Genomic DNA, 42,398 nt, shown 5'->3' with positions numbered 1-42,398 from the left:
ACTTATTTCAGGACGGGACATGTTGCAATTAAAAAAAGCCGGATCCAATATCCGGCTTTTTGATGGGTACAAAACAAATACGCCAGCGTGTCTTGGACTACCCTTTAAATTTTTAACTGTTTTTGTTCCAGCAGATATTGCTGGGCATTATAAGGCTGGGCCGGATCCTGACAAGGGACTTTATGCCATTGACCATCGGCATCTAATTCCCATGCATTTTGACAATCTTTTAAATAGCTGATCAGGCCATCTTTATAAATCCGTTTTTTCAGCTCTGGATCCAGCACCGGGAAACAGGTTTCGACCCTGGAAAACAGGTTGCGCCCCATCCAGTCGGCACTGGCACAATACAGTTTCTTGGCGCCACCATGCTCAAAATAATAGACTCGGGTATGTTCCAGGAAACGTCCAACGATTGAACGGACCTGGATATTTTCTGACATGCCGGTGACTTGTGGAATCAGGCAGCAGATTGAACGCACAATGAGGTCAATTTTCACCCCGGCCTGTGACGCCTGATAGAGGGCAGCAATCAATTGCGGTTCAGTCAACGCATTCACTTTGATGATGATATGCGCGGCTTTTCCAGCTAGGGCAAATGCCTTTTCCTGCTCAATCAGTTTAAGCAGTTCGCTATGCAGGGTAAACGGTGCATGCAGCAAGGCTTTCAGTTTGGCCATTTTGCCCATGCCGGTCAGTTCCTGGAACATGCGATGCACATCTTCACAGATATCCAGCTGTGTGGTCATCAGGCCGTAATCGGTATACATGCGGGCATTCCCGGCATGATAGTTTCCGGTACCTAGATGCGCATAACGCAGTAGTTCCTGATTTTCACGCCGGACGATCAGAATCATTTTGGCATGGGTCTTATAACCGACGATGCCATAGACCACCACTGCCCCGGCTTCTTGCAGGATATTGGCCACCATAATATTGGATTCTTCATCGAAACGCGCCCGCAATTCAATCACGGCCGTGACTTCCTTGCCATTCCGTGCGGCTTCTGCCAGCACCTGAACAATTTCCGAATCCGGACCACTGCGATATAGCGTCTGCTTGATCGCCAGCACCGCCGGGTCCTTGGCCGCTTCGCGCAGTAAAGTAATCACCGGCTGGAATGAATCAAAAGGATGATGCAGCAGCACATCCTGTGCCTTTAAAATTTCAAAAATACTTTTCTGTTTACGGAAAATTTTCGGAATGACCGGACTAAAATGCGGATACTTTAATTCCGGACGCTCAAAGCTGGTACTCAGGCGGGACAAATTGATCGGTCCATCAATCCGGTACAGCTCCTGTTCCGTCAGATCAAATTCATCCAGCAAATAGTCGATGATGTTCTGTGGAGAGTCATTTTCAATTTCCAGACGTACTGCACGACCAAAGCGGCGCGAACACAGTTCATCTTTTAAAGCCACCGCCAGATCATCGACATCTTCCGACAATACCAGATCGGCATTGCGGGTAACCCGAAAGGCATAACATCCGGTCGCTTTCATGCCGGGAAACAAATCACTGATATGCTGCTGGATGATCGCAGTCAGAAAGATCTGGGTGGTATTGTTTCCGGTGACATCTTCCGGAATTTTAATCAGGCAGGGTAAGGAACGTGGTGCCGGCACAATTGCCATCTCGATTTCACGGCCAAAGGCATCTTTACCTTCCAAGCTGATAATAAAGTTCAGACTTTTATTCACCAAACGTGGAAAAGGATGTGAAGGATCCAGACTGATCGGGGTCAGTACCGGTTGCACTTCTTTGGCAAAAAAGGCTGCAATCCAGGCCTTATGTTTTTCCAGAAGATCCTGGTATTGAAGAAACTGAATCCCCTGCGCCTGGAGTTCAGGCAAAATTGCATGATTCAGAACCTCATACTGTTTGTTCACTGTGGCATGAATGGACTGGGACAGTTCTTGTAGAATCAGCTCGGTGGGTACAGCATCAGGCGTCCGGGTAGTCGCATTCAGATCTTGCTGTTTCATCAGCCCGGCAATCCTGATTTCAAAAAACTCATCCAGGTTACGGGAAAAAATAATCAGGAAGTTTAAGCGCTCTAAAATCGGTAAATTCGGATCGAGTGCTTGTGCCAAGACACGACGCTGAAATTCAAATAAGGAAAGTTCCCGATTAAAATAGGTCGCTGACGAATGCTGAAATTGTTCCATGCCCTCTCAATGCTGCTGATTACAGTCTGTTGTTTCACATCATTGAGGGGCGATCTTAGGCAGACTTCATGACACTTATGTTACAAAGCTCGATAAATCCATATAAATTAATATTTTAATTTTTCACCGTATAAAAAAATCATGCTATGGCTCGTTGGGCGCCGTCATCAAATTGCAATTAAGTGTCCGTTTTTTCAGTTTGTCTGCCAGCCCAATAAGTGGCTAAAGCAGGTCCTGAAATATTATGCCACAGGCTGAAAATGGCACTTGGAACCGCAGTAATGGGAGATGCAGCAAAATGGGTCGCCGCCAAGGCCACACCCAGACCAGAATTCTGCATCCCCACTTCAATGGATACTGCACGACAGTCAATTTCTGCCAAGTGAAATATGCGACTGGCCCAATAACCCAGTAAATAGCCCATCCCATTGTGTAAAGCCACAAGCCCTAAAATCATTAAACCAGATTCCAGAATCTGGGTTTTGCTGCCGGCAATAATTGCCGCCACAATTGCGACAATGGCAATCACTGAAATTACTGGCATTACCTGGATATAGCCTTCTACCTTGGTTTTTAGAAGGGCGCGGATAATCAAACCTAAAATGATTGGAAACAGCACCACTTGCAGAATCGAAATCAGCATGGACAAGGCATTAATTTCAATCCATTGGCTGGCCAGCAGATAAAAAATTGCCGGAGTCAAAAGCGGTGCCAATAAAGTCGATACCGAAGTACACGCCACAGAAAGGGCTGTATTGCCCTTGGCCATATAGGTAATCACATTGGATGCGGTGCCACCTGGACAGCAGCCCACCAGAATTACACCAATCGCAATTTCAGCCGGAAGCTGGAATAGCTGACAGAGCAAAAAGGCTAACCCTGGCATCACCATAAACTGAGCCACGACCCCAATCGCGACGGCCTTAGGACTTTGCAAGATACTTTTAAAATCGCCTGGCGTCATGGTCATGCCCATGCCAAACATGATCAGACCCAACATCCAAGGAATATAGGCGCGTAACCAGACGAAAAGATCCGGCAGCATCAGAGCAATCGCTGAAAATAGAATGACCCACAGAGCAAAGGTCTTTTGGACAAACTGGCTAAATTGAAGGAGTGCTGACATGGGGAAATCCAGGGGTCATGAAAAAGAAATCAAGGCATCTGTGGATGCCTCAAAGTAAACAAACCATTGCATAATGGTAAATGGCCCTAATCGCCTTAAGTCAGCGCTTAGGCAGCATTAATAATATCTTTCAGATAAATCCGTTTTACACCCTGTGCCAGCATGTCCTGCCAGGCATGTTGTAGCGAACCATTCAGGTCTATGCCTTTGGTAGCATCCGCAATGACATAGGCCTTAAAGCCGAGTTTACAGGCATCCATCGCGGTCCAGGCCACACAAAAATCGGTCGCGATACCCACGATAAATACGGTATCAATGCCACGCTCCCGTAAATAGCCGGCCAGACCAGTACTGGTTTTTTGATCAGCTTCCATAAAGGCGGAGTAACTGTCGATATTTTGATGAAAGCCTTTGCGGATAATCAGTTGGGCTTGCGGAAGGTTCAGCTCCGGATGAAATTCAGCATCCTCAGTCCCTTGTACACAATGACTCGGCCAGAGGACTTGAGAACCATAATTCAGCTGAATCGTGTCATAGGCTGCTTGAGCAGGATGATTGTCTGCAAAGGAGATATGCTCTGCCGGATGCCAATCCTGAGTCAGCACAATATTCTGAAAGTACTGCCCCAATCGGTTGATATTCGGAATAATCTGATCGGCATTGGTAACAGCCAGATTTCCACCCGGGGTAAATCCTTTTTGTACATCCACCACAATCAGCGCCGCATTCTGCATCATTTTCATCCCTTGAAATCTGAGTTTGCATCCAAGCATAGCTTAAAACTAAAGAAAATTTTTAGCCTTTTAGGTAAAAATAGAATGACTCTGCATTCTGATAAAACGTATGATGAGTTAACTGTAAAAGCTATTGCTCTGCAAAACATAGACAGAATTTGTCTTTAGCTGAACTGATACTAGAAAATAAAAAGCCTGCATCAGTGCAGGCTTTTTGGATATTCATCTTTTTATTTTTAAACTTTGGTACGGCTGACCAGGAACAGCATACATACCGCAGAGATTACGATACATGGAATCGCTGCCGAGATCACCCCTGCTGCACCGAAGCCTGCTGTCAGTAGCTGACCCGCAATTGCAGGGCCAAGCATGGCACCGATATGACCAACTGCAGAAGCAACACCTACCCCTGTACCACGTACTTCAGTCGGGTAAACGATACTACCAAAGGCATAGAGTACGCCCTGACAACCAATCACGAAGGCACCTGCCAATGCTGCGGCCATTTACATCTGTTCAAGTGAGCTTGCACCGTTCAACGCTAATAAACCCGCCAGGATACCGCCGTACATCAACAGAATGACATACGCTTTTTTCAGGCGATCCGTCAGCATACCCAGAATCACGGTACCAATCGTTGCAGTCGCCATGAAATAGAACTGTGCAGTTGAACCATCTTTACGGGTGAAGCCCAGCTCCATAAAGAGTGAAGGCAACCAGCTCAACATGATGTACACCACTATCAGAGTGAAGAAGTAGCTCACCCAGATACACAGCGTACGAAGTAGGTTGTCAGAGTTAAACAAATCCTTGAATGAACCCTGAGGAGATGCTGCACGTTCTGCGGCTGTCTTGTTTTGTGCCTTTATGTATTCTTTAGATTCAGGCAGACACACCATCATCAGAGGAATCACAATGATGGGCAATAAACCACCCAAGTAAAAAAACATTTTTCCAGTTTGCACCGAATTCAGTTGCTGCGATTAAAGACAAGATTGCAGCACCCACTGGCATACCACAGTACATCAGGCCCACGGCACGTCCACGGTTTTGTGGAGCCACGGCTTCAGAAGCCAGCGTGATTAAGATTGGCATTGCACCGCCAAGACCCGCACCCGCCAGAAAACGAACTTCCAGCAAACTGTGGAAACTGTTCACCCACACGGTACATAAGGTAAATAGTGCAAAAATTGCGGTTAACCAGATTAAAACTTTCTTACGACCAATACGGTCCGCAAATAGACCACCGACCAGTGCACCAGGCAATAAGCCCAGAATCCCTGCACTAAAAAACACACCCAATTGTGAGCTATCAAGACCAAAGTGCTCACGAATACCAGCAGCGGCAATCCCGGCAGCCTGAATATCCAGGCCTTCAATCACAGCGATCAGAAAGCAGATCCCTACCGTGATGATCGCGTGCTTATTGTCTGATTTTTCCATTGGAATATCCTTGTTCAATCAGCGTTCAAAAGAGAGGCCATCATCTATGAGCCGCTAAAGAGAATTAACTACCAATAAGTTGAACAATTTGCTCGGATATACTGAAAAATCCAGAAAATTAATGACTTTAAGATGCTGTTCGATAAAGTCAAAAAAGCAATTAATGAGAAGTATTAAAATCCCAGTATTTTTGGATTTAGACTTATACATCAAATCCGGAAATTCAACAGTGAGAAAAATTCGGGGCCGATCACTAATACGAAAAAAAGATTAGTTCAGGCATTTTTGCTTTTTATTCATCATAAATGAGATTTATTATTGGATATATTTTAGCTCTTAATTCATCGAATATAAATATTAATATTCCCCTAAAACGCCATAAAAGAATGTTTTCTAAATCTATCTAATTCACTTAAGTGACTTATTCTGTGTATTTTTTACTGAAAAAATGAATTCATTAGCTTTCATACTGCTGGAGGATAAAGGATGATTTGGACAGCAAAAAATCATAACGATTAAAACTTGATTGTTGCCTAGAGGCTTTGTATAAAGAATTCAGTGGCTTTTACTAAAGCATATTGTTCTTATGCGTTTGATCAGTCATAATTTGCATAAGCAATATTCAATTCAGTGCAAATCTATTGAATTTGCTACAAATCAAAATACAAACCCATCCCAAATATGTTTTCTCATTCTCTTCGGATGGACAAATAGGATAGTTTTTTAAAATGACTCAGCAAGCACAGACCATTCAGGGTTCCATTGTCGCAATCGTCACCCCCATGTTTGAAGATGGCAGCGTAGATTGGAAGGGTCTCGAGAAGCTAGTTGAGTGGCATATTGCAGAAGGCACTAACAGTATCGTCGCGGTTGGTACTACTGGTGAAGCATCAACGCTCAGCATGAGCGAGCACACTCAAGTGATCAAAGAAATCATTCGTGTTGCCAACAAACGTATTCCTATCATTGCCGGTACAGGCGCAAACTCGACTCGTGAAGCAATCGAGCTGACTCAGGAAGCCAAAGAACTTGGCGCTGATGCTGCCCTGCTGGTTACTCCTTACTACAACAAACCGACTCAGGAAGGTCTATACCAGCATTATAAAGCGATTGCTGAAGCGGTTGACCTACCTCAAATTCTTTATAATGTTCCAGGTCGTACCGGCGTGGATATGGCTAATGAAACCGTGATCCGTCTGGCAGATATCCCACAGATCGTGGGCATTAAAGATGCAACAGGTGATGTAGCCCGTGGTGCTGCCCTGATTGAAGGTCTGACAGGCAAAAACATGACTGTTTACTCAGGTGATGATGCAACTGCCTATGAGTTAATGGGTCATGGTGCCAAAGGCAATATTTCTGTGACTGCCAACGTTGCACCAAAAGTCATGAGTGAAGTATGTGCTGCTGCCATTGCAGGAGATGCGGCAGGTTCTGAAGAGATGAATGCTCAGGTTGCAAATTTACACAATATTCTATTTTGCGAATCAAACCCAATTCCTGTGAAATGGGCTCTCCATGATATGGGCTTAATTGGTACAGGTATTCGCCTTCCATTAACACCACTTGCAGAACAATATCGCGCTCCGCTTCATGAGGCACTTGTAGAAGCGAGCGTCATTAAATAAAGAGCAACGATTATGCAATTACGTTTAGGACTTACCCTGGCACTTTCAGTATTCAGTTTAGCAGGTTGTAGTTCAATGGCCTTTAAAAACGGTACCTTGGACTATAAAGAGACAACCACGCTGCAACCATTACAATATCCTGAAGGGTCAATGGTTCGTCCTGCAACGCCTTTGTACCCTGCTCCGACCGTAGATCCGCTTGCCCTGGAAAATGCACCAAAGCTTGAAAATCAGCGTGGTAACCGCTTTGCGATGCCACGTCCTACTGCACAGCCAGTAAATTCAACTCAAGCAGATGAAACTCAAGAAAATTTTTCGGGAAAGCCGCAATTAGTCACTGACGGAAATCAAAATCCACTGCTCAAAATTGATGGAAATGCTGCTACAATATGGCAATACACTCTTGCCACGCTTAGCAGCCTTAACCATTCTATCGTTGGTCAAAATAAAGATCGTTATGAAGTAGCGATTCAGGTCGATCAGCAAACCTATGTTTTAAGACTCTCTCCCGCAGGTTCGAGTAACACCCTGGCTGTGTTTAATCCCGATAACAGTTTTGCCGACCGCGAAAAAGCAGCAGAACTGTTAAACCAGATTTACCAAAATTGGCCAGCCTAGACATTTTCTAGGCATTTTTTTTTGTAGAAGGTTCCCTCATGTTAAAACAAACCTTGCTCTATACTGGTAAAGCGAAATCTGTCTATACCACGGACAGTGAAGACCACCTGATTTTAGTTTTTCGTGACGATGCGTCCGCATTCAATGGCGAAAAAATCGAACAACTGGATCGTAAAGGTAAGGTGAATAACCGTTTTAACGCCTTCATCATGGAAAAGCTGGCTGCTGCTGGTATTGAAACTCATTTTGAGAAACTGCTGACACCGACTGAAGTGCTGGTGAAAAAACTTAAAATGATTCCAGTAGAATGTGTAGTACGTAACTATGCTGCGGGTTCTTTATGCCGTCGTCTGGGTGTAGAAGAAGGTAAAGAATTAACGCCTCCAACATTCGAATTGTTCTTCAAGGATGACGCGCTAGGCGATCCAATGGTGAACGAATCTCAAGCGATTGCTTTAGGTTGGGCGACTGCTGAACAACTGGCAAAAATGAAAGAACTGACTTACCAAGTGAACGATGTGCTTAAAGCATTATTCGAAGCGGGTAATATGCTTCTGGTTGACTTTAAACTTGAATTTGGTGTGTTCCACGACCGTATCGTACTGGGTGACGAATTCTCTCCAGACGGTTGCCGTCTATGGGATAAAGACACCAAGAAAAAACTGGATAAAGACCGTTTCCGTCAAGGCCTAGGCGGCGTGGTTGAAGCGTACGAAGAAGTTGCTGCACGTTTAGGTATCAATCTTGAAGATATCTAAGCACTAGTAATGCTTCAAAGAACCGGGTTAATAGCCCGGTTCTTTATTGTCTAATCTTATGATCGAAAAAATGAATTTTATTAATAAAAATGATCGTTTTTACATTATTCAATGCATATCTTAATATTACTGCATTCCGGCAACATCCTCAGCAGATGCAATCCATCTGATGTTGCCGACCAGATTTATACCCTTACCCTCTAGGATGTATCTCCCCCAAGACATCCTATTTCAGCCCAGTTCTCCTTGAATTGGGCTTTTTTTTGTTTACTGCTGCTGTTGTTCCTGCTGCCAGCGACGTTGCTGCAGACGTTCGCCTTCCACTTCACGCTTATTACGTGCCGATTCGTACAGTTTGGTGCCTTTCAGCTCAGGCGGCAGGTAATCTTGCAAAACAAAATGTTCCGGATAGTTATGCGGATACAGATAATTCACTCCATAACCCTGCTCTTTCATCAACTTGGTCGGTGCATTACGCAGATGTAAAGGCACTGGCAAATTGGCCGTTTTTTCAGCCAGATCCATCGCCTTGTTAATCGCGAGATAGGTACTATTACTTTTAGCACTGGTCGCCAGGTAAACCGCACATTGTCCCAGAATAATCCGGCATTCCGGCATGCCAATCGCTTGAACTGAGCGGAAACATTCGCCCGCCAGCAACAAGGCATTCGGATTGGAATTGCCAATATCTTCTGATGCCGCAATCAGCATACGGCGGGCAATAAAGACCGGATCTTCACCACCTTTCAGCATACGTGCCATCCAGTACAGGGCAGCATCCGGATCACTACCACGAATCGACTTGATGAAGGCCGAAACCAGATCATAGTGCTGCTCGCCAGACTTGTCATAACGGGCAATATTCTGCTGTGCGACTTTGACCACAATCGCATTAGTAATGATATTTTCCTGATCAGCCTCAAAAATACTGGCAATCAGATCTAGTAGATTGAGTGCCTTACGCGCATCCCCTGCGGCAAACTGCAATAAGGCGTCAAATTCCTCAATCTGAATATAGCGTTCCTGCAGGAATTTGTCAGTCTGAATCGCCTGAGTTAGTAAGGTCTGAATCGCTTCGTCACTCAGCGCATTCAAGGTATAGACCTGACAACGTGACAGCAAGGCACTGTTGACTTCAAAAGATGGATTTTCCGTCGTCGCGCCAATCAGGGTAATTTTGCCTTTTTCGACGGCATTCAGCAGTGCATCCTGCTGGGATTTATTAAAACGGTGAATCTCGTCAATAAACACTACAGGCGTCAGCAGATCACTACTTTCCGCAATGACTTCACGCAATTCTTTCACACCGGTATTGAGTGCAGATAGGCTGATAAATGGTCGGTCCACCGCTTGGGCAAGTAGCAAGGCAATCGTGGTTTTACCTACTCCAGGTGGACCCCAGAAGATAATCGATGGTAAATGTCCTTGGTCAATCATCTGACGTAGAGGTGCATTCTCTCCAAGCAAGTGATCCTGCCCGATAATTTCTGCAAGGTCGCGAGGCCGCAAGCGTTCTGGAAGCGGGATATGACTGTCTGACATCTTATTATTGGCTCAAATTAAATTCTGCTTTCATTCTAACACTGGTAGTTTTGATTCCAATATTTCAAACATTTATGAGAAAAATTTAATTTATGTAAGAAATCTCTATTTTTTTTACAATGAATGGATTAATCTTATGAAAAGTAGATAAATAGAACATGATTAATTACAGGTTAATAACCTTGTAAATTTCACATTATCTCATATTAATTAGAATGGACTTGAGCAACTGATTGGATGCTCTTTGGGTGGTATCGGTGGGGATGCATGAAGCATAATAAATCTAGACGAACAACTGCGGAATGTGCTGATTCGCTTATTTCAACCTCGATACAATCTTCTAATGAACAACAGGCAAAATCCAGATTATTACAAGATCTGATCAATGATGTGCCGCATCCGCTTTGGGTGCTGGGCAAGGATAATATTGAATATTTTAATCAGGCACTTTCGGATTATTTAGGTACCAATTTAAGTGAATATGGTCCTAAAGAATGGCAAAGCCTGATTCATCCAGATGATCAGCCAGCGTTTTCTGAGCAATGGCATGCTGCCCTGAATCAGCAACAAGGCTTTAATACCCAGTGCCGGATTAAATCGGCTGATTCCAGCTACCGTATGTGTACCTTGGCCATCAAGTTTCAGCATACAGCAGAACATCTGCTGCAATGGTCGGTATCACTGACCGATATCCATGAATATTTTGAGATTCAGCAGCAACTGTCTCAGGTGATTTCTACCCAGAAAAACATGCTGGATGCCAGTGTCGATTGTATTAAAGTGATGTCTCCACAAGGCGAAATCCGTCATATCAATCAGTCAGCCTGTCATAAGTTAGGGATTGATCCTGAACAGCAGCCTGCCCCGCATTCATGGTTAAGCCTGTTACCCGCTGAAGTTAAAAAAACCGGACAACGCGCTTTAAAACAGGCTGCTCAAGGTTTGAATAGCCGTTTTGTAGAAAAAGCCCAGACGGAGAATGAGGACCCACAATACTGGGATCATTTACTGACTCCAGTATTGGACGAAAATAATATTCCCCAAAATATCCTGTGTGTTTCACGCAATGTCAGTCAGCAAAAAATAGCTGAAAGCCGTTTAAAAGCCGTAATTCAGCGTGATGAGCTGACCGGACTGTATAACCGCAATGCCTTTTATAAGACCTTTAAACAGGTACTGCTAAAAGCCAAGCAACAGCAAATAATGGTTGGCCTGCTCCTGATCGACTTAGACTATTTCCGGCATATCAATGACACTTTGAGTCATATTGCCGGGGACCATTTGCTGCATGTCTTGGGCAAGCGTTTTCAGGCCTGTTTTGGCTCCAACAATATAGTCGTTGCCCGTCTGGGTGGCGATGAATTTGCTATTTTAGTCAAAAACCTAGAAAACGAAGCCCAGCTGATTAATACTGCACAACTGGCCTATGCCCAACTGGAACAACCTGTGAGTTATGTCGGCCATCGCATGAGTATCGGTATGAGTATTGGTTGTACCGTTTATCCGCGTGATGCCCAGAATAGCTCTAACCTGCTGAAATGTGCCGATATTGCCCTGAATGATCTGAAAAATAGTGGTCGTGGCGGGATTCGCATGTTTAATCAGGAGATGTTCAGGTCACTGGAAAACATGACCAAACAACTGACGCTGGCACGCAAGATTATTCATGCGGATCAAATTATTCCTTATTATCAGCCTAAGGTCCGCCTTTCTGATGGTGAGGTGATTGGTTTCGAAGCCTTACTGCGTTGGCAGGATCAACAGCATCAGATCCAGTTACCCTCTCATATTTTTTCTGCTTTCCAGGACTATGATTTAGCTTCGCGCATCAGTGAAACCATGCAGCTAAAAGTCTTTGAGGATATGAGTCGCTGGCAGGCCGAAGGTCTGGATATACTGCCGATTTCAATCAATGCAGCTCCAGTTGAATTCCTGCGCGATGACTATGCTGAGAAATTCCTGGCTCGTCTATCCCGATTCGATATTCCTGCACATAAGGTTGAACTGGAAATTACCGAGCAGAGCTTATCCGAAGGCGGAGCCAATTATGTGATCCGGGCACTAAACCTGCTGAAAAAACATGGAATTCATATTTCTCTGGATGACTTCGGTACCGGTCATTCTTCCCTGACCCGTTTGCAGGAATATCCAGTCGACTGCATCAAGATTGATCGCAATTTTGTAGAACGCATGAATAATGATCCGTCTGCGCTGGCCATTGTCAAAGCCATTACCCAGATTGGTTCCAGTATTTCTCTGGATGTATTGGTCGAGGGTATTGAGAATACCGAACAGCTGGACACGCTGATTAATTGTGATTGCCAGATCGGACAAGGTTTTTATTTTTACCGACCTATGTCGGGATCTTCAGCACAGCAACTGCTACAACAGGCAGCTTAATTTTTTTATTTAATCATTTGACGAGGTTGGATTGCGCTAACAGCTAGCGCACCCAGCGTACGATATATTCATCAATTTCATCTTCATCAATATCGACTTCACTTAAGCAGCGACCAGCAGCAGATTTTTTGGCCTGAATTACGCTTTGTCGTGAACCTGTCTTCAGATAATGCCAGGATGGCAGGCTTTTCCCTTCAGCAACTCGGCGATAGGCACAGCTTGATGGCAACCAGTGAATGGTGTCCAGTTTCTCAGGTGTTAGCTGGATACAATCGGGCACATATTGCAGCCGGTTCGGATAATCCGAACAGCGGGCAGTTTTGCAGTCCAGTAATTTGCAAGCCACTTTGGTATAGGCGACTTCGTGGGTGTCTTCATCTTCCAGCTTGATCAGGCAGCAAAGCCCACAACCGTCACAAAGCGCTTCCCATTCTTCTGGCGTCAGCTCAGTGAGACTATATTTTTTCCAGAAGTATGGACGTAAGGCATCAGACATAATCAAAACGGCTATGGTAAAAATCAGCTTATTATACCAAGTCTCAACAAAGGAAATGTAGGGACGTGAATCTTATTAATATCACGTAAACTATTGTTAAATCAGAGACAGTACATCAACAAAACACTAACAGTGCCCAAAATTGAATATTCCTATACTGGATTTGAGAATAAAAACACATGGAGAATTGATATGTTTCGCTGGGCTATTATTTTTGCTGTGATTGCCTTAATCGCCAGTCTACTCGGTTTCGGTGGAGTAGCAGGCTTATCTAAGGATTTCGCGATTATCTTATTGGTGATTGCCGTTATTCTTGCCATTGTTGGTTTCCTTTCTCGCGGCAAGGTCTAGCGACTGAGTTTTGCTTAAGGAAAAGTTTCCTACAGAAAAAACAAGAGCCATTTGGCTCTTGTTTTTTATGCGCCCAAAATGGATTACGGTTTGATATGGCGTGGTCTGAAACCAGCAGCGACCAATGCGGCCAAATACGCCACCACCCCGACCACACATAAAATCAGCACTTCCAGTACACGCATCCACTGTGATACATCACCATTGTACCAGCTCAGTGCATAGGCCAAAGCTGCAATCATCACCACATTGGCAAACATGAATTGCACAAAGATTTTTTTCCAGTGCGCCCCAAAACGGAAAATATTGCGTTGATGCAGATAAAAATACAGCAGACCCGCATTGACCATGGCTGAACCGGTCGAAGCCAGTGCCAGCGCCATATGTTCTGCTTCCCAATGAATCAGCTTAAAGAAACCAATAAAGATCACGTTCAGAATCGCATTGGCTGCTACTGCCATTAAACCGACGCGTACCGGTGTACGGGTATCCTGCTGGGCATAAAAGCCGGGAGCAAAGACTTTAATCAGCATAAAGGCAATCACACCGCCACTCATACATTGCAGTGCCAAGGCAGTCATCTGGGTATCTTCAAACGTGAATTGTCCGCGTTCAAATAATGCCTGAATAATCGGTGTTGACAGCATGAACAGGGCAATACTGGCTGGCAAACCCACCAGTACGATGACTTTCGCTGCCCAGTCCATCATGCCGCGGAATTTTTCCGGATTTTTTTCTGTATGCTGAGTGGATAAAGACGGCAGAATCACGGTACCGATTGCCACGCCAATCAGACCCAATGGTAACTCGGTCATCCGTTCAGCACTATACAGCCAGGACACTGAACCGTCCTGCATGAAAGAGGCCCAAACCGTATTCAGTAACAGATTGATCTGTGTGACAGATACGCCAAACAAAGCGGGTAGCATCAGTTTCATGATGCGACCCACCCCTTCATGCTTGAAGTCTACTTTCGGTGGAATCAACAGGTTTTTACGCCATAACTCTGGAATTTGGATTGCCAGCTGTAAAATCCCGGCAATGACGACGGCCCAACCTAGCGCCATAATCGGCTCTGCCATAAAAGGCGTGAGCCAGAGCGCACCGGCAATCATGGCAATATTCAATAAAACTGGAGCAAAGGCTGGCGTACTGAAAGAGCCATAACTGTTCAGAATACTGCTGGCAAAAGCCGTTAATGACATAAACAGTAGGTATGGAATGGTCAGACGGAACATGTCTGTGGCCAGCGCAAACTTTGCTTCATCGCCATGGAAGCCTGGCGCATAGATATACATGATCACAGGTGCTGCAATGATGGCAATCATGGTCAGGGTGGTCATGAAGGTAGCTAGGCAGCCAAAGACCCGGCTGATCAGGATCTGCACTTCAGCATGGGTACGGCTGGTTTTATATTCAGTCAGTACCGGAATAAAGGCTTGGGAGAATGCCCCTTCTGCAAACAGCCGTCTGAAAAAGTTTGGAATACGAAATGCCACCACGAAGGTATCGAAATCTTTACCGGCACCGAATACATTCAGTAAAACCACATCCCGGACCAATCCCAGAACCCGCGATAACATGGTCATCGCACTGACAATTACGGTCGAACGCCAAAGCGCCATCCTATTCACCTAATAATTAATTTGGGCCTATTGTAATGAAACTTGCAAAAGAAGTTCATTGCTTAATCACATGACTTCCTGAAGGGTCATGGGTTCTTATAATTTTGTAACTGGGCACGAAAAGCACACCAGTCAAAATACGGTCCCGGATCGGTTTTACGTCCCGGTGCAATGTCCGAATGTCCGGCAATATGCTGCTGCATTTTTGGATAATAGTTTTGTAAACAGGCGGTGACTTTGACCAAGGCATCATATTGTGCCTGTTCAAACGGCAGGTCATCACTGCCTTCCAGTTCAATCCCGATGGAATAATCATTACATTCTTTTTTGGCCAGATAGCTGGAACGACCTGCATGCCAGGCCCGGTCATTGAAATTCACAAACTGCAGTACTTCACCAGAACGCAAAATCAGCAGATGTGCAGATACCTGCATGCCTTCAACACTCTGAAAATACGGATGCACTGACCAGTCCAGCTGGTTCTGAAAAAACTGTTCAATATAGCCACCACCAAACTGTGACGGTGGCAGACTGATGTTATGGATCACCAGTAACTGGATGTCGGTATGTTCAGGCCGCTGATTAAAATTTGGAGAAGGGATCTGGCGCGCCCCGAGCAATTGCCCGTCCCGGATTTGAAACTCAGCTGCCTGTTGCATAAAACTGTCCTGTACAAAAATAAAATCTGCAATATCAGGATTGCAGCCGGCTTAATGCTAAAACTTTCATAGGCAAATCTCAATTCATCCCGGCAGACTGTATGAAAAATCGCTCATTTTAATGTAACGGTGTTAAGATAACGCACAATTTTTCACGGCTAAAAAAGATACGGAAATACTCATGAGCATATCTCAGGCTTTGCTAGAACAGTCGATTCAGATCAATATTCAACAGGCACTCTCCGAAGATATTGGCGATGGTGACATTACTGCCCTGCTGACTCCTGAAGATGAACAGGCGACTGCCACGATTATTAGCCGTGAAACAATGGTTCTTGCTGGTCAGCCTTGGGTCGATGCCTTGATTCAGGCCTATGATCCGAGTGTAGAAGTGATCTGGCTAAAAAATGACGGCGATCATGTCGCTGCCAATGAAGCTTTTCTAAAACTGGCCGGTTCTGCACGTAGCTTGCTGACTGTAGAACGCCCTGCTCTGAACTTTGTACAGACGCTGTCTGCAGTTGCGACCAAGACGGCAAACTATGTCAAAGAGCTGGAAGGTTTGAATACCAAGCTCTTAGATACCCGTAAAACGCTGCCAGGCTTACGTATTGCCCAAAAATATGCAGTCGCTATCGGTGGTGGTCAGAATCACCGTCTGGGCCTATTTGATGCTTTCTTGATTAAGGAAAATCATATTATGGCGGCTGGTGGCATTCGCCAGGCGATTGCCAAGGCACACCAGATTGCACCGGGTAAACCGGTGGAAGTGGAAGTTGAAACCTGGGATGAACTGAATCAGGCCCTAGAAGCCGAGGCTGATATCGTGATGCTGGATAATTTCAGTCAGCAGCAAATGATTGATGCGGTCAAACATGTGGCTGGCCGTTGCAAACTGGAAGCTTCAGGCAATATCACCATTGATAACTTACGTGAAGTGGCGAGTACAGGCGTAGATTATATTTCGATGGGCGTATTGACCAAAGATGTGAAGGCTATTGACCTATCGATGCGTTTTAATGGTTAAAGTCTTATTATTTAAAAAGGGTGCCATAGCACCCTTTTTCTTATTCTCAAGGATATAAATCATAGAGGTTGAATGGCCTCTACTCTGTTAATTGGTATCACTTCCTCGTTCCATATTTGCACCATCGCGGTTTTCATCACGAGAATTGGAGTCACAGGCAGTTAAACCCAGTACAGCAAATACTGAAAATGCCATCAACCATATTTTCATGTTATAACCTTCTGAATGAGATTTGGTTGAAAAATCATCGCTTAAAACAGGGGTTACACAGTAGACAGATCCTGTTCATTTTTTGTCAGGCAATGTGTAGCTATAATAAAAAACGCATCCGAAGATGCGTTTTTTACAGCTTGAAAGACTTACCAGCCCAAAGCTTCTTGCTGTTTCTTGATCAGTTCCTGAATCCCTTTTTCAGCCATGGCTAGCATGTCATTGCATTGCTCACGAGTAAATGGCTTATCTTCAGCAGTCCCCTGAATTTCAATAAATTCACCTGCCTGAGTCATCACGACATTTAAGTCAGTCTGACAGTTTGAATCTTCTTCATAGCAAAGATCTAGTAGTACTTCATCTTTAAAAATACCTACAGAAATTGCTGCTACCAGGCCTTTAAGTGGGTCCTGTTTGATTTTCTTTTTCTCAAGCAATACATTCATGGCATCAATCAATGCTACGGCTGCACCCGTAATTGATGCAGTACGGGTACCACCATCTGCCTGGATCACGTCACAGTCAATGGTAATGGTATTTTCACCGAGTTTTTTCAGATCGACCATTGAACGTAGGCTACGACCGATTAAACGCTGGATTTCCTGAGTACGGCCACTTTGTTTGCCACGAGCAGCTTCACGATCACTACGGGTATGTGTTGAACGTGGCAGCATGCCGTATTCTGCTGTTACCCAGCCTTGGCCCTGACCTTTCAAGAAACGTGGTACAGAGCTGTCCACACTGGCAGTACACAGCACTTTGGTATGACCAAATTCAACCAATACGGAACCTTCCGCATAACGTGTATAGTTACGGGTAATTTTCACTTCACGTAATTGATCTAATGCTCGTTGGTCGATACGCATAATAGGTCCTGCTGTTGACTAAAAATAATTGCGGCTCAGTATAACAGAAGCCTCTGCCAAGATTGGGACAGAGGACAGATCATTTACAAAATCACTGGACACGCCTTGCTTGTATAGATTTTTCAGTCCATCTGCTCTACTGCGATGGACAGGTGTTTTTTGCTAAACTGCAGATCTACGGAAGGAAAATCCCTATGTCTTTACGTGAAGAACGCAAGCACCAAAGCCGCCAGGCCCTCCTCGATGCTACCCTGGCATTGAGCAGCCGTGGCCATGCATTTAGCAGCATCAGCCTGCGCGAAATCACTCATGAAGTCGGACTGGTGCCTGCCGCATTTTATCGACACTTTCAGAATATGGATCAGTTGGGACTGGAACTTCTGGATCAGGTGTCGATTCATCTCAAAGGTGTGCTGAATCAGTTGGGACCTGCAGATTTTTCTCTGGATGAGCTTTCATCTAAGATCGAACTGTTTTTTCAGGCAGTTGATGCTCATCCCGAAGCCTGGACATTTGTCAGTGCCGAACGTTGGGGCGGTTCCAATATTCTCAGACAAGGGATTGAGCGGGAAATTCATTATCTGACCCAAGACTTGCGGCATACCTTGGAACAGATTCCAGCCACCCAGCAACCTCCTTCTCCAGCCGAGTTAACTGCACTGGCACAGATTCTGGTTCCTCTCGCATTAAACTGGGCTATGGGCTGGATTCAGCTTCAGGCACAGCCTGATCTTGAACTGCGACAAACTCGGATAAATGACTTCAAAGCCCAAAGCCTAAAGCAGTTAGAACTGTTATTTCGTGGAATTTTATCTCAAGCCTGAGATCTCATCTGAGTGAAATCTATTTCGCAGTTCAATTTTATCCTGATATAAAAAAACCCACATATAGATGCAGGTTTTTAGATTCATGCAGATCTGGTGTTATTTAGCTTTACGCTCTTTCTCAACCAGATAATTTACCACTTGAACTACTTTGGCACCATCGCCCTGAACTACATACTTACCGTTCACAGTTACCGCTGGTACACCGCTTAACTGATAAGTCGCAGCCAGATTTTTGGCCTGTGCGATTTTTGAAGAAATCGGGAATGATTTATAAGTGGTATTAAATTTCGCTTCAGAAATACCATAACGGGTATAGAACTTGGCTAATTGAGCCTGTTCCAGAATTGGCTGTTTCTTCGCATGAATATCATGGAATAGCTGCAAATGTGCTTTTTGACGAACACCTAGAGCTTCAGACACATAATACGCACGAGCTGCCTGTTCCCATAGCGGATTCATCGCGGCTGGGGTACGTACAAAACGTACATCTTTAGGCAATTTTTTTAACCAGCTTTGCATGTGTGGTTCAAGAGAATAGCAGTGACCACAGCCATACCAGAAGAATTCACGGACTTCAATTTTCCCCGGCTTTTCAACTTTTACTGGATTCGCCAGGACTTGATAGTCTTGACCTGCTACAAAGTTGGCGGCCATTGCACTGCCAGAAAATGCCAAAACAGATGCGGCTACAGTGCCTAAAATAAATTTTTTCATTGGGATTATCGTCCTCTAAATCATTATGTCTAATTTATGGCTTCACTATAAAGTAATTATGCCGGTTTCGTTTTTATTCTGTGAACTTTTTTACAGCTTTTATCGCTTTTTTTTCCAGAATCGCTACACTAAACAAGTGTACTGATTTACAAAAAGTTAAATCTGTTTATACCGCCTCTGGGCGAACTTAAATTTTAAATAATCACGACTGATTGAGGTGACACCGATGTCGCAATTGAATGTTGATCCACAAGAAATTGCCAAGTTTGAAGCATTCGCAGCTATATGGTGGGATCAGCATTCCGAGTTCCGCCCATTGCATATGATCAATCCCCTGCGCCTCAACTGGATTGATGAACATGCCGGTGGCTTGAGCGGCAAGAAAGTGCTGGATGTAGGCTGTGGCGGTGGAATCCTGTCGGAAAGCATGGCGCGCCGTGGTGCTCAGGTGCTGGGCATTGATATGGGCGAAGCGCCACTGAATGTGGCACGCATCCATGCCGAGCAGGAAGGTGTCAGCAATATTGAATACCGTCAGATTCCAGTAGAGCAACTCGCAGAAGAACAAGCCGGTCAATACGATGTCGTGACCTGTATGGAAATGCTGGAACATGTACCTGATCCAGCCTCTATTATTCAGGCCTGTTATAAACTGGCCAAACCAGGTGGTCATGTCTTCTTCTCGACCATTAACCGTAATCCAAAATCTTATCTGTTCGCGATCATTGGCGCAGAATATATCCTGCGTATGCTGGCCAAAGGTACACATGATTACAGCAAATTCATCAAGCCGTCTGAACTGGCGCATGACATCCGTAATGCCGGTTTAAAACTGAAAGATATGACTGGCCTGCATTATAATCCGCTGACCAAGCGTTACTGGCTGGCACCGAATGTTGACGTGAACTATATGGTATATACCGTTAAAGAAAGCGCGCAAGAGGCCACCCAATGAAGGCGGTTCTATTCGACCTGGATGGTACTTTAATTGATACCGCAGCTGACTTTATCCGGATTATCCAGCATATGTGCCGTGAAGCCGGCCGTGACGTGGTGGAAGCTGATCTGATCCGTACCCAGGTTTCAGAAGGTGCACGTGCTATGGTCAAATTGGTCTATCCGGAACTGCAACTGGAAGATCCAGTGTTTCTGGATCATCGCCAGCGTTTTCTGGATATGTATGGGGCAGATATTGCTGTGGATACAGACCTGTTCAGCGGAATGTATCCTCTACTTGAAGAATTAGAGGAAAATGATATCCCTTGGGGAATCGTGACCAATAAACCGCGCTGGTTGAGCGAAGCCTTACTCAAAGCTTTAAACCTGACCGGGCGCTGTGCCGTACTGGTCTGTCCGGAAGATGTGACCCGAACCAAGCCAGATCCGGAGCCAATGTATCTGGCTGCCGAGCAGTTACAGCTGGCTGCAGAAGACTGCATCTATGTCGGGGACCATCCACGTGATATTGATGCAGGCCGCAATGCCAAGATGTATACCATACTGGCAGCATACGGTTATTTACCACTGCAATACAAAGATGACTTAACAGCTTGGCAAGCCGACTATATAGTGAATACAGTGAATGAGTTACATCAGCATATTCAGAAACTGGTCTTGAGCGAGCCAAGTGTCCTGTTTTGATTCCTGAAACTACTGAAGACACTTAACAATAATAATGAGGAGGTAGTAATGAAGTATTCAGAATATCAACCTCGCCCCGATCTGTTAAAAGATCGTATCATCCTGATCACGGGTGCGGGCGATGGCATTGGTCGTGCAGCAGCAATCAGCTATGCTCTGCATGGAGCAACTGTAGTTCTGCACGGGCGTACCTTAAACAAGCTTGAAGTTATCTATGATGAGATTGAAAGCTTGGGTGCGCCGCAACCCGCCATTCTCCCATTACAGTTATCTAGTGCCTCTGAACGTGATTATGAATTATTGCTCGACACGCTCGATCGCCAGTTTGGCCGTTTAGACGGGATTTTGCATAATGCCGGTATTTTAGGCGAGCGAGTACCACTGGCAGATTATCCGGTTAATGTCTGGGATGATGTCATGGCGGTTAACCTTCGTGCGCCTTTTGTGATTACCCAAGCCCTGTTACCCCTGCTGGAAAAATCCAAACACGCTTCTGTGGTCTTTGCCAGTTCCGGTGTAGGGCGCGAAGCCCGGGAATGCTGGGGCGCTTATTCAGTTTCAAAAATTGCCATTGAAGCAGTGAGCCAGTTATTTGCCAAAGAACGGGTCAATTCGAATATCCGCTTTAACTGTATCAATCCGGGTGCTACACGTACCGCAATGCGTGCCAAGGCTTATCCGAATGAAGATCCGAAAACCTTACCGACACCGGATTCCATCATGCCAGCCTATCTGTACCTGATGGGTGAAGATAGCTTGCATATGAACGGTCAAAGTATTGATGCGCAGGACTAATCTTTAATTGACACCTATTTAAAAGCCAATGTCCGCATTGGCTTTTTGTTTGTTTTAAACTCTATAAAGATAAGACCCATTTGAAAGCTGGCTTATTCTTCTGCCCAATTCATCCAGATTTCAGACTGAATCAGCCAGACCTTTCTTATTTCTACAATACTGTCTTTATTCAGTTCGCTGCAAATTCCCCTATACTAGCGCCAACAGATTTTTATTTGAGTGCAACATGACTGACTTAAACAACATCACCGTGACGACTTTGGAAGATGGCATGGTCTCTCTGCTGGTCGATCAGCAGCCGATCTCTGAAAAATACGGCATGAAGTTTGATGCCAGCATTGTCGACGACATTCAGGCACTCGAAAATGGTCAAAAACTGAAACTGTTTGACCAATTTGTCTTTTCCCATACCGATCTGAATTTTGAACATTCCTATCATTATGTGACGGGTATCGAAAAGCTGGACGATCGTTATCAGGTAGCGAAACACTTTGTCTATCGCATCAAGATCGAAGGTCAGCCTGAAATTGAACATGTGATCAGCAATCAGGGCAAAGCAATGACAGCAGAAGATGTGCGTACTTTTATTCAGGCACATGTACAGAAATCCCTAAGTGACTATACTGATCTGAACTATGCCTATTAAGATCGTTCATTAGATCCCGAAAGAGCACATTTACAGATGATGCTCTTTTTTTATCCTTAAATTCTTTAAAAAACAGACATAAATCGTTTTAACAAATCAATAATATAAAATTATTCGGTTTTCCAAATTAATATAAAATTTTTATAATGCTTTTCAAGTTAAATCAAAGCGAAGGAAAATTAAATGGCAGACCAAAAACGTAAAACTGAAACTATTCGTCGTATTGAAAACTTGCAGTTATCAACTGCCCTGATTTTGGCTTTAGAAGATGCAGTCGAGGCAGAGTCTGTGGCTGAAGCCATTCAGTCCTTACAGGGTTTAACGGAACAGTGGAACTGAAAAATTGCAATGACCAAATCAAGATCCGGTGTTTAAAAAGAATATTTTTTCCACTAATTTGAGACGGTTTTGATACACAATTCAGGACATTGCGCTTGCATCTTGATCCCGGTTTTGCTGAAATGCCAATGGGGCTGGGCATAACTGGTCAACTGACTGAAGTGCATCCTAAGCTTATGTAAAATCATGGCATAATCATAATTTCTCTGTAATTGATATAAAACTTCAGCCAGTTCTTCACAGTTTCTCTGCAATTTTTCCATACATTAGTTACTGTAGAAAATGAACAATTGAATGAGGGTTCAACATGAAAAAGGTTCTGGTAGCATTGGCGATGTCCTGCAGTGCATTCATGCTGGCAAATGTTGCAAACGCTGCCCCTCATTTCAATGATGAACAGCGTATGGAACGGGGTCCGGGTCATCATCAGGCCAAGAAAGCGCGTGAGTTCCATGACGATCACCAAGACCAGTATGATAAACGTCGTATGCGTGAAGAACGTGGTGTTAAACGTCTGCAACAGTTACGCTGGCAGCCTGGCTATGTCATGCCGCAGCATTATCGCAGTAATGGCTACAAGGTCGAATATAAGGATCATAAACTGCCTAAACCAGACCGTAAGCAGCAATGGTACAAAGTCAACAATGACTACATTCTGGTGAACTCTGAAAATAACAGTATTGTCCGGATCATCGGAGACTGATTCAGAACCTGATGCAAAGCCCAACCTCGTTTGGGCTTTTTGATTTTTCGGATGAGCCTTTTTAGGCTTTTTCTTATTTTAGAGCTTTCCTTTTAATCGTGGCTAATCTCCTAAATTCCTTCATGAACTTAACAATTCCACTAAACTGGCCTCACGCTTTCTATTCACTTATTCGCTAATTTAATCTCATCGAAAACATGTACAGATTTTTAGGTGAGAGCCATGAAAAAAGTTTTAACTACAATTGCCTTATCTCTTAGTGCGCTGGTTGCTACTTCTGCAATGGCAGCACCGCAGCATCATGATTCACGTTATGCACCGCATAAATCAGCACCGCACTGGGATCATAAAGACGCGAAAAAATGGGATGATCGCCGCGATGACCGTCGTTACAACAACCGTGGGGTTAACCCAAGCCGTGACTGGCGCGTAGGTCAAAAACTGCCAAACCAGTACGACAACCGTCGTTTTGAAGTCAATGGCTATGAAGCACGCCGTCTGCCGAAAGCAGGTAAAAACCAGCAATGGTACAAAATCAATGGTGACTATGTGCTAGTCAACGATCGTAACGACAAGATTGTTCGAATCATCAACTAATCATTCTCTTTTCTGCCCTTCTAGCAGACACCTGAAGCTCGCTTCAGGTGTTTTTTTATATCTGTACTTCCACTTCAGTATTTTTTCATTAGAATCAAAGCTAGATCTTTAAATGTTGAAATAGGCACAGCTATGACTGCAGCAGAAACCTCACCGAGCAACACCTTGCAATATGTGCACTGGTTTCGCCATTCTGCGCCTTATATCAATGCTCATCGCAATAAAACCTTTGTGATCATGTTTGATGGTGAAGCGGTATTGCATGACAACTTTCAGCACATCATTCATGATATTGCTCTGCTCAATTCTTTAGGAATCCGTCTGATTCTGGTGCATGGCGCACGTCCGCAGATTAACCAGAATCTGGCTGCGAGTGGCTTCGAGACCCCTTTTCACCAGCAGCGTCGGGTGACGACACGTGAATCCTTAAGCTGTGTACTGAATGCAGTAGGATCGATCCGTTTACAGATTGAGGCCTTACTGTCGATGGGACTGGCCAACTCACCCATGTATGGTGCACGCATCGATGCCGTTTCTGGAAATTTTGTTACGGCTAAACCTTATGGTATACGTGACGGAGTCGATTTTCAGTTAACTGGTGAAGTTCGGGCCATTGATACCGATGCGATTCAACGTCATCTGGACAATCATAATATTGTAATTCTCGGCCCGACCGGCTATTCAACCACAGGTGAAGTTTTTAACCTTCTAGCTGAAGAAGTCGCCACCAAAACCGCGACTCGCCTCAAAGCCGATAAACTGATTATCTTGGGTCGACAGCATGGTCTGCTCGACAGTAAGGGTCAGTTAAAACGGGAAGTAACCCCACATCAACTGGATGACTATATTCTTTCTGATGAACAAGATATTGAAATTCGGCTCCAGCTCAAGGCTGCTCAGGAAGCTTCCCGAAATGGCGTCAATCGCGTTCACCTGATTTCGTATACCTATGACGGCGCCTTGCTGGAAGAACTGTTCACCCGGGATGGTTCCGGCACCATGATCACCGATGCGCATTATGAAGAAGTGCGTATGGCCGACATTCAAGATGTCGGTGGCTTGATCCGTTTGCTCCGCCCCATGGAAGAAGAAGGTATTCTGGTTTACCGTTCGCGGGAGCGTCTGGAAAATGAAATTGACCAGTTCGCCGTAATTGAGCGTGATGGCATGATTCTGGCCTGTGCTGCCCTGTATCCGATTCCAACTACGGGCAATGAACTGCGTTCTGCAGAAATCGCCTGCGTTGCAGTAGATCCAAGTTACCGTCAATCTAACCGCGGTAGCCAGATTCTACATTATCTGGAAGATAAGGCCAAAAGTCTGGGTATTCAGCAACTGTTTATTCTAACCACCCGTACTGCACACTGGTTTCTGGAACAGGGGTTTGAACCGGCATCAGTAGATGATTTGCCTGATGCCCGACAGGCTTTTTATAATTATCAGCGCAATTCAATTGTCTGTAAAAAGTCACTTTAAAGTGACTTTTTTTATGCGCTCTCATATTTTTATTTTAGATAACGATATTCATAAAACCTGCATTCAGTATAAAAATCTTATTGCTGATTTTCTAATAAGCATATCTGGCCACTTTATTTAGAATAAATAATTTTATATTTCATTATCTTATATTAATTACTCTTTCTTCCTAAATTAATATGTAAATCACTTTCCTGCATAAGTTTTGCACTTTTTTATTTATCTTTTTTATTCATTAGAAATTCCTGAATAGTTATTTTTTTAGAAAAGTAAAAAGCTTTAGCGTATGCCTAAGTTCTTCATTTCACATTTCTAAATTTTCAGGAGTCCTGATTCATGCGCCAATCACACATTCAATTATTCACAAAAACTGCGGTCCTTAGTGCTGCGGTGGCTGGCGTGATGATGCTTTCTGGCTGTGACAAGAAACAAGAAGCCGTGACCCTGAATATTGGTTTCCAGAAATATGGCGTACTGCCGATCTTAAAAGAACGTGGCACCTTAGAAACGTCATTAAAAGAACAAGGCGTGAATGTGAAATGGGTTGAATTCCCGGCTGGTCCTCAGTTGCTGGAAGGCTTGAATGTCGGCAGCGTATCTTTTGGTGAAGCCGGTGAAGCGCCGCCTATTTTTGCTCAGGCAGCCAATTCGAATCTGGTTTATATCGCCAACCAGCCGGCAGCACCTAAAGCTGAGGCACTCATTGTGAAAAAAGATTCGGCCATTCAAAACATCCAGGATTTAAAAGGTAAGCGTGTTGTCCTGAATAAAGGTTCTAACGTGCATTACTTATTACTCAAAGTCCTTGAAGCTAATAATCTGAAACTCAGCGATATTGAAGTGGTTTACCTGCCACCTTCTGATGCCCGTGCCGCTTTTGAACGCGGTGCTGTCGATGCCTGGGTGATCTGGGACCCATTCTTCGCTGCAGCAGAACATCAGATTGGTGCGCGTGTCATCGCAACGGGTGAGAACATTGTCAGTAACCATCAGTTCTATCTGGCAGATCGCAAGTTTGCTGAAGTCAACCCACAGATTATTGAAGCTGTCGTGAATGAACTCAATCTGACCACTGAGTGGGTCTCTGCTCATCAGGATGAAGCCGCCAAACTTCTGGAAAAACCGACAGGCCTAGCATTTGATGTATTGAAAACGTCTATTTCACGCATGGGCTTCGGTGTTCAACCCCTCACGACTGACGTGATTCAAAAACAGCAACAAGTCGCCGATGCGTTTTATGCGCAGCAGCTGATTCCACAAAAGCTGAATATTGATGCAGCAATTATTAAATAACAGCAGAACAATTCGAGAATAAAGATGAGTCATATAAAAACAGTTTCTTATATCAGCTTAGCGCTATTGAGCTTTAGTCTGACTGGCTGCCAGAAACAGGAACCACAACAAACGACTGCTGCAGACACCAAAGCAGCACAACAGGTACAAAGTATTGCAATTGGCTTTCAAAAATCAGCCTTAAATCTGCTGGTGGCACGCGATGAAAAGCTATTAGAACAACAATTTCCCAATGCCAAAATTGAATGGAAAGAGTTTCCGGCAGGCCCACAAATGCTGGAAGCACTGGCAGTCGGGGCAGTGGATTATGGCTATGTGGGAAATACCCCACCTATTTTTGCACAGGCGGCAGATAAAGCCCTGAGCTATGTGGCCTTTGAAAAAGTGGCGGGGAATTCTTTAGCTGTGGTCTTGCCGAAAGACAGTGCTATTCAAAACATTCAACAGTTGAAAGGAAAGCGGATTGCGGTTCAGAAAGGTTCGAGCGCACATGAACTTCTGGCCAAAACCCTGGAAAAAGCCGGCTTAAGCTGGTCAGAGATTCAAGCCGTCTGGCTTCCCCCTGCGGATGCACGTGCTGCTTTTGATAAAAAAGCCATTGATGCCTGGGCAATCTGGGATCCCTTCCTGGGTGCAGCCGAGTTCGACAGCCAGGTTAAGGTACTGATTGAATCCAGTGATTTTCCGCAAACCTATTCCTTTTACATCGGCAACCCCGAATTTATTCAGAAGCATCCGGATAGTCCCGGCAAGTTTATCCAGGCTTTAAATGCATCTGACCAGTGGATTCTTAAAAACCAGGCTGTAGCCCTAGATATTTATCAGAAAAGTACCGGTCTGAAACCGGATGTAGCGAAGATTGCATTTGAGCGTCGTCTTAAACCTTCGCCGGTACAACCATTAACGACGGAAGTGATCAAAGCCCAACAGAATATTGCCGATCTCTTCCAGCAGGTTCAACTGATTCCCAAAACCATCAGCGTCCAGCAACAGATCTGGTCGCCAGCGGCCACACATTGATGAGCAAACAAAATCATTTAATTTAAGGAATATTACATGAAAATTTTCTGGTTTATCCCCACTCATGGCGACAGTCGTTACTTAGGCACCAGCAAGGGCGCACGTGTTGTAGATCATGCCTACTTGAAGCAGATTGCCGTTGCCGTGGATAATCTTGGTTATGAAGGTGTCCTGATTCCGACTGGCCGTTCATGTGAAGATCCATGGTTAACTGCAGCCAGCCTGATTGATGCCACTAAAAAACTGAAATTCCTCGTCGCGCTGCGTCCAGGTGTTACTACGCCTGCCCTGACTGCACGTATGGCTGCAACTTTTGACCGTCTGTCTGGTGGTCGTGTATTGCTGAACTTGGTGACGGGTGGTGATGAGCAAGAACTAAAAGGTGACGGCGTTTATGAAGATCATGCAACACGCTACAAGACTGCGGCTGAATACACCACTATCTGGCGTGAAATCCTGACCCGTTCACATACAGGCGAAAGCTTCACTTTCCATGGTGAACGCTTAAGTGTGGACGAGGCCAAACTGCTTTATCCACCAGTTCAAAAACCATATCCACCACTCTGGTTCGGTGGTTCTTCAGATGCAGCCGTTGAACTGGCCACTGATCAGGTCGACACTTACCTGACTTGGGGTGAACCGCCTGCAGCAGTCAAAGAAAAAATTGAAAATGTCCGTGCCAAAGCTGAAGCGAAAGGTCGCAAGCTGAGCTACGGTATCCGTCTGCATGTGATCGTGCGTGAAACGAATGAAGAAGCATGGAGAGCAGCAGACGAGCTCATCCAGTATGTGGATGATGCCACCATTGCTGCTGCACAAGCGAAATTCAAGCAAATGGACTCTGTCGGCCAACGTCGTATGGCTGAGCTGCACAATGGCGTCCGTAGCAAACTCGAAGTGTCTCCGAACCTGTGGGCAGGTGTAGGTCTGGTACGTGGTGGTGCAGGTACAGCGCTTGTAGGTGATCCAGAAACTGTTGCAGCACGTATTCAGGAATATGCTGATCTAGGTATCGATACCTTCATTTTCTCAGGCTACCCACATCTGGAAGAATCGATACGTTTTGCGGAACTGGTATTCCCATTGCTTCCATTAGAAACTCAACAAAAACTGGCTCAGCCAAACCTGACTGGTCCATTCGGTGAGATTGTGGCAAATAACTACACTCCAGATGAGAACAAGAAGGCTGAGAGTGTTCAGGAGCCAGCTTAATGTCGAAAGTCGTTTCAGTTGAAACCCTCGCAGAAAAGAAGGTTTCACGTGGAACACAGCTTGGGCAGCGTTTACTGCCTTGGTTAGTTCCTGTCGGATTAATTCTACTCTGGCAAATCGCGTCAAGTACCGGTTTGCTGGAAAGCCGCATTTTGCCTGCACCGAGTGCCGTAGTCATCGCATTCTGGAATTTGCTGCTTAGTGGTGAGCTGTGGACACATGTCAAAGTCAGTGCAGGTCGTGCCTTAAGTGGTTTGTTAGTAGGCGGTGGCCTAGGGCTGATTTTGGGTCTACTGAATGGTTCATCCAAAACGGCTTCTACCCTGCTGGATACCACCTTACAGATGATCCGTAATATTCCGGCTTTGGCCTTAATTCCACTGGTGATTCTCTGGTTCGGGATTGATGAATCAGCCAAGCTGTTTCTGGTGGCCATTGGTGTGTTTTTCCCGATTTATATCAATACCTATCATGGGATTCGTTCAGTCGATCCACAGCTGATCGAGATGGGCAAAAGCTATGGTCTGACTCGCTGGCAGCTTTATAAAGAAATCATCCTGCCAGGGGCAATGCCTTCAATTCTGGTCGGTCTACGCTTTTCACTCGGTCTGGTCTGGGTACTGCTAATTGTGGCGGAAACGATTTCTGCCCAGTCCGGTATCGGTTATATGACCATGAACGCGCGTGAATTCCTGCAAACCGATATCGTACTGGTAGGTATTTTACTGTATGCCCTGCTCGGTAAACTGGCAGATGTCCTGGCTGTAGCCTTGGAACGATTCCTGCTGCGCTGGCATGCTGGCTATCAAAAATAATTGAAAAAATATTGAGGAGCATGTGATGACTGATCTCAGCTTAGGGCGTCTTGCCAATGATTCGACTGCAGTGCAGGAGCCTGCTGCAACCGATATCACTCCCAATGGCGTTGCGGGTGCCGAAATTATTATTGAACAGCTGCACAAGTTCTATGGCTCAGTGAAGGTACTGGAAGATCTGGACCTGCATATTCAGCCGGGTGAATTTCTGGCGATTGTTGGACGTAGTGGCTGTGGTAAAAGTACCCTGCTCCGTCTGATTGCCGATCTTGAAAAACAGAGCTATGGCGAAATTAAATTCAAGTCTGCGCGTCATATCCGTGAAGGCATTACCGCTGATGATATCCGTGTGATGTTTCAGGATCCGCGTTTATTGCCATGGCGGAGCATCGAACAGAATGTGCAACTCGGCCTACCAAAAGACCGGCATGACAATGCTTCACAAATGCTGGAGAAAGTCGGCTTAAAAGAGAAAGCCGGGCTCTGGCCTTCACAACTGTCTGGTGGTCAGCGTCAGCGTACTGCCCTGGCACGCGCCTTATCGCATAAGCCGCGTATTTTATTGCTAGATGAACCACTCGGTGCACTGGATGCCTTGACCCGTCTGGATATGCAGAACCTGATTGAAAAATTATGGACTGAACAGGGCTTTACCGCGATTCTGGTTACCCATGACGTGAGTGAAGCCGTACAACTGGCTGACCGGATTATCCTGCTGGATAAAGGCCATATTGCCAAAGAGTTCAAAGTTGATCTGCCACGTCCACGACAAAAGAATGTGAAATTCGCCGAACTTGAACAGCAGGTTCTGAATGCTGTTCTGACAACCTGAAATGTGAGGGAAACCAGAATAGCTGTTTATTCTGGATTCCTTATTTCGAATCAAGAGAATATCCTTCTCACTGATTATTTATTCAGCAATTGGCAAAATTTCAACTTCATTCATTAATTTTATTTTAACTTTATGATGCTTCAAGGTAATAATTAGTAATTAAAAAATCATCAACCTTTTCAAAAGCTTGGTTTTTAATTCCTGTGCCTTAAACCGATACTAATTGTATCTTTAATCTAAAGAATAAATCATCATTATTCATAAAATTAGCGCCTGACTTGATGCACAAATCTGATGATTTGACGTACAATTAAAAATTCCCTTTTTTAATTGTTTTTAATATTTGCTGATGGAACAAAAAAAGAGTACTCAAAAACGCAACCAGCTGCTGAATGCTGCACTCGATGTTTTTTCCCTATACGGTTTTAATGGGGCGAGTTTAGATGAGATCGCACAAATTGCAGAAATGCATAAGTCGAATATTTTCTATTATTATGAAAATAAAGAGGCGCTCTATGTAGAGGTTTTAACGACCGTTCTACAAAAATGGCTGGCACCTTTACAAATGCTAGAAGCTGATCTTGAGCCTGAAGAAGCGATTACCAATTATTTGATGCAAAAAATTGAAGTATCGCGTACCCAGCCTAAAGCTTCACGCCTGTTCGCTCTGGAAGTGATTCAGGGTGCGCCGCACATTTTAGAAATCTTAAAAGGTCCATTGAAAAAACTGGTCAAGCGTAAAGCCAAAGTGATTTCAAACTGGCAGGAACAAGGCAAGATTTCTAAAGATATCGATCCTGAACTGCTGATTCTGAATATCTGGGCCGTGACCCAAAACTATGCAGATTTCGCGACTCAGATGGAAATGGTAACAGGTAAGACCTTGCGTAACCGCAGCATGCAACAACGGGTTATCCAGCATACTGTACATATGATGCTGTACGGCGTACTTCCGCGTACACAAGAAAAATAGGTCAACGCAAAAATCATTTGGCATACGACCATAAATTTTATGGTCGCCGACCCCTTCTCTCACCCTTTATTATTATTTTAACGTTTGATATAAATTCAATAATTTCTGCGCACCTAGCAGCAGATTCTCTTCCCAGTCCAAATGAGCACTATCATCTGCACCGTCAGTAATATATTTAACTGAAATTAGGCGCACATCCAATTTTCTGCATACCTTGGCCAGCGCATAGCCTTCCATATCCACCAGCTGACAAGCCACTTTCGGCAAGCCTGTTTCAAAGCTGTCCCCTGTTCCACAAATTCCTTTCGGTAAATGGGCAAAAAACGGTTCCAGATCAATTGCGCCTGGCAAATGATCATCCATCGGGGTAATACCAACTTTAAATCCTAGTGGTGAAACATCCATATCACGTTGTACAAAACGCTTAACTTCGACCAGTTCATGCGCTTTGAAATGGGAACTGCCTGCGGTGCCGAGATTAATCAGGGTCTTGCAGCCAGTTTTCTGAATCACTTCAAAAGCCTTAAAAGCAGCATTCACCTTGCCGATGCCACTATAGTGGACTTCTACACCGTCTGCTTCGAACAAACCTTTGGATTCACTGGCCAATGCCATAATGAGCGCTGAATCTGACATGCAAACTACCCGAGACTGAGAAAACCGTGACATTAGAAAGCAAAATCCGGGCAATGAAAAGCGGGTTTTTAGATTTCTATTTTGCAGATCTTTCACTTAAATAACCACAGAAGATTCTTGGATGGCACACTTTCTTCTTGATGTGTTTCGTGATTTTTCAATAATTTTTTTTGCATAAAAACACAACAACAAGACGAATCGTTGAGATTATGGCAATATATAGCCTTTCCTATTTTTCAATTCCCTGATTTCGCCTATGCAGCTGCTCCGTCTCAATGCTTTAGCGTCACATTTTGAATTGCCAAAAACCGCCGTTACGATTGGTAATTTTGACGGCGTGCATCTGGGTCATCAGGCCATGATCAAACAGTTAAAAGCTGTTGCAGAAGCTGAACAACTAAAAACTGTTGTGATGATCTTCGAGCCACAACCGCTTGAATTTTTTAAAGGTTATGAAGCACCGCCACGTATTTCTTCTTTGCGTGAAAAGGTAGAATATCTAAGTGAACTGGGTGTGGACTATATTGCGGTCGCCAAGTTTGATCATCATTTCCGAAGCCTGAGTGCCGAAGCCTTTGCCGACATTCTGAAAGATAAACTGAGTGCAGCACATCTGGTCTTGGGGGATGATTTTCACTTTGGTAAAAACCGTCAGGGCAATAGTGAATTCCTGCGAGATTACGGATTTAAGGTCACCAACCTGCATACTATTGCGTTAGATGGTGAACGGGTCAGTTCTACCCGCATCCGTCAGACCCTGCAAGCGGGCGACCTGGCTCTGGCAGCCAAATTACTGGGACGTCCTTATAGTATTACCGGCCGGGTGCAATACGGCGACCAGATTGGCCGTACCATTGATTTCCCGACCATTAATATCCGGTTAAACCGGCATAAACCCTGCCTGCAGGGCATTTATGGGGTTGAAGTCGTCTGTGAAACCGGATCACTCAGCGCCAAGGTTCAGCAGGAAAATCCTGAACAGCCGGGTATTGCCGGCTATGATCAGGGCAGCCTGTTTGGTGCCGGTCATGTGGGTACCCGCCCTGCGATCAAACAGACTCATCCGGAATGGCGATTAGAAGTACATTTTCCTGATGTTTCTGCTAATCTGTATGGCCTGTTAATGCGGGTAACCTTCTTGAATTATCTGCATGGCGAAAAAGATTATCCTTCGCTTGAAGCGTTAAAGGCCGGAATTGATGATGATGTTGAGAAACTGCTTGAGTTTCGTCGAAAACACCCCACATTTCCCTTTTAATGTCCCGTATTTTTATTGTAAAACGTGTCAGTCTAATGACTGATTAAATTGGAAGACAACTTGCATGAGCGATAAGCAAACTCCTGAAAATGCAGTGGATTATAAAGCCACGCTGAACCTCCCAGGTACTGACTTTGCAATGAAAGCAAATCTGGCAGTACGTGAAGCGAAATGGTTAGAAGAGTGGTATGCCGATGACATTTATCAGCAGATTCGTGCATCGCGAATTGGCAAGAAAAAATACGTGCTTCATGACGGCCCTCCATATGCCAATGGCCAGATTCACCTAGGTCATGCAGTCAACAAGGTACTAAAAGATATCATCATTAAAAGCCGCATCATGGACGGCTTTGATGCGCCTTATGTGCCAGGCTGGGATTGTCACGGTCTTCCAATTGAACTCAAAGTTGAAGACAAAGTCGGTAAGGTCGGTGTTAAAGTGGATGCACCTACTTTCCGTAAAGCTTGCCGCGAATATGCATTGAGCCAGGTTGAGCTACAGAAAAAAGACTTCATCCGTATGGGTGTGTTTGGCGACTGGAGCAATCCTTACCTCACCATGAACTTCAAGCAGGAAGCCAACATCGTGCGTTCACTCGGTGAAATCGCGAAAAATGGCCATATCCAGCCAGGTCTTAAACCGGTGAACTGGTGCTTGGACTGTGGTTCAGCACTGGCTGAAGCTGAAGTTGAATATGAAGATAAAAAATCAGATGCAATCGACGTGGGTTTCACCGTGGTTGATCTGGCGGATCTGTCTGCACGTTTAGGTGTTGAAGTTAAAGACTCAACTGATATCGTGATCTGGACCACAACGCCTTGGACACTTCCTGCGAACCAAGCGGTTGCACTGCATGCTGAAATTGAATACCAACTGGTTAAAGCACGTGCTGAAGATAAAGCTGCACAAAACTTTATTCTGGCTAAAGATCTGGTTGAATCTGCAACTGAGCGTTATGGCTTTAATGCGGTTGAAGTGATTGCTGATTTTACCGGTTCGAAACTTGAGAATCTGGTACTGCAACATCCTCTAATTGCTGAGCGTCAAGTGCCAGTGATTCTGGGTGAACACGTCATCGCAACCAGCGGTACCGGTGCTGTACATACTGCGCCTGGCCATGGTGTGGACGACTATAAAGTTGGTCTGCTGTATAACCTGAAAGTAGATAATCCAGTGGGCGGTAATGGTGTGTATTTACCGACTTCACCACTATTTGCAGGCGAGCACATCTACAAGGCCAATCCCCAAATTATTGCGGCACTTGGCGAAGCTAACAAGCTATGGGCACATAAGCCTATCAAGCATAGCTACCCGCACTGCTGGCGTCATAAAACTCCGATTATCTTCCGTGCGACCCCACAATGGTTCATCAGCATGGATGAAAAAGGTCTGCGTCAGGGTGCGTTGAATGCCATTGAAAATGACATCAGCTTTGTACCGGATTGGGGTAAAAACCGTATCCAGGCGATGATCGAAGGCCGTCCGGACTGGTGTATCTCACGTCAACGTACCTGGGGTGTACCAATTCCATTCTTCGTGCATAAAGACACCAATGAACTGCATCCTCGTACACCTGAACTGATCGAAGAAGTCGCGAAACTGATCGAACAGGAAGGTATTGATGCCTGGTATAACCGTGAAGCCAAAGACTTCATCGGTGATGATGCTGAGCAGTACAACGCGGTTCGCGATACCTTAGATGTATGGTTTGACTCTGGTACAACCCACTATGCAGTGCTGCGTGACCGTGAAGAATTGACCGATCCGGCTGATTTATATCTTGAAGGTTCTGACCAGCACCGTGGCTGGTTCCAGTCTTCATTATTGACCTCTATGGCAATCAATCAACGTGCGCCATACAAAGGTCTACTGACTCACGGTTTCGTGGTCGATGAGAAAGGCCGCAAGATGTCGAAATCGCTGGGTAATATTATTACTCCGCAAGACATTATCAAGAACATGGGTGCAGACGGCCTGCGTTTCTGGATTGCTTCAGCAGATTACCGTTATGAAATGACCGCAGGTAAAGAAATCTTTAACCGTGCGTCAGATGGTTATCGTCGTATCCGTAATACCCTGCGTTTCTTGTTGGCAAACCTGAATGGCTTCAACCCGGCAACTGATGCTCTACCTGTAGATCAACTGATTGCACTGGATCAATACATCCTGCAACGCGCGAATGATGTACAGGAAACCATCAAGAAAGCATATGAAGATATGAACTTCCATATCGTGACCAATGCCTTGACCAACTTCTGTATTAACGACCTCGGTGGTTTCTACTTAGACATCATCAAAGACCGTCAGTACACCACTAAAGCAGACTCGCAGGCACGTCATTCTGCGCAGACTGCGCTATATCATCTGGTACAAGCCTTTGTACGCTGGATGGCACCAATCCTGAGCTTCACCGCTCAAGAAGCATGGCCACTAATTCCAGGTCAAAGCGAGAAATATGTGTTCACTGCTGAATGGTACGATATTCCAGTTTCAGCACAGGCAAACCTGTTGTCTGAAGCAGACTGGCAAACCCTGATTGCAGTGAAATCTGCGGTCAACAAGCACATTGAAAATGCCCGTAACGAGAAACTGGTGGGTTCAAACCTGTCTGCCAAAGTTGAGCTGTGGGCCAATGATGAACTGAAAGCTGTTCTAGACCGTCTGGGTGATGAGCTGCGTTTCGTTCTGATCACTTCTCAGGTAATCGTGAATCCGTTTGATGCTGCTCAAGGCAATGACGCTGAACTTGAAGGCCTACGCGTAAAAGTATCTGCGGCAGATGGCGAGAAATGTGTACGCTGCTGGCATGTGCTTCCTGATGTGAATACACATGCCTCACATCCAGGACTATGCGGTCGTTGTATCATTAACCTCCCGAGCGGCCAAGGTGAAGAGAGAAAATATGCCTAATCCACAGCAGAAAAAGGGTCTGTTCCAGTTCTATCCTCACAATTTGTGGTGGATCGGACTGGCTATTCTGGCGATCATTCTAGATCAATGGACCAAATGGATTGCGGTAACACATCTGGAATATGCAGATCCGGTGCCCGTCCTGCCCTTTTTAAATTGGACACTATTACATAACTATGGCGCTGCCTTTAGTTTCTTGTCCGATGCTGGTGGCTGGCAACGTTATTTCTTTACCTCCCTTGCAGGTTTAGTGTCTGTGGTTTTCGTGTTCTGGCTGATGCGTATGCCAAAGAGCATGAAAGTCTTGCCACTAGCAGTTGCCCTGATTCTGGGTGGTGCTATTGGTAACCTGATTGACCGCATTTCTTTAGGTTATGTGGTCGACTTTATTCATGTCTATTATCAGAACAGCCACTTCCCTGCTTTTAATATTGCGGATAGTGCCATTACTTTAGGTACGATTCTGCTGCTGATTGATACGTTTTTCCTGGAAAAACACCGAATTCAACGTGCACAGGCGCAACATGACTGATTTTATTAATCCTAACGAGGAAACTCGTGTTGAAGACGGCTCTAAAGTCGAGCTTCATTTTTCTGTCGCGATCGAAAGTGGCGTAGAAATTGACAATACCCGTAGCCGTGAAGAACCGGTAAGCCTGACCATTGGTGATGGCAACCTATTACCAGGTTTTGAAAAAGCTTTAATGGGCTTGCGTGCTGGTGACCGTCGTACTGTCAGCCTTCCGCCCGAAGATGCTTTTGGTCCGTGGAATCCTGAAAATGTCCAAAAATTTGATACGGTGAAATTTGGCGAACGTCCGATCGAAGGTCACATGATCGAGTTTGAAGACAAGGCCAAATCGACTTTGTATGGCGTAGTAAGATCCGTAAATGATGACATTACCGAGGTGGACTTTAACCATCCGCTTGCAGGTAAAAACATCACCTTTGAAGTTGAAATCTTCAAAGTTACTCCGGCTGGCCAGCAAGGCGTGAAGCTGATGTAATATCAGCTAATCACATGATTTAAAAGAGCTCCTTCGGGAGCTTTTTTATTATCTGGATACAAATCCTCTCTAGTCTCTGTTCAGAAATCTGATTAATTTAATTTGATGAGAATGCGATAAGAAAGGGAAAGATATGAAAATTTATATTGTGGTTGGCAGTGTGCGTGAAGGACGTACAGCAATTAAGGTCGCACATTGGGTACTACAGGAAATTAAAAAATATAGTTTTAGTACGCTTGAAACAGAACTTGTCGACTTAAAAGAATGGGATCTTCCGCTTTTTGCTGGTTCTCATCCTCCATTGACCGGTATTTATGATCAGCCGAAACAGCAGGAATGGGCCGACTTTATTGCTCTTGCGGATGCATTTATTTTTATCAGCCCTGAATATAACCATGGCTATAGCCCAGCATTAAAGAATGCGCTGGATTATCTAGCCAAGGAATGGCAAGGCAAACCGGCAGCTTATATCGGTTATGGCGTCACCAACGGCTCACGTTCCATTGATCAGATCCGTCAGGTCGGCACTCAGCTTGGCATGGTGGATACCAATGCGATTGTAGAGCTGCGGGACATTTTTAGTCGCAATAAAGACTACAGCTTTGAAGGAAATGAATTCGACAATAAAACACTTAGAGATGTCGTGGATAAGCTGATCCAGTATGTCAGTGCCTGAGGACGACAGCGATGTGCGCTTTAGCCTACAGGCAGCGCAGAATTTGTCGGCTATTCTCACTTTCAGTTCAAGGCTATAGTTTGATTCATAGACAGACAGGAAGTCTGCAAAGCGATACAACAACAATAAAAAACGCAGAGTAACAGGACGTTGACAGGTCAGACAGGAGTCAGATCTGAGAAGCAAATCCAGAAAAGTCTCAACAGGATGTTGGGGCTTTTTTGTATTTAAAATCTGGTATTTTTTTTAATAAAATCAGATCTCTACATTAAAGCCTATATTGACGTCACAGGCTGCTTACCCACCGCGGATTCCCCAATTTTCCAATGGACTTTCTCGCAGATGAATCAGAATATGATCAGACGGAATGCCCAATTTTCCCAAGCTTGCTACAATCTACTGATACAGTTTGCGCTTGGTCTCCAGACTCCGTTCAGCGAAGCAGTCAATACCGATCAAGGTAAAGTATTCAGGCTGGGCCAGATGAGTCATCTACTGAAAACGTTGGGCTTTATGTACCACCAGCCGGATATTATGGTCATATTCAGGCAGTTGAAAGGCATTTTTCACACATTGAAATACGCTGTCGAATAACTGCTCTTCATCAGCCTGGGAATACTGTTGCCAGACTTCAATTTGAACGGTAGGCATGCGCTTTTCCTTTTTATTATTTTATTGAATTCTTTTAGATATTTTTCATTGAATAGAGAGATGAGCTTCAATAAGGCCTCCTATCTCTACCATATCGTAAAATTATCCTGAGAACTCTGGAATTAATCGGATAAATATTTTCAAGTGACCTTGTCGCCTCTAGCCTACAGCAGATGCTGTCAATGCCTCTACTCGGTCTTTCTGACTCGGGTTATATTGAGTGCATACCAAGACAGGAAGTCTTGCAAAAACAAGAATAAAACATCGGCAGGATGCTGATCGATACCGGAGGAAAGGTATCTGAGCTAAATTTGAAAAGGCCCTCACAGGAGTTGGGGCCTTTTTCTTTCATTGTGTTATTAACTATTTAGCTTTTTACTGAGGTGCGGTCATCTTAAGCAACTTGGCTTTTGGACCATCTTCAATCACCCAGAGTGAGCCATCTTTGGCCTGAATCGCACCACGAATCCGCTCTTTCATATCCAGTCGCTGTATTTCTTTTGCAGGATTTTGAGTGGTATCAATTACAATCATTGCCTGAGAAGACAGACCTGTAGCTAAGGCTTTATTTTTCCACTGAGGAAAGATATTACCTGTATAGAACAATAAGTCTGAAGGAGAAATTACTGGAGTCCAATCTAGTGCTGGTGCTTCGAACTCTGGTCGGGTACTGTGATCTGGAATCGGCTTGCCATCATAATGATCCCCATTGGAGACGATCGGATAGCCATAATTTTTGCCTTTTATCACTTTATTCAGCTCATCACCACCTTTTGGACCCATTTCAAGCACCCAAAGCTGCCCTTGTGGATCAAATGCCAAACCGAGAGGATTACGGTGTCCCAGACTCCAGACCTGCTTGGCAATTTCGCCCTGATTCATAAATGGATTATCGGAGGGGATTGAACCATCATCATTCAGACGAATAATCTTGCCGGCATTAGATTTCATGTCCTGGGCTGGATTAAATTGCTGACGTTCACCTGAACTGATCCAGAGTTTATTATCTGAGCCAAAGATAATCCGGTGCCCATAATGGCCTTGTCCTGAAGAAAATTTCGGTACCTGAGTCCAGATTTTCTTAATCTGAGTGAGCTGTGGCGTGCTCTTGGTGAGATCTAGCTTGCCACGAACCACGACTGCACCATAACCACCCTGCCCCTGTTCGGCATAACTGAGATATACCCACTGATTCTTGGCAAAGTCAGGATGGAGTGCGATATCGCCTAAGCCACCTTGTCCGCCATAGGCCACTTGAGGAATACCCTGAACAGTTTGAGTGCTGCGATTGGCTGGATTAAATAATTTTAATTTTCCTGATCTTTCGGTAATCAGTAAACGCTGATCTGGCAGCTCAATCAGTGCCCATGGCTCATTCAACTGCGCAAATTCTTCGACTTTATAAGCTTGCTGTGTGGTTTTGGCAGCGGATTGTCCAGCTGGGGATGCTGAAGTCTTGTCTTGGGCACAGGCAGTCAGGCTATAGGAACCCAAGCCTAATAATAAAATTGCTGCTATTTGAGTCTGTTTCATTGTTATTCTTCGTGCTAATTTCATTCAGATAAGTACCAATTTAGCATTCCAGACAGCGGCTAAAATAATAAAAAAGTAAAGGAATCGTAAGCGGATATAACATAATCTCAATAAGATAGCTGATGCATTAATTGAGTTTTTTATTATTTAATACAGGCCGAATCGCGAAGAATTTTCGCCTGATACAACTGCTGATCGGCTGTTTTTAGTAAACGATCAACATTTTTATAAATATGCTCTGCATCCATAATCGCTGCTCCGACACTGATACTGATCCAGGTTTTGTCATCCCCACGATTGGCGTGTTCTAAATTGAGCTGACGAATAACCTCACAAAGTTGCTCGGCAAAAGCTTTAGCTTCCTGCCAGGAAATATCTGCCAGTAAAACTGCAAATTCCTCTCCACCATAGCGGGCCAAAAAGCCATTTTCAGGCAATATTTGCTGAATAGTTTGAACCAGTGTTTTTAAAATATAGTCACCTTTGAGATGGCCATAATAGTCATTATAATTTTTAAAATAATCCACATCGATCATATAAACAGCCAGCGAAGATTGGTTTGCTATCGCATGCTCATATTGCTGCTGAAGCTGTTCATTTAAGGCAAAGCGATTATAGGCACCTGTCAGCGAATCCAGCCTCACCTGCTGCGCGAGTTTCTCATTGAGCAAGGTGATATCACGCGTACGGTCCTGAACCTTCTGATCAAGTTCTTTATTCAGTCGCAAAAGCTGCTTGTTTAACAACTCGGTATTAATACTTTGCACCACATAATCACGGCTGAGCTGAAAGGTAATTAAAATAAAATAGGCACAGGAGGTATAAAACGCAATTTCAACTGAATCAATTATCTTAAGCGCAAGTAAATAGTCATGCAGGAAGGTCAGGCAGACCAGCACCACCGCAATAGAATTGATCTTGGAATAACGCATATGCGATTTGTGCATGCGGTAAGCGCCATAAAGCAGATTAATAAAAACCAGTACTGCAATACTAAAGCTTTGGAAAAAGAAGCTCTGGAAGATATAAGGCAGCGTAAACAGGGTCACAGCCACATTGATACTAATTAACAAAGCTGTGATTTTTAATAAATTAAGGATTTAACAGTCGATACGGCAATAAATAGATATAAATCAAGAAGAACAGAGTCGCCAATTCAGTCAGTAAATACTCAAATCGTGTGCCCCATACCCAGGAAATATTCGTGAATAAAGTATAAATGAATGGGACTGCAAAGAAGCTACGCAGGCTCAAGCACAGAATAAATAACCCTAGAAACAGCAGCAAATTACCTGCTTGCGTTTTAAGGCTGCGAAATACTGCAAAGAACACCATAAAGCAGCCAATCATCAGCAGAACGCCACTGATCACACTTAAAGGAATTACCTGATCATAAAACTTATCCAGAATAGGCTGGTTAAAGCCAATAAACATGCTGTTTTCCAGCCCGCCACGGATATGGTGATAACTTGAAGCCTGAATGGTAATCGTCACTTCCCGCTGTGAGGGAAAGAAAGAAGCCAACTTTGGCGCCATCATGGTCTGATGCCGACCATGTATGCCTACCTGCCCTACTTCTATCAGGAGATGATCATCGACATACATGCGATAAGCCCCATACTGATAAGGCACATAAATATAAACCGCATGATTGATGACCGATTCAGGCAGCCTGAAGGCTTTTTGAAAAGTTCCAATATGGTCTTTATGACCTGTTAAGATCAGGAAAGAATTAGGTAAATGAACTTTTTCAGCAGCAAGAGTCCGATTAGAGGAAGTTAACTGAGATGGTCGCTACCCAGAAGTGGGATCAATCAGCTGATTGGGGTAGAAATCCCATTCGACATCAAGTTTGACATACTGATGATGATCAAAATTTAATTCTGTTACAGCGTATAGCTGTGGAGAAATCAAACTAAGCCATATCAACACAAATGTGTTTATGAGAATCTGCTGCATATGACTCAGAGAATAAAAAAATATTTACACGAGTAGTATAACATTTCACAACTGATCAGAGATTATACAGCCGTAAAAATTAGTCGTTAAAGATAAAAAAGGTTTATATGTTATATAAAAAAAGCCCCCTGCGTGAGCAGAGGGCTTTCGGAATAATGAGCTGGCGATGGCTTACTCTCACATGGGAGATCCCACACTACCATCAGCGCTAAGAGGTTTCACTTCTGAGTTCG

Annotated in this window: 43 protein-coding genes and 1 pseudogene; 26 read left to right on the top strand and 18 right to left on the bottom strand. The window is 44.5% G+C overall.

Annotation, left to right across the window (positions count from 1 at the left end; all coding sequences use genetic code 11):
* Positions 1-104 precede the first annotated feature (104 nt).
* The 4 genes and pseudogenes from ppk1 to mhpT all read right to left on the bottom strand — a co-directional run bounded on the left by ppk1 (position 105) and on the right by mhpT (position 5,471).
* Complete coding sequence (gene ppk1, locus B3Q46_RS12995; RefSeq protein WP_125278855.1) at positions 105-2,168, bottom strand: polyphosphate kinase 1; 2,064 nt, start codon at positions 2,166-2,168, stop codon at positions 105-107.
* A gap of 178 nt (positions 2,169-2,346) precedes the next feature.
* On the bottom strand, positions 2,347-3,294 hold the full coding sequence (locus tag B3Q46_RS12990; protein ID WP_034170262.1) for a bile acid:sodium symporter family protein: 948 nt from the start codon (positions 3,292-3,294) through the stop codon (positions 2,347-2,349).
* A gap of 107 nt (positions 3,295-3,401) precedes the next feature.
* Positions 3,402-4,031 (bottom strand): bifunctional nicotinamidase/pyrazinamidase, encoded by a 630-nt coding sequence (pncA, locus tag B3Q46_RS12985; RefSeq protein ID WP_034170263.1) that lies wholly within the window; start codon positions 4,029-4,031, stop codon positions 3,402-3,404.
* 233 nt (positions 4,032-4,264) lie between these two features.
* A pseudogene (gene mhpT, locus B3Q46_RS12980) lies at positions 4,265-5,471 on the bottom strand (3-(3-hydroxy-phenyl)propionate transporter MhpT).
* 728 nt (positions 5,472-6,199) lie between these two features.
* On the opposite strand from mhpT, the gene dapA reads away from it, so the two are divergent.
* The 3 genes from dapA to purC are packed head-to-tail and all read left to right on the top strand — an operon-like array spanning position 6,200 to position 8,475.
* Positions 6,200-7,099: a 4-hydroxy-tetrahydrodipicolinate synthase gene (dapA, locus tag B3Q46_RS12975; RefSeq protein ID WP_286716120.1), complete on the top strand. Its 900-nt coding sequence runs from the start codon at positions 6,200-6,202 to the stop codon at positions 7,097-7,099.
* Between the two features lie 12 nt (positions 7,100-7,111).
* Positions 7,112-7,717 (top strand): hypothetical protein, encoded by a 606-nt coding sequence (locus B3Q46_RS12970; RefSeq protein ID WP_004781397.1) that lies wholly within the window; start codon positions 7,112-7,114, stop codon positions 7,715-7,717.
* 38 nt (positions 7,718-7,755) lie between these two features.
* Entirely contained in the window at positions 7,756-8,475 is a 720-nt protein-coding gene (gene purC, locus B3Q46_RS12965; RefSeq protein WP_004781395.1) for a phosphoribosylaminoimidazolesuccinocarboxamide synthase, read from the top strand.
* Positions 8,476-8,742: 267 nt separating this feature from the next.
* On the opposite strand, the gene B3Q46_RS12960 is transcribed toward purC, so the two are convergent.
* Positions 8,743-10,017, bottom strand: coding sequence for a replication-associated recombination protein A (locus B3Q46_RS12960; RefSeq protein ID WP_286716117.1), 1,275 nt, complete (start codon positions 10,015-10,017; stop codon positions 8,743-8,745).
* Between the two features lie 237 nt (positions 10,018-10,254).
* Between B3Q46_RS12960 and B3Q46_RS12955 the strand changes: the two genes are divergently transcribed.
* Entirely contained in the window at positions 10,255-12,417 is a 2,163-nt protein-coding gene (locus tag B3Q46_RS12955; RefSeq protein WP_414631445.1) for a putative bifunctional diguanylate cyclase/phosphodiesterase, read from the top strand.
* A 43-nt stretch (positions 12,418-12,460) separates the two neighbouring features.
* Here B3Q46_RS12955 and B3Q46_RS12950 read toward each other — a convergent pair whose 3' ends face one another.
* Positions 12,461-12,913 carry a YcgN family cysteine cluster protein gene (locus B3Q46_RS12950; RefSeq protein WP_004781392.1) on the bottom strand — a complete coding sequence of 151 codons (453 nt, stop codon included), beginning with the start codon at positions 12,911-12,913 and terminating at the stop codon, positions 12,461-12,463.
* 192 nt (positions 12,914-13,105) lie between these two features.
* On the opposite strand from B3Q46_RS12950, the gene B3Q46_RS12945 reads away from it, so the two are divergent.
* Positions 13,106-13,264, top strand: a complete 159-nt coding sequence (locus tag B3Q46_RS12945; RefSeq protein WP_004647174.1) for a DUF1328 domain-containing protein — start codon at positions 13,106-13,108, stop codon at positions 13,262-13,264.
* 83 nt (positions 13,265-13,347) lie between these two features.
* On the opposite strand, the gene murJ is transcribed toward B3Q46_RS12945, so the two are convergent.
* On the bottom strand, positions 13,348-14,898 hold the full coding sequence (gene murJ, locus B3Q46_RS12940) for a murein biosynthesis integral membrane protein MurJ (protein ID WP_286716107.1): 1,551 nt from the start codon (positions 14,896-14,898) through the stop codon (positions 13,348-13,350).
* A gap of 77 nt (positions 14,899-14,975) precedes the next feature.
* Complete coding sequence (ampD, locus tag B3Q46_RS12935; RefSeq protein WP_005232799.1) at positions 14,976-15,548, bottom strand: 1,6-anhydro-N-acetylmuramyl-L-alanine amidase AmpD; 573 nt, start codon at positions 15,546-15,548, stop codon at positions 14,976-14,978.
* A gap of 181 nt (positions 15,549-15,729) precedes the next feature.
* Between ampD and nadC the strand changes: the two genes are divergently transcribed.
* Positions 15,730-16,575 (top strand): carboxylating nicotinate-nucleotide diphosphorylase, encoded by an 846-nt coding sequence (gene nadC, locus B3Q46_RS12930; RefSeq protein WP_005232800.1) that lies wholly within the window; start codon positions 15,730-15,732, stop codon positions 16,573-16,575.
* Positions 16,576-16,662: 87 nt separating this feature from the next.
* On the opposite strand, the gene B3Q46_RS12925 is transcribed toward nadC, so the two are convergent.
* Together B3Q46_RS12925 and rph are read right to left on the bottom strand one after the other, a co-directional pair.
* Positions 16,663-16,785: a hypothetical protein gene (locus tag B3Q46_RS12925; RefSeq protein ID WP_005232802.1), complete on the bottom strand. Its 123-nt coding sequence runs from the start codon at positions 16,783-16,785 to the stop codon at positions 16,663-16,665.
* Between the two features lie 149 nt (positions 16,786-16,934).
* On the bottom strand, positions 16,935-17,651 hold the full coding sequence (gene rph / locus B3Q46_RS12920; RefSeq protein ID WP_004781384.1) for a ribonuclease PH: 717 nt from the start codon (positions 17,649-17,651) through the stop codon (positions 16,935-16,937).
* A 194-nt stretch (positions 17,652-17,845) separates the two neighbouring features.
* On the opposite strand from rph, the gene B3Q46_RS12915 reads away from it, so the two are divergent.
* A complete protein-coding gene (locus B3Q46_RS12915; protein WP_286716106.1) occupies positions 17,846-18,475 on the top strand; it encodes a TetR family transcriptional regulator in 630 nt (209 codons plus the stop codon).
* Between the two features lie 99 nt (positions 18,476-18,574).
* Here the strand turns inward: B3Q46_RS12915 and B3Q46_RS12910 are convergent, their stop codons facing one another.
* Positions 18,575-19,192 carry a thiol:disulfide interchange protein DsbA/DsbL gene (locus tag B3Q46_RS12910; RefSeq protein WP_005232804.1) on the bottom strand — a complete coding sequence of 206 codons (618 nt, stop codon included), beginning with the start codon at positions 19,190-19,192 and terminating at the stop codon, positions 18,575-18,577.
* Positions 19,193-19,418: 226 nt separating this feature from the next.
* Here B3Q46_RS12910 and ubiG point away from each other — a divergent pair, with 226 nt between their 5' ends.
* From ubiG to B3Q46_RS12885, 5 genes are all read left to right on the top strand, one after another.
* Positions 19,419-20,147, top strand: coding sequence for a bifunctional 2-polyprenyl-6-hydroxyphenol methylase/3-demethylubiquinol 3-O-methyltransferase UbiG (gene ubiG / locus B3Q46_RS12905; protein WP_034170270.1), 729 nt, complete (start codon positions 19,419-19,421; stop codon positions 20,145-20,147).
* Entirely contained in the window at positions 20,144-20,833 is a 690-nt protein-coding gene (locus B3Q46_RS12900; protein ID WP_286716105.1) for an HAD family hydrolase, read from the top strand. Before ubiG ends, B3Q46_RS12900 begins: the two co-directional genes overlap by 4 nt.
* Positions 20,834-20,881: 48 nt before the next feature.
* Positions 20,882-21,628, top strand: a complete 747-nt coding sequence (locus tag B3Q46_RS12895) for a YciK family oxidoreductase (RefSeq protein WP_004781375.1) — start codon at positions 20,882-20,884, stop codon at positions 21,626-21,628.
* A 226-nt stretch (positions 21,629-21,854) separates the two neighbouring features.
* Entirely contained in the window at positions 21,855-22,274 is a 420-nt protein-coding gene (locus tag B3Q46_RS12890) for a hypothetical protein (RefSeq protein ID WP_004781373.1), read from the top strand.
* Between the two features lie 183 nt (positions 22,275-22,457).
* Positions 22,458-22,613, top strand: coding sequence for a hypothetical protein (locus B3Q46_RS12885; RefSeq protein WP_004781372.1), 156 nt, complete (start codon positions 22,458-22,460; stop codon positions 22,611-22,613).
* A 53-nt stretch (positions 22,614-22,666) separates the two neighbouring features.
* Here the strand turns inward: B3Q46_RS12885 and B3Q46_RS12880 are convergent, their stop codons facing one another.
* Positions 22,667-22,876, bottom strand: a complete 210-nt coding sequence (locus B3Q46_RS12880) for a hypothetical protein (RefSeq protein WP_034170274.1) — start codon at positions 22,874-22,876, stop codon at positions 22,667-22,669.
* 44 nt (positions 22,877-22,920) lie between these two features.
* Here B3Q46_RS12880 and B3Q46_RS12875 point away from each other — a divergent pair, with 44 nt between their 5' ends.
* From B3Q46_RS12875 to B3Q46_RS12835, 9 genes are all read left to right on the top strand, one after another.
* Entirely contained in the window at positions 22,921-23,316 is a 396-nt protein-coding gene (locus tag B3Q46_RS12875; RefSeq protein WP_004781371.1) for an RcnB family protein, read from the top strand.
* A gap of 222 nt (positions 23,317-23,538) precedes the next feature.
* Entirely contained in the window at positions 23,539-23,913 is a 375-nt protein-coding gene (locus B3Q46_RS12870; RefSeq protein WP_005232837.1) for an RcnB family protein, read from the top strand.
* 132 nt (positions 23,914-24,045) lie between these two features.
* Positions 24,046-25,389: an amino-acid N-acetyltransferase gene (argA, locus tag B3Q46_RS12865; protein ID WP_004781369.1), complete on the top strand. Its 1,344-nt coding sequence runs from the start codon at positions 24,046-24,048 to the stop codon at positions 25,387-25,389.
* A 336-nt stretch (positions 25,390-25,725) separates the two neighbouring features.
* On the top strand, positions 25,726-26,682 hold the full coding sequence (locus tag B3Q46_RS12860) for a sulfonate ABC transporter substrate-binding protein (protein ID WP_004781368.1): 957 nt from the start codon (positions 25,726-25,728) through the stop codon (positions 26,680-26,682).
* A 24-nt stretch (positions 26,683-26,706) separates the two neighbouring features.
* Positions 26,707-27,702, top strand: a complete 996-nt coding sequence (locus tag B3Q46_RS12855; protein ID WP_004781367.1) for an aliphatic sulfonate ABC transporter substrate-binding protein — start codon at positions 26,707-26,709, stop codon at positions 27,700-27,702.
* Positions 27,703-27,738: 36 nt separating this feature from the next.
* On the top strand, positions 27,739-28,914 hold the full coding sequence (ssuD, locus tag B3Q46_RS12850; protein ID WP_004781366.1) for an FMNH2-dependent alkanesulfonate monooxygenase: 1,176 nt from the start codon (positions 27,739-27,741) through the stop codon (positions 28,912-28,914).
* A complete protein-coding gene (gene ssuC, locus B3Q46_RS12845; RefSeq protein WP_004781365.1) occupies positions 28,914-29,729 on the top strand; it encodes an aliphatic sulfonate ABC transporter permease SsuC in 816 nt (271 codons plus the stop codon). The genes ssuD and ssuC overlap by 1 nt, the downstream gene beginning before the upstream one ends.
* 25 nt (positions 29,730-29,754) lie before the next feature.
* Complete coding sequence (locus B3Q46_RS12840; RefSeq protein ID WP_004781364.1) at positions 29,755-30,561, top strand: ABC transporter ATP-binding protein; 807 nt, start codon at positions 29,755-29,757, stop codon at positions 30,559-30,561.
* Positions 30,562-30,910: 349 nt separating this feature from the next.
* Positions 30,911-31,534, top strand: a complete 624-nt coding sequence (locus B3Q46_RS12835) for a TetR/AcrR family transcriptional regulator (RefSeq protein WP_004781362.1) — start codon at positions 30,911-30,913, stop codon at positions 31,532-31,534.
* A 72-nt stretch (positions 31,535-31,606) separates the two neighbouring features.
* On the opposite strand, the gene B3Q46_RS12830 is transcribed toward B3Q46_RS12835, so the two are convergent.
* On the bottom strand, positions 31,607-32,170 hold the full coding sequence (locus tag B3Q46_RS12830) for a 5'-nucleosidase (RefSeq protein WP_034589787.1): 564 nt from the start codon (positions 32,168-32,170) through the stop codon (positions 31,607-31,609).
* 256 nt (positions 32,171-32,426) lie between these two features.
* On the opposite strand from B3Q46_RS12830, the gene ribF reads away from it, so the two are divergent.
* The 5 genes from ribF to B3Q46_RS12805 all read left to right on the top strand — a co-directional run bounded on the left by ribF (position 32,427) and on the right by B3Q46_RS12805 (position 38,022).
* On the top strand, positions 32,427-33,428 hold the full coding sequence (gene ribF, locus B3Q46_RS12825; protein WP_004781359.1) for a bifunctional riboflavin kinase/FAD synthetase: 1,002 nt from the start codon (positions 32,427-32,429) through the stop codon (positions 33,426-33,428).
* A 64-nt stretch (positions 33,429-33,492) separates the two neighbouring features.
* The gene (ileS, locus tag B3Q46_RS12820; RefSeq protein ID WP_004781357.1) at positions 33,493-36,339 is read left to right on the top strand and encodes an isoleucine--tRNA ligase; all 2,847 of its coding nucleotides are present in this window, start codon (positions 33,493-33,495) and stop codon (positions 36,337-36,339) included.
* Positions 36,332-36,871 (top strand): signal peptidase II, encoded by a 540-nt coding sequence (gene lspA, locus B3Q46_RS12815; RefSeq protein ID WP_004781354.1) that lies wholly within the window; start codon positions 36,332-36,334, stop codon positions 36,869-36,871. The genes ileS and lspA overlap by 8 nt, the downstream gene beginning before the upstream one ends.
* Positions 36,864-37,346 (top strand): FKBP-type peptidyl-prolyl cis-trans isomerase, encoded by a 483-nt coding sequence (locus tag B3Q46_RS12810; protein WP_004781352.1) that lies wholly within the window; start codon positions 36,864-36,866, stop codon positions 37,344-37,346. Before lspA ends, B3Q46_RS12810 begins: the two co-directional genes overlap by 8 nt.
* A 133-nt stretch (positions 37,347-37,479) precedes the next feature.
* Complete coding sequence (locus B3Q46_RS12805) at positions 37,480-38,022, top strand: NADPH-dependent FMN reductase (protein ID WP_004781350.1); 543 nt, start codon at positions 37,480-37,482, stop codon at positions 38,020-38,022.
* Positions 38,023-38,418: 396 nt separating this feature from the next.
* Here B3Q46_RS12805 and B3Q46_RS12800 read toward each other — a convergent pair whose 3' ends face one another.
* From B3Q46_RS12800 to B3Q46_RS12780, 5 genes are all read right to left on the bottom strand, one after another.
* Positions 38,419-38,514 carry a tautomerase family protein gene (locus B3Q46_RS12800; protein WP_224213980.1) on the bottom strand — a complete coding sequence of 32 codons (96 nt, stop codon included), beginning with the start codon at positions 38,512-38,514 and terminating at the stop codon, positions 38,419-38,421.
* Positions 38,515-38,673: a hypothetical protein gene (locus B3Q46_RS12795; protein ID WP_004781349.1), complete on the bottom strand. Its 159-nt coding sequence runs from the start codon at positions 38,671-38,673 to the stop codon at positions 38,515-38,517.
* A 375-nt stretch (positions 38,674-39,048) separates the two neighbouring features.
* Positions 39,049-40,206: a PQQ-dependent sugar dehydrogenase gene (locus B3Q46_RS12790; RefSeq protein WP_005232869.1), complete on the bottom strand. Its 1,158-nt coding sequence runs from the start codon at positions 40,204-40,206 to the stop codon at positions 39,049-39,051.
* A gap of 143 nt (positions 40,207-40,349) precedes the next feature.
* Positions 40,350-41,279, bottom strand: coding sequence for a GGDEF domain-containing protein (locus B3Q46_RS12785; protein ID WP_004781345.1), 930 nt, complete (start codon positions 41,277-41,279; stop codon positions 40,350-40,352).
* A 19-nt stretch (positions 41,280-41,298) separates the two neighbouring features.
* Positions 41,299-41,838, bottom strand: coding sequence for a hypothetical protein (locus B3Q46_RS12780; protein WP_171064782.1), 540 nt, complete (start codon positions 41,836-41,838; stop codon positions 41,299-41,301).
* Between the last annotated feature and the right edge of the window lie 560 nt (positions 41,839-42,398).

The organism is Acinetobacter sp. UBA2581, assembly GCF_002339435.1.
Taxonomy (GTDB): Bacteria; Pseudomonadota; Gammaproteobacteria; order Pseudomonadales; family Moraxellaceae; genus Acinetobacter; species Acinetobacter variabilis.
The sequence above is the reverse complement of the archived record's forward strand: the minus strand, read 5'-3'. Positions and strand labels throughout refer to the sequence as shown.

Excerpts from the sequence above, each read along its gene's own strand:
- B3Q46_RS12900 (WP_286716105.1), top strand. The coding sequence starts at position 20,144 with ATGAAGGCGGTTCTATTCGACCTGGATGGTACTTTAATTGATACCGCA.
- ampD (WP_005232799.1), bottom strand. The coding sequence starts at position 15,548 with ATGCAACAGGCAGCTGAGTTTCAAATCCGGGACGGGCAATTGCTCGGG.
- B3Q46_RS12875 (WP_004781371.1), top strand. The coding sequence starts at position 22,921 with ATGAAAAAGGTTCTGGTAGCATTGGCGATGTCCTGCAGTGCATTCATG.
- B3Q46_RS12855 (WP_004781367.1), top strand. The coding sequence starts at position 26,707 with ATGAGTCATATAAAAACAGTTTCTTATATCAGCTTAGCGCTATTGAGC.
- lspA (WP_004781354.1), top strand. The coding sequence starts at position 36,332 with ATGCCTAATCCACAGCAGAAAAAGGGTCTGTTCCAGTTCTATCCTCAC.
- ileS (WP_004781357.1), top strand. The coding sequence starts at position 33,493 with ATGAGCGATAAGCAAACTCCTGAAAATGCAGTGGATTATAAAGCCACG.
- B3Q46_RS12805 (WP_004781350.1), top strand. The coding sequence starts at position 37,480 with ATGAAAATTTATATTGTGGTTGGCAGTGTGCGTGAAGGACGTACAGCA.
- B3Q46_RS12950 (WP_004781392.1), bottom strand. The coding sequence starts at position 12,913 with ATGTCTGATGCCTTACGTCCATACTTCTGGAAAAAATATAGTCTCACT.
- B3Q46_RS12970 (WP_004781397.1), top strand. The coding sequence starts at position 7,112 with ATGCAATTACGTTTAGGACTTACCCTGGCACTTTCAGTATTCAGTTTA.
- B3Q46_RS12895 (WP_004781375.1), top strand. The coding sequence starts at position 20,882 with ATGAAGTATTCAGAATATCAACCTCGCCCCGATCTGTTAAAAGATCGT.
- B3Q46_RS12890 (WP_004781373.1), top strand. The coding sequence starts at position 21,855 with ATGACTGACTTAAACAACATCACCGTGACGACTTTGGAAGATGGCATG.
- B3Q46_RS12880 (WP_034170274.1), bottom strand. The coding sequence starts at position 22,876 with ATGGAAAAATTGCAGAGAAACTGTGAAGAACTGGCTGAAGTTTTATAT.
- B3Q46_RS12810 (WP_004781352.1), top strand. The coding sequence starts at position 36,864 with ATGACTGATTTTATTAATCCTAACGAGGAAACTCGTGTTGAAGACGGC.
- B3Q46_RS12790 (WP_005232869.1), bottom strand. The coding sequence starts at position 40,206 with ATGAAACAGACTCAAATAGCAGCAATTTTATTATTAGGCTTGGGTTCC.
- B3Q46_RS12910 (WP_005232804.1), bottom strand. The coding sequence starts at position 19,192 with ATGAAAAAATTTATTTTAGGCACTGTAGCCGCATCTGTTTTGGCATTT.
- ppk1 (WP_125278855.1), bottom strand. The coding sequence starts at position 2,168 with ATGGAACAATTTCAGCATTCGTCAGCGACCTATTTTAATCGGGAACTT.
- B3Q46_RS12830 (WP_034589787.1), bottom strand. The coding sequence starts at position 32,170 with ATGTCAGATTCAGCGCTCATTATGGCATTGGCCAGTGAATCCAAAGGT.
- B3Q46_RS12835 (WP_004781362.1), top strand. The coding sequence starts at position 30,911 with ATGGAACAAAAAAAGAGTACTCAAAAACGCAACCAGCTGCTGAATGCT.
- B3Q46_RS12800 (WP_224213980.1), bottom strand. The coding sequence starts at position 38,514 with ATGACTCATCTGGCCCAGCCTGAATACTTTACCTTGATCGGTATTGAC.
- B3Q46_RS12795 (WP_004781349.1), bottom strand. The coding sequence starts at position 38,673 with ATGCCTACCGTTCAAATTGAAGTCTGGCAACAGTATTCCCAGGCTGAT.
- B3Q46_RS12860 (WP_004781368.1), top strand. The coding sequence starts at position 25,726 with ATGCGCCAATCACACATTCAATTATTCACAAAAACTGCGGTCCTTAGT.
- rph (WP_004781384.1), bottom strand. The coding sequence starts at position 17,651 with ATGCGTATCGACCAACGAGCATTAGATCAATTACGTGAAGTGAAAATT.
- B3Q46_RS12840 (WP_004781364.1), top strand. The coding sequence starts at position 29,755 with ATGACTGATCTCAGCTTAGGGCGTCTTGCCAATGATTCGACTGCAGTG.
- B3Q46_RS12945 (WP_004647174.1), top strand. The coding sequence starts at position 13,106 with ATGTTTCGCTGGGCTATTATTTTTGCTGTGATTGCCTTAATCGCCAGT.
- ubiG (WP_034170270.1), top strand. The coding sequence starts at position 19,419 with ATGTCGCAATTGAATGTTGATCCACAAGAAATTGCCAAGTTTGAAGCA.
- B3Q46_RS12925 (WP_005232802.1), bottom strand. The coding sequence starts at position 16,785 with ATGAAAATATGGTTGATGGCATTTTCAGTATTTGCTGTACTGGGTTTA.
- B3Q46_RS12955 (WP_414631445.1), top strand. The coding sequence starts at position 10,255 with ATGCTCTTTGGGTGGTATCGGTGGGGATGCATGAAGCATAATAAATCT.
- B3Q46_RS12990 (WP_034170262.1), bottom strand. The coding sequence starts at position 3,294 with ATGTCAGCACTCCTTCAATTTAGCCAGTTTGTCCAAAAGACCTTTGCT.
- dapA (WP_286716120.1), top strand. The coding sequence starts at position 6,200 with ATGACTCAGCAAGCACAGACCATTCAGGGTTCCATTGTCGCAATCGTC.
- nadC (WP_005232800.1), top strand. The coding sequence starts at position 15,730 with ATGAGCATATCTCAGGCTTTGCTAGAACAGTCGATTCAGATCAATATT.
- purC (WP_004781395.1), top strand. The coding sequence starts at position 7,756 with ATGTTAAAACAAACCTTGCTCTATACTGGTAAAGCGAAATCTGTCTAT.
- B3Q46_RS12885 (WP_004781372.1), top strand. The coding sequence starts at position 22,458 with ATGGCAGACCAAAAACGTAAAACTGAAACTATTCGTCGTATTGAAAAC.
- B3Q46_RS12915 (WP_286716106.1), top strand. The coding sequence starts at position 17,846 with ATGTCTTTACGTGAAGAACGCAAGCACCAAAGCCGCCAGGCCCTCCTC.
- pncA (WP_034170263.1), bottom strand. The coding sequence starts at position 4,031 with ATGATGCAGAATGCGGCGCTGATTGTGGTGGATGTACAAAAAGGATTT.
- ssuD (WP_004781366.1), top strand. The coding sequence starts at position 27,739 with ATGAAAATTTTCTGGTTTATCCCCACTCATGGCGACAGTCGTTACTTA.
- B3Q46_RS12960 (WP_286716117.1), bottom strand. The coding sequence starts at position 10,017 with ATGTCAGACAGTCATATCCCGCTTCCAGAACGCTTGCGGCCTCGCGAC.
- ribF (WP_004781359.1), top strand. The coding sequence starts at position 32,427 with ATGCAGCTGCTCCGTCTCAATGCTTTAGCGTCACATTTTGAATTGCCA.
- B3Q46_RS12870 (WP_005232837.1), top strand. The coding sequence starts at position 23,539 with ATGAAAAAAGTTTTAACTACAATTGCCTTATCTCTTAGTGCGCTGGTT.
- argA (WP_004781369.1), top strand. The coding sequence starts at position 24,046 with ATGACTGCAGCAGAAACCTCACCGAGCAACACCTTGCAATATGTGCAC.
- ssuC (WP_004781365.1), top strand. The coding sequence starts at position 28,914 with ATGTCGAAAGTCGTTTCAGTTGAAACCCTCGCAGAAAAGAAGGTTTCA.